45 protein-coding genes and 1 tRNA gene are annotated in these 57,671 nt (G+C 35.7%); 11 read left to right on the forward strand and 35 right to left on the reverse strand.

Going from position 1 to position 57,671, the window contains the following annotated elements; all coding sequences use genetic code 11:
- Positions 1-4: 4 nt before the first annotated feature.
- Both yajC and tgt read right to left on the reverse strand, forming a co-directional pair.
- Positions 5-337: a preprotein translocase subunit YajC gene (yajC, locus tag RBU59_RS08800; protein WP_308147505.1), complete on the reverse strand. Its 333-nt coding sequence runs from the start codon at positions 335-337 to the stop codon at positions 5-7.
- Between the two features lie 254 nt (positions 338-591).
- Positions 592-1,725, reverse strand: coding sequence for a tRNA guanosine(34) transglycosylase Tgt (tgt, locus tag RBU59_RS08805; RefSeq protein WP_308147506.1), 1,134 nt, complete (start codon positions 1,723-1,725; stop codon positions 592-594).
- Between the two features lie 216 nt (positions 1,726-1,941).
- Here tgt and RBU59_RS08810 point away from each other — a divergent pair, with 216 nt between their 5' ends.
- The gene (locus tag RBU59_RS08810) at positions 1,942-4,521 is read left to right on the forward strand and encodes an EAL domain-containing protein (RefSeq protein WP_308147507.1); all 2,580 of its coding nucleotides are present in this window, start codon (positions 1,942-1,944) and stop codon (positions 4,519-4,521) included.
- 97 nt (positions 4,522-4,618) lie between these two features.
- On the opposite strand, the gene RBU59_RS08815 is transcribed toward RBU59_RS08810, so the two are convergent.
- Positions 4,619-4,846 carry an HPr family phosphocarrier protein gene (locus RBU59_RS08815; protein WP_308147508.1) on the reverse strand — a complete coding sequence of 76 codons (228 nt, stop codon included), beginning with the start codon at positions 4,844-4,846 and terminating at the stop codon, positions 4,619-4,621.
- 381 nt (positions 4,847-5,227) lie between these two features.
- Here RBU59_RS08815 and RBU59_RS08820 point away from each other — a divergent pair, with 381 nt between their 5' ends.
- The 3 genes from RBU59_RS08820 to RBU59_RS08830 all read left to right on the forward strand — a co-directional run bounded on the left by RBU59_RS08820 (position 5,228) and on the right by RBU59_RS08830 (position 8,713).
- Positions 5,228-6,184: an AAA family ATPase gene (locus tag RBU59_RS08820; protein WP_308147509.1), complete on the forward strand. Its 957-nt coding sequence runs from the start codon at positions 5,228-5,230 to the stop codon at positions 6,182-6,184.
- Between the two features lie 7 nt (positions 6,185-6,191).
- Complete coding sequence (locus tag RBU59_RS08825; RefSeq protein WP_308147510.1) at positions 6,192-7,313, forward strand: DUF58 domain-containing protein; 1,122 nt, start codon at positions 6,192-6,194, stop codon at positions 7,311-7,313.
- Positions 7,314-7,426: 113 nt separating this feature from the next.
- Complete coding sequence (locus RBU59_RS08830) at positions 7,427-8,713, forward strand: hypothetical protein (RefSeq protein ID WP_308147511.1); 1,287 nt, start codon at positions 7,427-7,429, stop codon at positions 8,711-8,713.
- Positions 8,714-8,722: 9 nt separating this feature from the next.
- Here the strand turns inward: RBU59_RS08830 and RBU59_RS08835 are convergent.
- From RBU59_RS08835 to RBU59_RS08845, 3 genes are all read right to left on the reverse strand, one after another.
- Positions 8,723-8,793: transfer RNA gene (locus RBU59_RS08835), tRNA-Trp, on the reverse strand.
- A gap of 308 nt (positions 8,794-9,101) precedes the next feature.
- Positions 9,102-10,538, reverse strand: coding sequence for an MFS transporter (locus tag RBU59_RS08840; RefSeq protein ID WP_308147512.1), 1,437 nt, complete (start codon positions 10,536-10,538; stop codon positions 9,102-9,104).
- A gap of 370 nt (positions 10,539-10,908) precedes the next feature.
- On the reverse strand, positions 10,909-11,448 hold the full coding sequence (locus tag RBU59_RS08845) for a rubrerythrin family protein (RefSeq protein ID WP_308147513.1): 540 nt from the start codon (positions 11,446-11,448) through the stop codon (positions 10,909-10,911).
- A 526-nt stretch (positions 11,449-11,974) separates the two neighbouring features.
- Between RBU59_RS08845 and RBU59_RS08850 the strand changes: the two genes are divergently transcribed.
- The 6 genes from RBU59_RS08850 to RBU59_RS08875 all read left to right on the forward strand — a co-directional run bounded on the left by RBU59_RS08850 (position 11,975) and on the right by RBU59_RS08875 (position 15,691).
- The gene (locus tag RBU59_RS08850; protein ID WP_308147514.1) at positions 11,975-12,256 is read left to right on the forward strand and encodes a CD3324 family protein; all 282 of its coding nucleotides are present in this window, start codon (positions 11,975-11,977) and stop codon (positions 12,254-12,256) included.
- Between the two features lie 503 nt (positions 12,257-12,759).
- Positions 12,760-13,332 carry a DUF1062 domain-containing protein gene (locus RBU59_RS08855; protein WP_308147515.1) on the forward strand — a complete coding sequence of 191 codons (573 nt, stop codon included), beginning with the start codon at positions 12,760-12,762 and terminating at the stop codon, positions 13,330-13,332.
- A 100-nt stretch (positions 13,333-13,432) separates the two neighbouring features.
- Complete coding sequence (locus RBU59_RS08860) at positions 13,433-14,011, forward strand: DJ-1/PfpI family protein (protein ID WP_308147516.1); 579 nt, start codon at positions 13,433-13,435, stop codon at positions 14,009-14,011.
- 85 nt (positions 14,012-14,096) lie between these two features.
- Positions 14,097-14,636, forward strand: coding sequence for a cysteine hydrolase family protein (locus RBU59_RS08865; RefSeq protein ID WP_308147517.1), 540 nt, complete (start codon positions 14,097-14,099; stop codon positions 14,634-14,636).
- 22 nt (positions 14,637-14,658) lie between these two features.
- Positions 14,659-15,351 (forward strand): DinB family protein, encoded by a 693-nt coding sequence (locus tag RBU59_RS08870; RefSeq protein WP_308147518.1) that lies wholly within the window; start codon positions 14,659-14,661, stop codon positions 15,349-15,351.
- Positions 15,352-15,529: 178 nt separating this feature from the next.
- Positions 15,530-15,691 carry a hypothetical protein gene (locus RBU59_RS08875; RefSeq protein ID WP_308147519.1) on the forward strand — a complete coding sequence of 54 codons (162 nt, stop codon included), beginning with the start codon at positions 15,530-15,532 and terminating at the stop codon, positions 15,689-15,691.
- Between the two features lie 27 nt (positions 15,692-15,718).
- On the opposite strand, the gene RBU59_RS08880 is transcribed toward RBU59_RS08875, so the two are convergent.
- The 22 genes from RBU59_RS08880 to RBU59_RS08985 all read right to left on the reverse strand — a co-directional run bounded on the left by RBU59_RS08880 (position 15,719) and on the right by RBU59_RS08985 (position 47,469).
- A complete protein-coding gene (locus RBU59_RS08880; RefSeq protein ID WP_308147520.1) occupies positions 15,719-16,435 on the reverse strand; it encodes a methyl-accepting chemotaxis protein in 717 nt (238 codons plus the stop codon).
- A 146-nt stretch (positions 16,436-16,581) separates the two neighbouring features.
- Positions 16,582-17,934 carry a DNA repair protein RadA gene (gene radA, locus RBU59_RS08885; RefSeq protein ID WP_308147521.1) on the reverse strand — a complete coding sequence of 451 codons (1,353 nt, stop codon included), beginning with the start codon at positions 17,932-17,934 and terminating at the stop codon, positions 16,582-16,584.
- A 155-nt stretch (positions 17,935-18,089) separates the two neighbouring features.
- Complete coding sequence (locus RBU59_RS08890) at positions 18,090-18,506, reverse strand: endosialidase (RefSeq protein ID WP_308147522.1); 417 nt, start codon at positions 18,504-18,506, stop codon at positions 18,090-18,092.
- A gap of 209 nt (positions 18,507-18,715) precedes the next feature.
- The gene (locus RBU59_RS08895) at positions 18,716-21,160 is read right to left on the reverse strand and encodes an ATP-dependent Clp protease ATP-binding subunit (RefSeq protein WP_308147523.1); all 2,445 of its coding nucleotides are present in this window, start codon (positions 21,158-21,160) and stop codon (positions 18,716-18,718) included.
- A 15-nt stretch (positions 21,161-21,175) separates the two neighbouring features.
- The gene (locus RBU59_RS08900; protein WP_308147524.1) at positions 21,176-22,210 is read right to left on the reverse strand and encodes a protein arginine kinase; all 1,035 of its coding nucleotides are present in this window, start codon (positions 22,208-22,210) and stop codon (positions 21,176-21,178) included.
- Entirely contained in the window at positions 22,203-22,745 is a 543-nt protein-coding gene (locus tag RBU59_RS08905; protein ID WP_308147525.1) for a UvrB/UvrC motif-containing protein, read from the reverse strand. Before RBU59_RS08905 ends, RBU59_RS08900 begins: the two co-directional genes overlap by 8 nt.
- Before the next feature lie 30 nt (positions 22,746-22,775).
- On the reverse strand, positions 22,776-23,150 hold the full coding sequence (locus tag RBU59_RS08910) for a GntR family transcriptional regulator (RefSeq protein ID WP_308147526.1): 375 nt from the start codon (positions 23,148-23,150) through the stop codon (positions 22,776-22,778).
- A gap of 164 nt (positions 23,151-23,314) precedes the next feature.
- A complete protein-coding gene (locus RBU59_RS08915) occupies positions 23,315-24,589 on the reverse strand; it encodes a cadherin-like beta sandwich domain-containing protein (protein WP_308147527.1) in 1,275 nt (424 codons plus the stop codon).
- Positions 24,590-24,781: 192 nt separating this feature from the next.
- A complete protein-coding gene (locus RBU59_RS08920; protein WP_308147528.1) occupies positions 24,782-27,079 on the reverse strand; it encodes an SH3 domain-containing protein in 2,298 nt (765 codons plus the stop codon).
- A 207-nt stretch (positions 27,080-27,286) separates the two neighbouring features.
- A complete protein-coding gene (locus RBU59_RS08925) occupies positions 27,287-28,618 on the reverse strand; it encodes an MATE family efflux transporter (protein ID WP_308147529.1) in 1,332 nt (443 codons plus the stop codon).
- A gap of 284 nt (positions 28,619-28,902) precedes the next feature.
- Positions 28,903-30,174 (reverse strand): phosphoribosylamine--glycine ligase, encoded by a 1,272-nt coding sequence (purD, locus tag RBU59_RS08930; RefSeq protein WP_308147530.1) that lies wholly within the window; start codon positions 30,172-30,174, stop codon positions 28,903-28,905.
- Positions 30,175-30,196: 22 nt separating this feature from the next.
- Entirely contained in the window at positions 30,197-30,820 is a 624-nt protein-coding gene (gene purN, locus RBU59_RS08935) for a phosphoribosylglycinamide formyltransferase (protein WP_308147531.1), read from the reverse strand.
- Positions 30,814-31,839 carry a phosphoribosylformylglycinamidine cyclo-ligase gene (gene purM, locus RBU59_RS08940; protein ID WP_308147532.1) on the reverse strand — a complete coding sequence of 342 codons (1,026 nt, stop codon included), beginning with the start codon at positions 31,837-31,839 and terminating at the stop codon, positions 30,814-30,816. Before purM ends, purN begins: the two co-directional genes overlap by 7 nt.
- Before the next feature lie 266 nt (positions 31,840-32,105).
- Positions 32,106-32,621, reverse strand: coding sequence for a 5-(carboxyamino)imidazole ribonucleotide mutase (purE, locus tag RBU59_RS08945; protein WP_308147533.1), 516 nt, complete (start codon positions 32,619-32,621; stop codon positions 32,106-32,108).
- Between the two features lie 80 nt (positions 32,622-32,701).
- Positions 32,702-34,771 carry an aminopeptidase gene (locus RBU59_RS08950; RefSeq protein WP_308147534.1) on the reverse strand — a complete coding sequence of 690 codons (2,070 nt, stop codon included), beginning with the start codon at positions 34,769-34,771 and terminating at the stop codon, positions 32,702-32,704.
- 148 nt (positions 34,772-34,919) lie between these two features.
- Complete coding sequence (locus RBU59_RS08955; RefSeq protein WP_308147535.1) at positions 34,920-35,246, reverse strand: DUF6142 family protein; 327 nt, start codon at positions 35,244-35,246, stop codon at positions 34,920-34,922.
- Positions 35,247-35,279: 33 nt separating this feature from the next.
- A complete protein-coding gene (locus RBU59_RS08960) occupies positions 35,280-35,747 on the reverse strand; it encodes a VanZ family protein (RefSeq protein ID WP_308147536.1) in 468 nt (155 codons plus the stop codon).
- A 326-nt stretch (positions 35,748-36,073) separates the two neighbouring features.
- Positions 36,074-38,605, reverse strand: coding sequence for an Ig-like domain-containing protein (locus RBU59_RS08965; RefSeq protein WP_308147537.1), 2,532 nt, complete (start codon positions 38,603-38,605; stop codon positions 36,074-36,076).
- A 274-nt stretch (positions 38,606-38,879) separates the two neighbouring features.
- The gene (locus RBU59_RS08970) at positions 38,880-41,435 is read right to left on the reverse strand and encodes an Ig-like domain-containing protein (RefSeq protein ID WP_308147538.1); all 2,556 of its coding nucleotides are present in this window, start codon (positions 41,433-41,435) and stop codon (positions 38,880-38,882) included.
- A gap of 214 nt (positions 41,436-41,649) precedes the next feature.
- Entirely contained in the window at positions 41,650-44,088 is a 2,439-nt protein-coding gene (gene pheT / locus RBU59_RS08975) for a phenylalanine--tRNA ligase subunit beta (protein WP_308147539.1), read from the reverse strand.
- A 136-nt stretch (positions 44,089-44,224) separates the two neighbouring features.
- Complete coding sequence (gene pheS / locus RBU59_RS08980; RefSeq protein ID WP_308147540.1) at positions 44,225-45,244, reverse strand: phenylalanine--tRNA ligase subunit alpha; 1,020 nt, start codon at positions 45,242-45,244, stop codon at positions 44,225-44,227.
- Between the two features lie 500 nt (positions 45,245-45,744).
- Positions 45,745-47,469: a methyl-accepting chemotaxis protein gene (locus RBU59_RS08985; protein ID WP_308147541.1), complete on the reverse strand. Its 1,725-nt coding sequence runs from the start codon at positions 47,467-47,469 to the stop codon at positions 45,745-45,747.
- Positions 47,470-47,842: 373 nt separating this feature from the next.
- Here RBU59_RS08985 and RBU59_RS08990 point away from each other — a divergent pair, with 373 nt between their 5' ends.
- Positions 47,843-48,787 (forward strand): YihY/virulence factor BrkB family protein, encoded by a 945-nt coding sequence (locus RBU59_RS08990; RefSeq protein WP_308147542.1) that lies wholly within the window; start codon positions 47,843-47,845, stop codon positions 48,785-48,787.
- 144 nt (positions 48,788-48,931) lie between these two features.
- On the opposite strand, the gene RBU59_RS08995 is transcribed toward RBU59_RS08990, so the two are convergent.
- From RBU59_RS08995 to RBU59_RS09025, 7 genes are all read right to left on the reverse strand, one after another.
- Positions 48,932-51,397 (reverse strand): SpoIID/LytB domain-containing protein, encoded by a 2,466-nt coding sequence (locus RBU59_RS08995; protein WP_308147543.1) that lies wholly within the window; start codon positions 51,395-51,397, stop codon positions 48,932-48,934.
- Between the two features lie 250 nt (positions 51,398-51,647).
- Entirely contained in the window at positions 51,648-53,213 is a 1,566-nt protein-coding gene (locus tag RBU59_RS09000) for a DUF4340 domain-containing protein (RefSeq protein ID WP_308147544.1), read from the reverse strand.
- Positions 53,213-54,853 (reverse strand): GldG family protein, encoded by a 1,641-nt coding sequence (locus RBU59_RS09005; protein ID WP_308147545.1) that lies wholly within the window; start codon positions 54,851-54,853, stop codon positions 53,213-53,215. Before RBU59_RS09005 ends, RBU59_RS09000 begins: the two co-directional genes overlap by 1 nt.
- Positions 54,854-54,870: 17 nt before the next feature.
- The gene (locus tag RBU59_RS09010) at positions 54,871-55,734 is read right to left on the reverse strand and encodes an ABC transporter permease (RefSeq protein WP_308147546.1); all 864 of its coding nucleotides are present in this window, start codon (positions 55,732-55,734) and stop codon (positions 54,871-54,873) included.
- A gap of 2 nt (positions 55,735-55,736) precedes the next feature.
- The gene (locus RBU59_RS09015) at positions 55,737-56,795 is read right to left on the reverse strand and encodes an ABC transporter ATP-binding protein (protein WP_308147547.1); all 1,059 of its coding nucleotides are present in this window, start codon (positions 56,793-56,795) and stop codon (positions 55,737-55,739) included.
- 348 nt (positions 56,796-57,143) lie between these two features.
- A complete protein-coding gene (locus tag RBU59_RS09020) occupies positions 57,144-57,245 on the reverse strand; it encodes a putative holin-like toxin (protein WP_308147548.1) in 102 nt (33 codons plus the stop codon).
- Between the two features lie 35 nt (positions 57,246-57,280).
- On the reverse strand, positions 57,281-57,424 hold the full coding sequence (locus RBU59_RS09025) for a hypothetical protein (protein ID WP_308147549.1): 144 nt from the start codon (positions 57,422-57,424) through the stop codon (positions 57,281-57,283).
- Positions 57,425-57,671: the final 247 nt, after the last annotated feature.

Below are 57,671 nucleotides of genomic sequence, written 5' to 3' on the forward strand. Positions count from 1 at the left end.
TATACTATTTTTCTTTTTCTGCTGTATTTGGCTTTTCAACTTCAACAACAGCTGTTTTTTTCATAGGAATACGACAGTTTTTATTATTTCCGAACTCTACAATGATTACTTCTTCCATAACATCAATGATCACTCCATAGAAACCGCTGGATGTAAGAATGCTGTCTCCTGGTGCAAGAGTAGAAATCAACGCTTCCATGGCTCTTTGCTGTTTTTTCTGTGGACGAATTGCCATAAAATAAAATGCAAGTCCCATGATTACAATCCAGAAAACCATCATGATTAAGGACGTTCCTCCACCTGGAGCCGTCTGCGTTAAAAAAATAAGGTTATTCATAAAATTCCTCCTGTTATTATATAAATTTATTGTTATGGTACACCCATATACTAAATCAGGAACCGTTATGTTGTTCCAAAATGCTAAACGTTACAATTCACTTCCCTGCAAAAGCAGCAGTTCCGTGAACAATAACACGCTTCGCGATGCATACAAAACGCAAAGAAAGTCTTTTGTTGCTGCAATTCTCTGGTTTTCTGTGACAATACACTCACAAAAAACACGTCGCGTTTATTGCCTGTGAACAGTAACTGTTAAATTTCACCGTCAGCAAAACCTTTTAATTTATCTTTTTTATATTCTTTATATCTTTGCTGTTCAATCGCCTCTCTAATCTCTTCCATCATATTATTATAAAAATAAAGATTATGAGTAACTAAAAGTCTCAGACCCAGCATTTCTTTTGCTTTCAATAAATGTCTGATGTATGCCCTGCTGTAATGCTTGCAGCTCGGACATTCACACCCCTCTTCTATCGGCCTGCCATCTAATTCATATTTGGCATTAAGCAGATTCATTTTTCCATGGTTGGTATATGCATTGCCGTGACGGCCGTTTCTTGCAGGATATACACAATCAAAAAAGTCTACTCCTCGTTCTACTGATTCCAAAATATTCTCCGGTGTTCCTACACCCATTAAGTAAGTAGGTTTTTCTAAAGGGAGAAACGGAACCGTTTCTTCTATAATGCGGTACATCTCCTCATGGGACTCTCCGACTGCCAGTCCTCCTAAAGCATAACCGTCTAAATCCAACTCAGAAATCCTCTTGGCATGCTCAATACGAATATCTTCAAACGTACCGCCCTGATTAATTCCAAATAACATCTGCTGCCTGTTAATGGTATCATCAAGGGAATTAAGCTTTGCCATCTCATTTTTACATCGCTTAAGCCATCTGGTGGTTCTGTCTACAGAATTCTGCATATATTCCCTGGTTGCCGGATGCGGCGGACATTCATCAAAAGCCATGGCTATCGTAGAGGCAAGATTGGATTGTATCTGCATACTTTCTTCCGGACCCATAAAAATCTTACGACCATCTACATGGGAACTAAAATATACACCTTCTTCTTTTATCTTCCGAAGCCCCGCGAGAGAAAAGACCTGAAAACCGCCTGAATCCGTTAAGATAGGTTTGTCCCATACCATAAACTTATGAAGACCTCCCAGTTTCTTAATTACCTGGTCACCCGGCCTTACATGTAAATGATAGGTATTGGATAGTTCTACCTGAGTCTTCATACCCTGTAAATCCATGGTAGATACCGCACCTTTAATTGCTGCCGCAGTACCCACATTCATAAATACAGGTGTCTGAATCGTGCCGTGGACGGTGTTAAACTCTCCTCGCTTTGCATTACCGTCTCTGCATATTAACCTATACATATATTTCTCCGTTCTAATTCCATAATAAATTACCGCTTATCATTATGTTTAATCTAACGCTACAAGTATACCTGTTATGGAATTCTTTTTCAACTAAAATTTTCATTTAAGTTGTAAAGTTATTATAAAATCAGTATTCCTTAATTCCATATATTGTTGCAATTTTCCAATTTTATTGATAAAATGTAAATAATTACTATATCAAGGAAGATAATTATGTCGATAAAAAAAACCTTAAGAATAACCTTAATTATATTTTCTATTGTACCAATTATCATCGTATCTATACTGGCATATCAACTTATTGCCGGCAGATTAATTTCGATTAAACGTGATAATTTAAACCAATTGGCAGTTACGAACAGCAACGGCTTAAAAGCAATGGTTAAAAACCAGCAAACTGAGATTAATCTACTTGCCATACAAAACCAGATATATAATCTGGCACTATATAATCAATCATTAGTACATCTTACTAAAAAAGACGATAAGGATCTTTTAAGAAGTGCCATGGAATTATTAAAAAAACGTCATGCTCTTTATCCCTCCTGTTCACGGATAACGGTATATAACACAAGATTTCAGGCCATAGCCAGCTCCGATAAATCCATTGTTAATACGGATTACTCCGACAGCGTAACACTTTCCTATATAAAAGCAACAGGTTGTGCCGCCAGCGGTGTCAGCGGACTGATTAAAAATCCACAACTTTCCTTTAACGATATTACAAATAAAGTAAGCTCTTACTGTATCGAAATAGGTTGTCCCATAACCACAGAGATAGATGGCTATTCAACTATAATAGGCTATATTATCAGCACGATTGATTTGTCTTATTTTAAAGACTTTTTAAGCTCCATTAAAATGGGCGAAACCGGATTTGGTCTTGTTTTGGATAAAAGCGGAATCATTGTGTATCATCCAGATTCCAGATTAATCGGTACCAGTATTGATAATGAAAAACTTGGATCTTTAGTAAGCAGCTACTATACCGGTAAGATTTCTCAAAACGGTGCGTTTTCATATACCTACGATAATATTCGTAAAATTTACGGTTATAGTGTCATTCCGGAACTTGACTGGGTTTTACTGGTTAAACAGGATGTATCGGAAATCATTCATCTCGCTGTAATAATTATATATGTCCTGGGATGGACTGTGGTTATCCTTATCATTTTTATGATTTTCGTAAGCAATAAATTTGCTAAATCTTATACGGATCCCATAATAGACCTAAAAGATGTCATGCGTACCGCATCAGACGGAAACCTGGAGGTACAATCCAATATTAAAGCCAATAATGAATTCGGTGAACTATCCAGAAGTTTTAATAAGATGTTACATATTATTAAGGGAAACTATAATGAATTAACAGCAATGCATGAAGAATTGATCACCAACGAAGAACAGCTTAGAAATAATTATAATAAGATAGAGTATCTTGCATATCATGATATTTTAACTAACTTACCCAATAAACTGGCATTTACCGAACGGGTAAACAGTACCTTGTCTTTGTCACCGGGATCGAATAAAGTACATGCCGTTTACTTTGTGGATCTGGATAATTTTAAAACCGTTAATGATACTCTTGGACATGACTATGGCGATAATTTATTAACCCAGACGGCCGAACAACTCCTTTCCTTAATTACTTCTGACGATATCCTCGCCAGAGCAGGAGGCGATGAATTTTTAATTTTCCGTGAAAACCTAAGCAACCAAAGAGAAGCTACTGAGTTTGGAGCAAAAGTAATCGATGCTTTTAAAAAACCTTTTAATCTAAACGGAGAAATCGCTTATGTATCCATGAGTATCGGTATTGCCATTTACCCCAAAAACGGGACTTTAACCAATGTACTGATTAAGAATGCCGATATAGCTATGTACAAATCCAAGGATACTGGTAAAAACAAATATACTTTATTTGATAAAAGTATGGAGGATGAGTTAAACAGAAATACTATTATTCTTGAAATATTACGGAAAGCCATAGAAAATAATGAAATTTATGTAAAATACCAGCCCCAGGTTAATATCATTACCAATAAAATTATAGGCTTTGAGGCTTTAATGAGAATTAAGAGTGCGAAATTAGGAGAGCTGTCTCCCACTGAGTTTATCCCAATTGCAGAAGAGAGCGGATTAATTGTGGAATTAGGGGAATGGATTTTAAAAGAAGCCTGCAGATTTAACAAAAACCTGATGGAACTTGGCTATACTCCATATATTGTATCGGTAAATATCTCTTCTGTTCAGATTAACCGTACAGGGTTTATTACTATGCTTGATAATGTATTAAAAGAAACATCTCTTCCGCCCAGATATCTGGAATTGGAAATAACAGAAAGTACGATTGTATCCTCCATAACCGATGCCGTCACCTTATTAAACAGCCTTCAGGCTTTAGGAGTTCGTATATCCTTAGATGATTTTGGTACAGGTTATTCCTCCTTAAATTACTTAACCAGTATGCCAATTAATACTCTTAAAATCGATAAATCTTTTATAGATAATATCAGCAAAAATGAAAAGGACTCCTTGATCGCAGAAGCAATTATTCATCTGGCACATAGTATTGATGTAGAGGTTATAGCTGAGGGTGTAGAATTTAATGATCAGTTAAGTATTTTACAAGCTAAAAATTGTGATATCATTCAGGGTTATATCTACAGCAAACCCTTAAACCCTTCCAGATTATTATCAGTCCTTGATTCAGATAAAGTAAATATTAAGTATACTAAGAAAGAGGCTGGCTTGCCGGACTCTGGCGATGACATCCTGTCACTTCAGTGACATTCTACCTCCGCTGCTGATGAACTAAAGGGCATGCTGTAATTGCAGCATACCCTCTATCTATGATTCGAATAAACATTATATAACGCGATTCCGGTTATTCTACTGCATATTTTTTTATAGCATTTTCCAGATTACAATTATAACCATGGTAAGACACATTTAAATTTTGAGATATATCAAGGCTCATAATGCCAAGAAAAGACTTTGCATCAACAATTATTCTATTATAGTACAAATCTATATCGAAATCACATTGTTCCGCGGCATTAACAAAATCTATTACTTCCTCCGGCGTACTCAGTTTAATCTTTTTAACTTCCACTTCTATAGTCCTCCAAATAAATTGCTTTCTCTATTATAAACGGCTAGAGATTTTATATCATGTTTTATAGTATAAGTCAATTTGTCGAATCGGTGCAATTCCAAACATATTATTTACTTTTATTTATTTTTTATAAGAAAAATCGGTTATGTTTTTTGTTCTTATTAAAATATTACATAATTATTTATACTTATCTATTTTTTTAGAAATAAATATCACTAAGTTAATTTCGTATTCCCTGTATAATTTCTACAATCAAACCGCAATTATATCTGCTTTTTACCTATATCCATTTCTTCATGTAATGTACTATAATAGAATAGATATGGAATCATATTCCATTAATTAATACTGAAGTAATCAGAAAGTAAAGGTGATACTATGGATATAATTGAATTACAGTCTCAAGCAGACAAGATTAAGCATAATATTGAAAAAGTTATTATCGGTAAATCTCAGGTTATAGATTTAATTCTCACTTCACTCCTTGCAGGTGGACATATTCTTCTTGAAGATGTACCTGGCACAGGAAAAACAGTACTCGCCAAATCGCTGGCGAAATCATTTGCTGCTGACTTTAAACGAATTCAATTCACACCGGATCTTCTTCCGTCCGATATAACCGGTCTAAATTATTATAATCAGAAATTAGGGGAATTTACATTTCGAAGCGGACCGGTATTTACCAATATACTCCTCGCAGATGAAATTAACCGTGCTACTCCAAGAACCCAATCCAGCTTGCTGGAATGCATGGAAGAAAAACAAATTACCATTGACGGACAAACCTACCTTTTGGAAAAACCCTTTTTAGTAATAGCAACTCAAAATCCTGTTGAAACAGCAGGTACATTTCCTCTGCCAGAAGCGCAGTTAGACCGTTTTCTCATGCAGATTGGAATGGGATTTCCGAATTTTACCGAAGAAATTGCTATTTTAAATCGTTTTATCCAGGCTGATCCATTAGAAGAACTAGATAGTGTATGTACCAAAGAAAAATTGTCCGCTATGCAGAATTTAATTAAATCTGTTTATGTTCACCCTTCTCTAATGGAATATATGATTTCGATTATTCATCAAACAAGAACCCATAAAGGTATTGCATTGGGAGTAAGTCCAAGAGGAAGCCTTGCTTTCTTAAGAGCTGTACAGGCTTATTCCGCAATCAAAGGGAAACAATATGTTACTCCGGAAATTATACAGACGATTGCACCTTACGTATTAGCCCACCGAATTATTTTAAGAACAGGCTTCCAAAAAGGAGCTGCTTCCAATGATATTATTTTTGATATATTAAAAGATGTTCCTGTTCCAACCGAGGATTTTACCAGGAGGTAATTGATCCATGATTATACTATCAGCTATGTTAGGTGCCTTTCTTCTCTATTTGCTTCAGAATTACCTCTACCATAAGTTTTGGAATAAAAATCTGTCGGTTGATATCAATTTTTCAGAAGAGAAAGCCGTAGAAGGTGAGGAATTAATATTATATGAAACCATTATAAATAAGAAATTACTTCCTCTGCCCATTTTAAAAGTGAAGTTTATGACTTCGAAGTACTTATACTTTCTGGACTTTAATAATTCCATCGTAACCGATAATTATTACAGGAATGACCTGATATCCATTATGATGTATCAGAAATTAACCAGATCCTTAACTTTCAAGTGTTCGCACCGGGGCTATTTTACAATAAGCAATGCTGACTTAATCTGTTCTGATTTGTTCATTACTTTTGAAGCGGTAGAAAATTATAATATGGACCTGCGCTTATATGTGTATCCAAAACCCGTAGATTATGCCAGATTACAAGCGCCTTTTAATAAAATGCTGGGAACAGTTCTGACAAAACGGTTTATAAATGAAGACCCCTTCGAATTTAGGAGTATTCGTGAATATCAGTCCTACGATACATTAAAATCGGTTAATTGGAAAGCTTCCGCCAAAACGGGATCCCTAAAGGTTAATGTTAATGATTATACGTCTTCCCAGCAGGTTAAAATTTTTATTAATTTAGAGTCTGACTCCATATGGAAACACGAAGATTTACAAGAAGAAAGTATTCGTTTGGCCGTATCTATTGCCTCTGCTTTTATTAACCAGGGAATTCAGACTTCCTTACACACCAATGGACGGGATAATATCACTCATGAAATATTAAATATCCCTCCCGGTTCAGGAATTAATCATATAAAAGCAATCAATGAACTCTTAGCCAGAATTGATACCTCCCTGCCTATACCTGCATTCGTACCGGTTATCGAAGAAAACTGCCTCCAATCATCGGAAAATGATTACCTGATTTTTATATCTTTTTATCAGAAAGAGGATATACAGCGGCTCTTATTTACTGCCCTTAATAATAAAGCTGATTTTACCTGGATTGTCCCCACAAATCAAGACGTCACATTAAAGGCCGATGGTAAATTAATGCCCTATATCCTCCCATGGGAATTAGCTCCTTAATATAGGTTTCATGTGTCAAAAACCAAGTATAAATTGACAAATGCAAATTATTTGCATAGCAATTGGCTCTCCATCCTGTTAGCTCTTTTTATAGATAAAAGAAAGGGTTTTATATGAATAACAAACAATATCATTTTTTAATAGATCTCTTAAATATACTGCTTAATTTTCTGGCTGCCTTTGCCGTAATTAGTATTGGTATTATATTTACCACCAAAAATACCGGTTATGTTTATCAATCTTTTATATTGCTTCCGGCTCCTGTCCTATCTTACCTGATTGGCAGATATACGAAACATATCTGGTCGTTTTCGGTCCTGCATATCAGTATGGCTGCTGCTTATGTCTTAACGAACCGGAACGGTTTTGTAATTTCCTTTTATTTAATTTATTTCGCACTATTAACAGCCTTTGCTCTTAATAAAAAATTAAAAACAGAAGTCATGGCAAAGGCAAATACTTCTTTAATATTTTTAACCCCGTTTGTTGCCATGTATTTTTTAGACAATTATCTGGGAATAACCAACCTGACCAGTCTTAATTTCCTGTTAGTTTTAGCATTTATATTATTATATCTGTTTAATATGTATCTCATTAATTTTGAGCGTTTTTTTCAAACACACAGCAATATAACCAATGTTCCGATAAAAGACATTCAAAATACAAACTATATATTACTGCTGTTTTTTAGCTGCTTATGTATTGCTACTATGTTTATCTTTACGAAATTTCCTCTGAAAGCCTTTTTATCCATGATTGGAACGATTTTATTAGGATTAATTAAAGCCTTTTTTTCGCTGTTTAAAGATAAGTCTATATCTTCACCGATTAAAAATATAGAACCGGAACAAAGCTCCCAACCCCTTGGGCTTATAAAAGCCACTCCTCCGTCCATCATCTGGCAGTATATTGAGAATATCCTGCTGGGTTTATTTACTATAGCTTTAATAGCCGGTCTCACAGCGTTAATTTTATTCGGTCTCTATCAGTTATACCAATTGTTTTATGAAAAGAAATACAATAATTTCAGAGATAAAACGGAATTTATTTCCCCTTTTGATAAAAGAGAACGCTTAAAAAGGGAAGAAATTGGAACTGTAGTCAAGAAAATTTTTCCATTGTTTGGCCGTACCAATAATGAAAAAATTCGTAAATATTTTTATAAAGCAGTAATAACCCATAATCCAAAGGAAAAGCTATCAAATTATTTAACTCCTATGCAACTTTCCCAGTACGCTTTAAATATTCAAACGGAACAATGCTGGGATGATACAATAAAAAAAGAAGCAAGTAAATTAGCAGATTTTTATGAAAAAGCAAGATATAGTAGGGATGAATGTACGAATGAGGAGGTAAACCAGGTTAAAGATATAACAAAAAAGACATTACTTAAAAAGTAATGTCTTAAACAGGGGATGAGAGAATCGAACTCCCGCTAAAGGTTTTGGAGACCCTTGTCATACCATTTGACCAATCCCCTATGTATTTGACAATCAAACACTGCTTATTTATAATACAATGAATTGTTTTAATTGTCAAGAATATTTTAACTAAAAAGTAATAATATTTGACAAAGTAGGCAAGCTCACTTCAACTCCAAGTTTTTGCTGTTCAGAATAAAAGGAAGTCAAAATGGCTTCCTTTTATCATTTATATATTTTCAACATTATTTAAAACATAACTTTTCCATTATATACCCCTATTTAATATTTTTACTATTTTCAGATATTTGATTTCAGTTTCATTTATTAGTTTATTTACTTATTTATGTTTATTGTCTATTCGTTTTTATATACTTACTCTTCCGTCTTTATGATTATTATCAATTTTTTCTGTTTCAATATGATATTTGATAAACCACACGGTAAAAAGCATGATTAAAAATCCAATCAAATTTAATACCTGCTGAGCATAGACAGGTCTTCCGCTAATATGAAGATTTGCCTTTTGCAAATGATCTAAAATCACACCTCCAAAAATGGAAACAAAAAATCCAAAAACTCCTGAGATGGAGGAAACTAAAGTAAGCCAGATCATTCTTTTTTCATTTTGAAAAAAGTCCAGCTGCACCCCAAATAAGCCAATACCCACAAAAGCCCATGCAGTAGATGCTATTACCTGGCTGATTATGAATAACGGATATGCATTACCCGGTACAGTAAATGCAAAAGACAACATTGTGAAACCTAAGGCTAACAAAGTATATCTTAATAATCTCGCCATTCCATATTTATCTGCTAAACGCCCTAATTTGGGTGATATGTATATTCGATACAGATTAGTCATAAAACAGACAAACATAATAAAAGTATAAGGTAATGATAATTCATTAATCTGATAGCTGGAGTTAAAGGGTAAGCATATATAAAAAGATAATGTATATAAGCATTGCAGCATAAATGCTTTTCTGAATTTTCTGTTTTGAAATGCATCTATAATCTCATTCAGAATCGTTTTATCATTCTTTTTGTGAATTTTCTCGTCTTCCTTTGCCTTCTTAGCCAGTCTGCCATGCATTTCTTTTCCATCCTGATTTAAATAGGATATCTTAGGTTCTTTCATTTTAGAAAATGCTATAACGTTAATTAAAACAAGAATAAATATCAATGTACCTATTATGATAAAACCGACTTTAAGATTCCGGTTTTTAAATGTATCCAATACAATACCGCTTATCAACATGGTACTGGACACTACAAATACAGCTATGGAATCTTTAATTGAAAAATATTTTCCCCTTAATCTTCCCGGAACCAGACTGGCAATCCATTCCTGTGATGCCGGTGCACCTATTTGTACGAAAACCTGCCCGATGAAATATAAAATTACGATAATCAAGGCCTTTTTTGAGTTACTGATATATAATAAAGGTATAAAATAAATAACAGTGAAAAGTAGTCTTTGTAAAGCCGTAAAACATACTAAGAATTTATATTTTTTTAGTTTTTTAAAATAATTGATTAAAAAGATCTGACATACCGCGGCAAGACTTACCAGGGAGGTTATAATACCAATATTGGCATCCGATATTCCGCAAAATGACATTAAAGTTGCAAGAAACGTTCCGCCTGAAAGCTGTGCGATTGTCTGGACTGCACTATCACCAACCGTAAAGCATACCCTGCTCTTTTTTAGATCACTTTTACTCTCAGGTAAAGCCATAAAATAAATTCTACGAAGCCTAGCTAATAATAACCTATTGATAAACATGAAATTGTTTAACATTATAATGTAAATACCTCCATACTGTACGTTCCTGCGCTTTTTATTTTCCCGTCTTTTTGCCCCATGTTTAAAATACCTAATATAATTAAACGCTAAATGGTTGTCCGATAATTCAGCCAATTTTAGTGTCAGGATTCAATTATAACTGAGACAAATACAATTGTAAATGGAGTTATTCATGCATTTAATGTCATTTTTTTATAAAAATTCTGCTGTAAAATAAGGTTAGGTATAATTTGGATTTCGTTTACCGACTAAATCTGATACTGATCTCATTACCCATATTTTACAGCATCTTTTTTAACTTCTATTGAATTTCTTACAACTTCTCTATAACTTTCTCTATAACCTTATATATACTGAAACTTAGTTAATAGGAAATATCGTATACTTGGTAATACCCCTGTGGAAAACCGCAAATCGGACATATTGCAGGTGCACACAATCCTCCCATAATATTGCCGCAATTAATACATACCCATAAAACTTCCTGTGGTTTACAAAAAACCTGATTATTTTCTATATCTTCCGCAAAAGTTCGAAAAATTACTTCATTATTTAATTCAATATTAGCAACTCCGTCAAATAAAGCACCAATAGAATTATATCCCTCCTCTCTTGCTGTTTGCGCGTACTCCCTATATATGTTATTTCCTTTATTTGCCTCATCCTCCGAGCTTTCTATGAGATTCTGCAAGGTATTCGGAATTTCACCATTATTTAATAACTTTAACCATATTACCGCATGTTCTCTTTCATATCTGGATATAACGTCAAAAGCATATGCTATTTGCTGATAATCATCCTGCCTCGCTCGAATACCATATATTTCATATTTGCTGCTGCTGATCAATTCTCCCTCAAATGCACTCTGCAAATTTATAAAAGTTTTGCTTTGCTGGAAATCCATTTTACGCCTCCCTTGTTGCCTCTTTGCCTATTGCTACATCATATGACGAATCCTTACAAATTATGTGGCAGAAGTAAAGAACCTATATAAGAAAACTGTTGAGATGCTATAGCTTAATATTATTGATCGTAACGATAAAGTTACTGTTCATTCCCCTGCAAAAAGCGGCAATGTAGTGAACAATAACATACTTCGCGTGCACACAAAACGAGGAGGAAGCGTTCCTACGCTGCAATTCTCCGGTTTTCTGTGACTTTTGCTTTGCTACACTCGCAAAAACACATCGCATTGTTGCCTTTGAACAGTAACACGATAAATTCTCTGTCAGCCTCATTAAAATAAATCATTTGCTAATTTCACTATCCTGTTGTATTATATTGGAAGAGTTATGTTTTATCTTAAATAGAAAGGGGTTTTCTTTATGAGAAATAAACATGTTATTTGTGCATAGCAAAGGCTATTGCACAATAATAAATAGATGATAGCCTTTGCTCAATCTTTGTATTTTTATTCAAGGAGGAGCACCGTGAGCTATTTAAAAGCAGAAACCGTTTTACCGCAGGAAGTATTAGAATTAATTCAGGAATATATTGATGGTGGATATTTATATATACCCAGGAAAAGTAATAACCGTAAAAGCTGGGGTGAAAAAACAAATTCTAAACTATGGATTAAAAAAAGAAATGCAGAGATTTACACCGGATATATCAACGGATTAAAAATTACTGAGCTAGCAGATCAATATTTTTTATCGGAAAAGAGTATACAGAGAATTGTATTACAGGAAAAAAAGAAATATATAAAGTAAATAAACTACTTAAAATTATTAAATCAATACAGCACATGTAAAGGCTGTATTAAGAAAACTACCGGATAGCAACCAATAAAGAAACACAAAGTATACATCACGTCTTAGAGCGTATCATAAGCCCTTCTATATGCAGAGCCATGGTACGCTGTTCTTATCTTTTCAGGCACTTTGCCAAGGTCCATATTCTTATTTCTTCCATAAATTCACCTTAAAAACAATTCCTAATTAAGATTAAGGTACTTACCTTTTTATTATTATGTTAAACTGTCTCCACACTTGATAATAAGGAGGATTTTATTCATATGACTACACCAGTTAATCGCTAAACTCTGATACAAAGCCAACAAAGATCAAAGAAATTCAGTATAGCTGGATTTCATTTTGATGCCGTCAGAATTAGTTTTAGCTGCGTAGAAATATGAACAAATTAAATACCAAAATTTCATATAGATTTTATTTATGCCATATTTTTATGCAGCTCAATAAGGAGCGAAAAAAATATGCAGAAAACAATACTATGGGAAATCGTCCCTCTGAATCAACCAACAATAACAAAAAACTGCTCTAAATGCGGTACAAAAAGCACATTTATATCCACCGGTAATTTTAGACTTAACGCCAATCAAAATAAAGTAGATGTATGGCTTATCTATCAATGCCAAAAATGTAAAACCACATGGAATATGTCGATTTTAACGAGGGTTAATCCCTCTGCTATTCCACAGGACTTATATCGTAAATTTCTAAGCAATGATGAGGATCTTGCCAGGAAATATGCCTTTGATGCAAATATACATGCCCATAACAATGTAACATTAAATTATGAAGAACTTGATTATGATATTAGAGGGGATATCATTCTCCTTACTGGTCTGTCAGAACCCATTCGACTTCAAATAGTATGTAATTACACTATGGACATCCGGGTTGATAAGATTTTAAGCCAAAAACTGGGCATTTCAAGATCTCTCCTTAAACGCCTCGGACTATTTGGTAAAATCAATATTAATAATGGGAAAGAACTTTGGAAAACAAATCTCAGCAATAATCTGATAATAACAATTTTACCTTAACAGTATGGTAAATATTGTAGTTTAAAATAGAATCAGTTATAATATTAATTATAACTGATTAAAACACAATTCAAAACCAAAATCAGGAATCGAGGTTGATATGAAAATTTTACTTTTCTTAGCAAAAGGATTTGAACTTATGGAATTCAGCCCTTTCATAGATATTATGGGCTGGGCGAATAATGGATATGGATGTGATATACAGGTTGTCACCTGTGGATTTCACAATCAGGTAACCAGTACCTTTAATATTCCGGTTATGGTGAATAAATTGATTGATGATATTAAGGTCGATGATTATGAAGCCCTTGCCATTCCCGGAGGATTTGAGGAATTCGGTTTTTATGAAGAAGCTTATCACGAAAAATTTCTGCAGTTGATACAGGCCTTTAACTCCAAAGGAAAAATTATCGCTTCCGTATGTGTTGGTGCCTTACCTATAGGAAAAAGCGGTGTATTAAACGGAAGAAACGGAACAACCTACCATTTAAACGGCGGGCATAGACAAGCCCAATTGAGATCATTTAATGTTAACGTGATAAATGAACCCATTGTTACTGATAATAACATTATAACTTCTTACTGTCCAGAAACTGCCCCTTTCGTTGGATTTTTATTATTAGAGAAACTTACATCAAAAGAAAAGACTGAGACTGTAAAAAAAGCCATGGGTTATTAACAATATCTAAAAATATAAATTCTATGATATATAAATACAATAACCTTATTTCGTCATTGTTCTTATTTATGGAAGGAGATAATCAATGAGTAAATTATTAGTTGTTATTGATATGCAGAATGATTTTATTGACGGTACTTTAGGTACCGGAGAAGCCGTTCAAATCGTAGATAAAGTAGTTGATAAGATTAAGAATTATGAACGAAACGGCGATACGATTATTTTTACCAAAGACACTCACTCTGATAATTATCTGGATACCCAGGAAGGAAAAAATCTGCCGGTAAAACATTGTATTGCAAAGACCAACGGATGGAAAATCAGCAGTAAAATTTGCAATATAACAGATATCAGTAAATATAAAATCTATGAAAAAGTAACTTTTGGTTCCAGTGAACTGGCAAAAGATCTTATGAACGGGGTATATGATACGGTATCGCAGATCGAGTTAATAGGACTCTGCACGGATATCTGTGTTATTTCCAATGCACTGCTTATAAAAACCTTTTTACCGGAGATACCTGTTGCCGTGGATGCCTCCTGCTGCGCCGGAGTTACAAAAGAAAGTCATGCGAATGCTTTAGAAGCTATGAAAATGTGTCAGATAAATATTCTAAACCAGTAAGAATAAAAGGCGGGTACTCACTATGTTTAAACCGGGAACGGATTGGAATCCAAAACAAACCTTACTAAAAGAATATCTTAAAACTAAGGATAAGTTTACAGAAGCTATGGAACTATGTCTTAAGATGCATAAATATCTCCATTTATCCCAAGTATCTTCATCAAATGAGATAACCCTTGCTGATGAAGTTTGGGATGGGTTGTCAGAGGAAGATTTTGAAATTATGCCTACGGTTAAGGATGTTACAATTGCATGGAATATCTGGCATATAACAAGAATAGAGGATTTGACCATTAATATTTTAGTTATGGATCAGAAACAGGTCCTAGACGAAACCTGGCTGAATCAATTACAGGTTACCGTAAAAGATACCGGTAATGCCATGACAGATGATGAAATCATTAGTTTCAGTAAATCTGTTAATAAGCAGGAACTGAAAAACTACCGGAATGCAGTTGGAAAACAAACACAGCAAACTTTAGCTGTCCTCACCCCAGAAGATCTTAGAGAGAAAATAACATCCGACCGTTTGGAACGAATCAGATTAGAAGGCGGTGTAACAAACCATCCGGACTCAATCTGGCTGCTGGATTTCTGGGGCAGAAAAGACGTATCCGGAATTTTACAGATGCCAATTACCAGGCATCAAATTGTCCACTTAAATGACAGTTTAAAATTAAAAGCTAAAATAGCAAGATTAAATTATAAAAAATAATATTATTTTATGAAAGCGAACATTTAATTTTATAGATTGACTTTTTAATTATTTAAATCATATTACTGAATATTAAAATTGATATCATATTTAATAAATATTTTTTAAAAATATATTTACATTGTATTCTCATACATAAAATCATCTAAACAGGACAGACTAATATGGAGGTGATTTTATGTCGCATGTAGCGCCAGCAATCAGGGAAAAATTTGAAACCCTTCCTGTTGAATTAAAAAATTCTATCTTAGAAAGAAATGTACAGTTAAATAATATCTATGATCTTATGCATGTTTTAGAAGACATCGTAGCAGAAGGAGAAGAGGATACCAAAAAATAGGCATCCTCTTTTTTTCTTTTTTATCTCTTATTCACCCTCATTAATCTGTTCGGAAATAAGGTGAATCGAATCTATGGTATGTTTTGCACTATCTGTAATATCCCTCTGATATGCAATCTCGTGTTCCATATTTCTTGATACATCATTGGAAATATAAGCTGCTTCCAGTATTTTATGAAATACCTCTTTTACATCGCTTACCATAGAATTCTGTTTTTCTACAATTTCATAAATTTTATTCATAGCTTCTACTGTTTCTGTAACAAATGACTGGATGGATTGGATTGTTTCCGAAATTTCTTTTGAAGACTGTGCTGATTGTGCGGCTAAGTTTCTTACCTCTCCTGCTACTACAGCAAAACCTCTGCCTTGTTCTCCTGCCCTGGCTGCTTCAATGGAAGCATTTAAGGACAACATATTTGTTTTATTGGATATACCTCCTATTACTGAAGCAAATCCCTCAATCATATTGGAAAGATTTTTCATTTGATTAATATTTTTTGTTGAATTCTCCACTGCATTATGTAAAGAGTCAATTTTATTTAATAGGTCATCCACACATTGAATTCCATCTTTTACCAAATTAAGTGATGTATCTGAACTATTTATCGCATCAAATGCATTTTTCTCTACTTTTAATTGAGAGGTATCCAGGTTATCCACTATAGTCCCGATACTATGAATAAATTCCTCCTGTTGCCTCATTAAACTTTTTAATTCCTCACAATCTTTTGTACATTCCATTATTAATTCCTCCGCCTTTTCTTCAGTATGATAATATATATAATGGCAACAATATAACCACAAAACAAACAAGTAAAGGTTTTTATGTCCGCCTTGCGCTATTGTTACTCAAGTATACAATTTTCTCTTTAAGTACCAAAACAGCATCAAGAAAATAAATTTACAATCTCCCTTATATTCCTGACACCGATTAATTTAACACAAGTATTCCCAACATTCTCTTTATTAATCTGCGGCAGCAAAACCGTATCATATCCCATTTTACCGGCCTCAATAACACGCTGCTCTGCCATATTAACCGCCCTTACTTCTCCGGTGAGTCCAATTTCTCCAAAACACAAGGTTTTATTATCCATTGACCGGTTTTTGTAACTGGATAAAATAGCCATAACAATTGCCAAATCCAGTGCCGGTTCATTAATCTTCATTCCGCCGGCAACATTAATATATGCATCCATTCCAGACATCTGGATTCCTAACCTTTTCTCCAATACAGCCATTAGCAGATTTACACGATTATAATCAGTTCCGGCTGCCGTTCTCCTTGGCATATTAAAATTTGTCTGACAGATTAAGGCCTGAATCTCTACTAGTATAGGCCTGGTGCCTTCCATGGAGGCCGTTACTACCGAACCCGGTTCTCCCTCCGGTTTGCCCTGTAACATAAATTCTGATGGATTACTCACTTCCACTAATCCTTTATCCCTCATTTCAAATACCCCAATTTCATTGGTGGATCCAAAACGATTTTTAACTGCTCTTAAAATCCGGTAGGAAGCTTTACTTTCTCCCTCAAAATATAAAACTGTATCAACCATATGTTCTAAAACTCTGGGACCGGCTACCACACCTTCTTTGGTAACATGTCCAACTATAAAGATAGATATTCCCAACCCTTTCGCCAAATGCATTAAGATACCGGTGGTTTCCCTTACCTGACTTACACTGCCAGGCGCTGCACCGATTTCCTCTTTATACATCGTCTGAATGGAATCAATGATTACAATCTGAGGCATTAATTTACGTATAGTATCTTCTATACTGTCTAAATTGGTTTCACTTAGCAATAATAACTCTCCCTGAAAGGATCCCAGCCTGTCGGCACGCATTTTAATCTGCTTTAAGGATTCTTCTCCCGATATGTATAGTATCTTAACTTGTTTATCGGATAATTCCCTGCACATCTGAAGTAACAGGGTCGATTTTCCTATTCCGGGATCCCCTCCTACTAATACCAGGGAACCAATCACAATCCCGCCCCCCAATACTCTGTCAAACTCCTCGATTCCGGTTAATATTCTCTGGTCTTTATCAGTTGTGACATCAGATAAAAGCTGCGGCTCTGTCTGTGTTAAACCGACCTGTTTATTAATCTTTTTCTTAATTACCGGTTCCTCGGTAAAAGTATCCCACTGCTTACAGCCTGGACATTGTCCCATCCACTTGGATGCTTCATAACCACATTCCCTGCAGAAAAAAACAGTCCTGTTTTTAGCCATATTTTCCTCCTTATAATAATCCAAACGGATAAATTCGCTCCTCATCTCCCTAATCCCAAAGTTTCGGTATGCTATTCGCACCTATACTAATAAGGAACTGTTTTAGGGATTCCCCCTAAAACAGTTCCAATTATTATAAACAAACCATAGAAATACTATTGTAGTTTCACTACCCTTATAGCTGATTTATGATTTTCACCTAATTCCACGCTAAACATAAGTTTACCGCCTAAATTTGTTTTCATCTTTCCTACATTTGTATCATCAATATAAATTTTATATTCTTTCTCTGCTTCTAATTCCAAAGTGATCTGTGCATCTTCAGGTCCTTCAACAGAAAATCTGACTTCTTTTTCGGATATATCTAAATTCTCCACTGCTGTTCCCGGAACAGATTCATATACAAACATTCCGTTCCTCTCTAATTTAGTTATTTCCTTAAAAGTTTTAACTTTATATAGATCTCCGTTATGCTCAAAATCATTTACCTTTGATTTTACCGTTAATTCGTAATTGCCAAAACTGATTGTCCCATTGCTTTCTTCACGTATTAATTCATCGATCACTGACATTTTAAATCCTCCTAGTTTCGTTAATACTTCCTCGATTTATATTTTCTCCAAATGGCCTATCAGCGGTCAAAATGCCAATAGCTCTATCTTATTATATGGTTTTCTTTTATTCCAGGCACATTAAATGGAACATATTATAGTTTTTGTAGCTATCTCTATTATATAATATTTGCATGACAATTTCTACTAATATATGCACAAGAAATGAATTATTTTTTGGAAATTTTAATATCTTTGTCGAAAAGTTGTACTAACGCGGTATCTCCATTATGAAGATTACCCTCAAGGACTTCTTCTGCCAGCTTATCTTCAATGTTAGACTGTATTGCTCTTCTAAGCGGTCTTGCACCATAATTCTGGTCATAACCGATTTCAACAATACGGTCGATGATCTCATCCTTTACTTCCAGGGATATATTCATCTGCTGCTTCGATCTCTTAGCAATACTCTTTAACATAATACTAACGATGCTCTTAATATCTTCCTTCGATAAGGAATGGAATACAATCATTTCATCAATACGGTTAATGAATTCCGGCTTAAAGATTCGCTTAACTTCCTCCATAACGCCTTCTTTCATCTTTTTATAATCTTCTTTATCATCTGTGACAGAGGAAAAGCCTAAACGCTTCGGTGCAATGATATTCTGAGCTCCGGCATTGGAGGTCATAATAATGATTGTATTCTTAAAGCTGACTTTTCTGCCCTGGGCATCCGTAATATGCCCGTCATCCAATACCTGCAGCAGAATATTGAAAACATCCGGATGTGCTTTTTCCACTTCATCAAAAAGAATCACGGAATATGGATTCTGTCTGACTTTTTCGCTAAGCTGGCCCCCCTCATCATACCCTACGTATCCCGGAGGGGATCCAATCAGTTTGGAAACACTGTGCTTCTCCATGTATTCGGACATATCTACCCGTATCATGGAATTCTCACTGCCAAACATTGCTTCTGCCAACGCTTTGGATAATTCAGTTTTACCTACACCGGTCGGTCCTAAAAACAGGAATGAACCGATTGGCCTGTTTGGATCTTTTAAACCTACACGACCCCTTCGTATTGCTTTGGAAACGGCGGACACTGCATCCTCCTGACCAATGACTCTTTCATGAAGAATTTTCTCCAGATTTCTTAAACGTTCCGATTCCTCTTCGGCTAATTTTTTAACCGGAATCTTAGTCCAGCTGGATATGATATCAGCTATTTCATTCTCGCCTACAACCAGTTTCGTTTCTTGTTTTTCTTTTTCTGAGCGAACCTGCAGTGCATTTAAACGGCTGTTTATTTCCTCCTGTTGTTTTTTTATCTCACCTGCTTTTTCATATTCTTCATTTTTAATTGCAAGCTCTTTTTCTTCATCCAAACGAAGGATTTCAGACTCTAATTCTTTCACTTCCGGAGAGGTTATAAATGTACTTAGGCGTACCTTAGAGGCAGCTTCATCCATTAAATCGATTGCTTTATCCGGTAAATAACGGTCATTTATATATCTGCTTGACATTTTAACTGCTGCTTCCAGAGCTTCATCTGTAATTTTAACTTTGTGGTGTACCTCATAGCTGTCTCTTAATCCCTTTAATATAAGGATTGCTTCCTCTTCTGAGGGTTCTTCCACTACGACCGGTTGAAATCTTCGCTCTAAGGCGGCATCCTTTTCAATATACTTGCGGTATTCCTCCCTGGTGGTAGCTCCGATTAACTGTAATTCTCCTCTTGCTAATGACGGTTTTAATATATTGGAGGCATCAATTGCTCCTTCCGCTCCGCCGGCTCCAATAATGGTATGGATTTCATCTATAAATAGAAGTACATTTCCGTCACTCATGACCTCGGTGATTACTTTTTTTATTCTCTCTTCGAATTCCCCTCTGTATTTTGAACCTGCTACCATTCCGGATAAATCGAGTGTTAAAACTCTTTTATCCTTAATGATTTCAGGAATATTTCCTTCTACAATTTTTCTGGCCAGACCTTCTGCTATTGCAGTTTTACCGACACCGGGTTCTCCTACCAGACAAGGATTATTTTTAGTTCTTCGGCTTAAAATCTGAATTACCCGCTGTATTTCTGTCTCACGGCCGATCACAGGGTCTAATTTGCCCTCTCTTGCATATTCTGTCAAGTCTCTGCTGTATTGGTCCAAAGTGGGAGTGCTTGATTTGGCTTTTGCTTTACTTTTATTTGAGGCATATTCATTTTTTGCTGCATTCATATCAGCTCCCACTGCAGTTAATATATCAACGTATAATTTTTGTACATTAATTCCTAAGGTATTAAGCAGTCTTACTGCGATACAGTCGGATTCCTTTATTAAAGCGATTAATATATGCTCTGTACCAACTAACTGTGCTTTTAAACGAAGGGCTTCCTTAAAGCTCTGATCTAAAATCCTCTTTGCCCTCGGTGTAAATCCGTCTACTTCAACGGTTTCCACATTTGAATTAGGGGCTATCAGCTGATTAACTAATTCAATAACTTTATCAACTTCTACTCCGTTTTTTTCCAAGACTTTGGAAGCAACACCATCTGCCTCTAATAATCCGATAAGCAGGTGTTCTGTCCCTACATAATTGTGTGATAACTTATATGCTACTTCTGTTGCATAGGTTATTGCTGCTCTCGCATTTTCCGTATATTTTTCGTTCATAGTAGCCTCCTGTTCTTATACCGGTTCCGGTAATTTCTTTCTGATGTAATCTGCTCTATATTTATCTCTTTGTACACTTCCTACGTTTTTGTCCAACTGACACTGTAAATTACCGGGTTGTATTTCCATCATCAGTTCATGAACATTATAATTTTCTTTCAGATGAATGAGGTTCATATCAATCCCCAATTTTAACTGAGCCAATAAAGCCATAGCATCGGCGGATGATAATTGCTTTGCATATTTTAATACACCATATGAACGATGTACCTTATCTTCAAACTCATCATAATTGTTGGTAAGAATATATTCCCTCTGCCTGCGTTCCTGTTTCATAACCTGCCAGACGATACGGTCCAGACTATCCATAATTTCCTTTTCGGTACTTCCTAAGGTTTTCTGGTTGGATATTTGGTACAGACTTCCAACACTTTTTGAAGCTTCTCCGTAGGTACCTCTTAGTGCTATTCCATACTGCCCTAATTCTTCCGCTAATTTAATAATTTTACCGGCTGCTGTGAGTGCCGGCAAAAACATCATATAGGATGCCCGTAAACCGGTACCCACATTCGTGGGACACGAAGTGAGATAACCATATTTTTCATGAAATGCAAAATCAAATATTTCATTGGTAATATCGTCAATTTTATTAGCTGCCTGAAAGGCTTCTTCTATATTCATTCCTCCGGTTATGGATTGAATTCGTATATGATCCTCTTCATTTATCATAATACTGATACTTTCATCACTAGAAAGAATTAAACCGGTACTTTGCTCTTTCGCCACTAATAAAGGACTGATAATATGCCTCTCCACCATAGCGGTTTTCTCCGTATCTCCAAGTACATCCGCACTGCAGCTGTAAAATTTCATGGAGGCCTGACCTTCTATCAGGGGAGTCGCTGCTTTTACTTTCTCCACAAGTTCACTTGCCTGCTTTTCAGAAAGTTTGGCTGAAAAAGAGTAATCCTTGAGATTTCTGGCAAGCCTGACCCGGCTGGAGATTACAACGTCATTATTCTGACCCGCTTCTTTGTACCATTTAAGCATTACCTATCTCCTCCTTTTTTAACTGGCGTATCTTATCCCGCAGTTTAGCAGCCTCTTCAAATTCCTCTTTCTCAACCGCATCCTGCAAGCGTATAGATAATTTATCCAATTCAGATAATTCCTTGACCAGTTTTTGGGTTTTTGTTTCAAATCCTTTCGGTTTTTTACCTGTATGGTTCTCAGAACCTTGTATATTTTTTAAACTTCCGTCTAATATATTCTGGAAACTGTCATAACATTTGGCGCATCCAAATCTGCCTTCTCTCATGAATTCCGAATAGGTCATACCGCATCCCTCGCATCGTATCTCTTTCTCGGCACGATCCGTAACATTGGAACTATTATAATAATTACCCAATATTGTAGACAGTAAGCTGCCTAACGTAATTTCCTGATCCATAAACGCTGTTCCCATAGGGAACGAAGTATATTCCGTTGCACATTCTTCGCATAAATGCTGTTCCGTTTTTTCTCCGTTTATTATTTCGGTATAATATATCTTAGCTTCATTTTTTTTACATTTATCACATAACATAGTAACAACCTCCTGTTCTGATCTAGGTTACTAATCTACATTAAAATCATCAAATATTTGATTTACTAAATCATGAATTTCTTCACTGCTTATATTCTTACAAATAGCTTTAGCCAATATTACCCTTAAGTCACAGGACAGTTCTTCCATTGCTTTTAATTTATCTGCATTAATTGCAACTACAGTTCCTTTTCTACGGTCGAGTTTCACATACCCCTCCTGTTTTAACATAGTATATGCTTTATTTACAGTATGCATGTTAATTCCAATATCTTCTGCTAATTCCCGAACAGAAGGCAGATTATCCCCAACTCTTAACTCTGCATTAGCAATTCCGAAAATGATTTGATTGCGAAGTTGAATATAAAAAGCTTCTTCGCTGTTAAAATCGATTCTTACGATCAAATCATCCACCTCCTAATAGTTCGTTATATATGTTATATTATTAGTATAACAAATTATCATTTATTGTCAAGATAAACTTAGAGTCATTCCTAACATTTAAGCTGCAATTATTCATAGAACCCTTTTTTCTCACTTAGTGTCTTATATATAATTTTAATCCAGTACTATTCTTCTTCCCTGTTTTTTAAATATAACCTGATTAATGCCACGGAAAGAATAATACATACGCAACCTAATATAGCCAAAACAATACCCATCGTGGTTAATTTTGCTTTATATTCTTCCGATTGCATTAAATTACCGGACATTACCACCTTATTGCCTTCTCTGTTTTTGGTATACCTCTGTAAGGTTTCTTCTACTCTGTCATATTGATAAAATCCTGTCTCACCAGCTTCATTTTTCACATATAAAAGCAGGAAATCACTATTCAGATCATTTTCAGGCGTATACGCACTTACTGTTACATCATCTAATATTAATGAAGTCTTACTATATCCATCCGGTATAACAACATCATCATCTGGTTTAAGAATTTGATAACGGTAACCATTCTGTATATACATATCTTTACCATCTTTTATAATGAGTAGATTACCTATTTCTGCTGATTTATCTTCTATACTGCCGTTCCTTTCTGAATCCGAATCCAGGTTATCCTCTGATTCTGAAGTCTCAATTGTTTCTACCGTTTCCTTTTCAACTGCTTCCTTTCGGGTCGCAGTAATTATATATTCTTTCGTTTCTCCTGATTCCGCTTTCACCTTTACCATGATTTTATTATTACCCACATCAAGATTTTCATTACCCTCAACCGTTACCTTGGCATTATCATCCTCCGGTACTGCACTTAATATTATTTTGCTGTTTTCATAATCAATTTTTGTTGTATATTCTGTAATTTTGGGATCAAATTTTGGTTTTAAACTGCCGGGATTTATTTTTAAACTTTTGAGATTATTATTGTCTGAAGCTGTTTTTGCTGCTATGACACGGATATCAAGCCGGTTGCTGGATACTGACATAGCAGTTCCTGTTTCAAATTCATATATTTCCGCTTTATCTTTAATTCCAATTTCGCTTACACCTATCGCTTTTGCTTTAAATCTCATAATATACTTTCTGGATGATTCTTTATTTACCGTATTTTTATCGGTGAGTTTTAATAATCCCTCCCCGCCGGCTATAAAGGCTGCATCATTTTCAAATTCCAGTATATCAGCATTATATGTTATATATGCTTCAAAATCTCCTAACATAGCATCAGAAGATATAGAAAGACTAACAGTAATTTCGTCTCCAACCACTACAGATTCCTCACCTGTACTTATATTAACTGTTGCGCTGGCTGCTCTGCAAAAAGTATAGGGTATTAATATAAGTAAAACAATTAAAGCTAATAAGAAACATTGTTTATAAATTTTTTTATAGATTTTCATTGGTTTCTCCTTTATCTTAAGTATTCCATTGAGTATAATTTCATATTCGTAAACATAGGAACAGTCACTTAGGTTTCTTAAGAAAAAGAACCTGCAAAAACCCTGATTGAAACACTTTTATGAAATTTATCATAAGTGCTTTTTAACAAAGTTTGAAACAGGTTCTGATTTCCTAAGCAGGATTATCTCCCATTATTCTCTTACGGCATTGATCAGATATTCCCTGACATCGCCATTTTCTGCTGTAACAGTTATTATTACTTCATTATTTCCCTCATTCAACGGAATAAATCCTGTTCCTGTAATGCTGGCTTTTTTGCTGACCGTTGTTGCAGTAACATTTATCTCTTCTATGTCAGCTTCAACAATGATAGAATATTCCTGTTCTTTCGTCAAATCAAAAGTTGGGGTTAAACTATAACCGTCGACTTTTAGGGTTTTCAGCCAATTATTTGGATTACAAACCGTTTCCGGCATCGGACATGGTTCGTCAGGCATATTTTCGTACACCGGAATACTGAATGCAATAGGAATCTCTGACATTACACTATATGCAGCAAAAGTTTTTTTGGACTCTGCATTAGGTGCTTCAATATTTGACATATACTGATGGGAATAAGTTGAATTACCCGTAACATTAAATTTCTGCAGGTATGTTGTATCCTGTCCCCTTTTTATGTAATTGCTGCCGATAATATATGCACCGCCCACAATAGAATTATATGGGTTATCCCAGGGAATTAGATATAAGGTATTTAATTCCTGATTCGTTGTGCCGTTTTTGGCATATTTTAGACCGTTCGCTACGGCACCTCCGGCAGCAGTACTATTATATGCACCGATATTATAGAAATTATAGTATCCCTCTAAACCACCCACAGTTCCGGATACACTGGAGCTTAAAGTAGTAGTTCCCGTTACTACCTCCTGTTTCGCCCTGCTTGCCAGATGATACGGGCTTACACCGGAATATTCAGCTGCATCCATAAAAGTTTCCGAATAAGTATGCTCCAAGGTTTCACCCTGATCATCTGCATAAGAATAGGTACAATTATATAATGGTGTATTATAAAGAATTCCTTCCACACCGGTAACATTCTGGTATTCACTTTGATAAGTCAATAATTCAAATTGATATATACTTTTTTCATCTAAGAAGTTTCTTGGATCTATATAATACTCTAAACCGGCTTTAGACGGAGTGACCCAGGTAGAACCATCAAAGGGAATAAAACTGTCAGTAGACCAGTTATAAGCTCCTTTTTCTAAAGACTTCCATTCTACCCCTTTTCCATTGGATATTAAATTAACACCTAATTTACTTTCTTTTTCAATTACCGTATCCCAATCCAGTCCCGTTTGAAATGCTTTAAAAACCCACGTAGGATAAGATTCGTGCAAGTCTCTCAGGGCTGGTTTATAACTTTCGGGGAATCCTTCCTCATCCAGCCTCTCTTCAAATTCTTCATCTGATAATACATCCGGTGTATCGATGTCAGTGGTATCGGTTGGGGTAGGGGTTACAGTAGGTTTTGGCGTTGTTGTTGGGGTGGGGGTTTGGGTGGGTGTTGGCGTTGTTGTTGGCTTTGGGGGTGTTGTTGGCTTTGGGGTTACAGCTGGGGTAGGGGTTACGGGATTCACAGTAAATAGAACCTGACTGCCCAAAATATACCCGCTGTATTTTATACCGCTTAGGGTAAACGATATTTTAAACCATTTCTTTCCTTTTTCATCCGTTACTTCCTTTGTAATGGTTACCGCTTTCTTATTACTTAAAGCGATGGCAGTTCCTTTATCAGTCGTAAGATATTTATAACTGTCTCCTGCTCCGGTTCTGAGCTTCACTTTTGTTTTACTGCTAACTGCCGCTTTAACACCGGAAGATAAAGATAACCCTATAAAATCACTTAATACATAACCTGTTTTTGTTTTATTATTTACTTGAAAGGAAATCCGATACCATTTTTCCTTCCCAACAATTACTTCATTGAGAATATTCACTTTTTGCCTTTTTACTATCGAGGCAATTTTAGTACTTGTAGTGGATGCTTTTTGCCTTACATTTAAGTTCGTTGCCATAACACTGGCTGCAAGTTTAAGATCTGCCGGCGTCTGATTCGCTGTATCCCCCGTCGTAGGCGTTGGTGTCGGAGTCGGAGTAGCGGATGTACTGTTGGTTTCTTTCACAAAGTCATCCATAACATATCCCTCTGTTTTTTTACCGCTATAAGTAAATGCTATTTTGTACCATCCATCCTTTTTACTTATTATCGTAAATTTATCACCCTTTTTTAAATAAGCAAAACTACCGTTTACCTGGACCTTATCATACTTAGTCCCCGGGCCGGAACGGATATTTAAACTGGTAGCCGTTACGGTTCCATAAGTGGCGGCAAGTGCTTTTAATGAGTTGAATGTAATACCTCCGGGATATATTAATACCAGACATAAAACGATCGCAATCCATTTATATATTGAGCTTTTTCTCATCCCCTTTTTCCTCCTCAGAATATTAAGTAAACGAAGATAACTAATATGTACAATAAATTTGTTACCGTTCATACCCGGGCTTGAATTGTAACAGAAATCTTTACTAAGTTAATAAATACTTTATATTTTTTCAATAGATTACAAAATACATATGGCACTTCTGTGACATTTTGATAATATATGTCAAATAATCAAAAAATTAGGGAATTACTCTATCATTTTCTTCCATATCCCTTTTGCATAAAAACTAAAAGAGAGTCCTGCTGCAATCGTCCAGCCTATAGGCCAGGAAAGCCAGATACCAATAGAGCCCAAAAAGTTTGATAATATATAAGATAATACCACCCTAAGGATTAGGTCCGTGAAGGTTGCTATCATAAAAGGCCTCATAGAACCGGAACCGCGTAAAACACCGTCTGCTATTAATTTAATAGAGATAATTACATAAAAAGGAGATGTAATCCTTAAAAAATTGGTACCTTCCACAATTGCTTTCCCATTGGATGACTCTAAAAACAATCCCATCATACCGGGCCCGAATCCAAAATAGGCAATTACAAATGGCACAGCAACAAGAATACACATCAAGATAGCTGACTTAAAGCCTTTATTTATCCGTTCTAATTTACATGCTCCAAGATTCTGTGCAGTAAAACTGGATACTCCATTGGCTAACGTTGTAAAAGAAGTTATTGCAAAAGTATTCAATTTAATTGCTGCAGAATAACCTGCAATTACACTGGAACCGTAATTATTAATCAGCTTCTGAATCAGTATATTTCCAAAGGAAATAAAGCTTTGCTGTAATATACTTGGAACGGCTATTTTACTGATTCTGCCTAACATGCTAAGGGAAAACCTGGGATATTCTTTCGTTTCAGGCAGTGATCTTATCCGGCGTAAAATGGTAATTAAGGATAATACGGAAGCAATACCCTGAGCAGTGAAAGTTGCCCAGGCTACCCCATTAACACCCATGGAAAAACAAATCACAAAAATTAGATCCAACAGTATGTTTAGCAGAGAGGATGCTAAAAGAAAATAAAAAGGTGTCCTGGAATCTCCCAGGGAGGTAAAGATACCGGTACAGATATTATATAAGAGCAAAAAAATTAAACCGCCCGTATAGATCCGTAAGAAAACAGATGCATCCGAAAAAATATTAGCCGGAGTATCCAACAGCCTTAACATAGGATTACAAGCCATAAGACCTACGATGGTCAAAAAAAGGCTTATAAAAAATATCGAGATCAATGAAGTAAAGATAGCTGTTTTCATTTTAGCATATTCTTTTCCCCCAAATAGTGTGGAGATTACAACAGAACATCCTATATTGGATCCTGTTGCGATTGCAATAAATATCATAGTAATGGGATAAGAAGCACCAATGGCGGCCAGGGCATCTTCGCCTACATATTGTCCGGCTACTATGCTGTCAACGATACTGTACAACTGTTGAAACATTACACTTAGAAGCAATGGTATGGAGAATTTCCATAGAAGCTTGCCAGGTGATCCATTTGTTAAATCTGTTATCATATGTATACCTCTTTATAAACTTTATCTTGAAGTATTATAGCACAAATTATATAATTATAAAATATTTATTCCAGATTAAGGTTTAGATTCCCATAATTAAATTAAGTGGAAATAAGGCTGAATCCTATTTATTCGTAGTTTTCACCTTGCATGCTAAAAATCTCTTAACAAAAAATTAAATGCAGATTCTTCCATACAAAAAAACCAAACAGGATTCAGCCTTATCTATCTATTGCTTTATTTTATTTCTATTTTTCTCTTTATTTCTCGATATACTTCACCTTTTATACTTCATCAATCGCTTTCCCGATATCGTTCCGCATGTATTTATTTTCAAAAGTAACCCACCCTGCAGCCATATACGCATTTGACCTGGCTTCTTTTAAATCTTTACCGGTTGCAGTTATTCCAATAACACGTCCGCCGTTTGTTACGATTTCGCCATTGATTTTTTTTGTTCCGGCATGAAATGCATAAAACCCTTCTTTTCCTTTAAATTTATCCAGTCCGTCAATTATAAACCCTTTTTCATAGTGTTCCGGATATCCGTCAGAAGCTAATATAACACAAACTGCTGCATTATCATTAAATTCCAGATTTATTTTCTTAAGCCTGCCGTCTATACAGGCTTCAAACACTTCAACAATATCATTTTTCATTCTTGGCAGAACCACCTGGGTCTCTGGGTCTCCAAACCTTGCATTATATTCCAGTACTTTGGGGCCATTTTTCGTAAGCATTAAGCCAAAGAACAGGATACCGGTAAATTCCCTGCCTTCCGCTTTCATAGCATCCATAGTGGCCTGATAGATGTACTTCCTGCAAAACTCATCTACTTCTTCCGTATAAAAAGGACTTGGTGAAAATGTGCCCATACCACCTGTATTTAATCCCCGATCACCATCTCCGGCACGTTTATGATCCTGAGCACTTGTCATGGTCTCTATATTGGTTCCATCACAAAAGGCAAGTACCGACACTTCTCTTCCTGTCATAAATTCTTCTATTACTATCTTGTCCCCCGCAGAGCCAAACTGTTTATCTAACATAATTGCCTTAACACCTGCTTTAGCCTCCTCTAAATTAGTACAAATTAACACCCCTTTACCAAGTGCTAATCCATCTGCTTTTAAAACAATGGGAAAATCACAGGTTTTCAGGTATTCCAAGGCCTTCTCAGAAGAAGTAAAAGTTTCGTAAGCTGCAGTAGGGATATTATATTTTTTCATCAGATCCTTTGAAAATGATTTGGAGCCCTCTATAATAGCAGCATTTTTTCTTGGACCGAAAACTCTTAAATTATTTGCTTCAAATACATCTACAACCCCGGCTACTAACGGATCATCCGGACCAACTATGGTTAAATCAATGTTCTCATTTTTGGCAAAAGCAGCCAGCTTATCAAATTCCATAACTCCAATCGGTACACAGGTTGCATATTCTTCAATACCTGCATTGCCGGGAGCACAAAATAATTGATCCGTTAATTTACTTTTAGAAACCTTGTAAGCTATGGCATGTTCCCTGCCGCCGCTTCCGATGATTAATATTTTCATGCTTTCTTATCCCTTTCCAAGCTTAGATTATAGTTACGCGGTTATTCAGTATCTTAACTTTATTCAAAGCAATCAGATTAATAGCTTCCGGCAGAATGTTCCATTCTGCCTCTTCCATAACTCTTGTTTGTAAATCTTTAGGGCTGTCACCCTCATGTACTTCTACAGCCTTTTGAAGTATAATTGGACCGGTATCGGTGCCCTCATCAACAAAATGAACGGTTGCCCCCGTAATTTTAACCCCTCTCTCCAGAACGGCTTCGTGGACTCGTAGTCCATAATAACCTGCCCCGCAGAAAGCTGGAATCAGTGATGGATGAATATTTATTATCTTATTTCTGTAATTCTGAATTAATATCTCCGGTATTATAACCAGGTAACCCGCCAAGACAATTAAATCCACCTCATACTTCTTTATTTCGTTTAATAACTGCCTGCTGAATTCATCTCTGTTCGTATAATCTTTCGGTGAAATTACCGTTGCAGGAATCCCCGCCTTACGGGCTCTCTCCAATGCATATGCGTCCTTTTTATTACTGATTACAATTTCAATTCTTGTGTTTTTTATAATACCTTGTTCAATATTATCAAGGATTGCCTGTAAGTTCGTACCCCCTCCGGATACCAAAACCGCAACTTTTAGCATATGGTAACACCTTTCTCACCAGCTTTTATCTCACCTACAATATAAGCTGTTTCACCGGTCTGCTGTAATAATTTTATGGTTTTATCCGTCTCGGCACTATCAACGGCAATCATCATTCCAATTCCCATATTATAAGTATTATACATAACTTTTTCTTCGATTGCCCCATCCTTAGATAACATCTGAAAGATCGGAGGTACTGTGTATCTGTCTTTATATATTACAGCGTTCATACCGTCGCTTAACATCCTTGGAATATTCTCGTAAAATCCGCCGCCGGTTATATGGCTGCAGGCTTTTATGGTAACTCCCCCGTTTTTTATTGTTTTTAATGCATTTACATATATTTTTGTCGGAGTTAACAGAACTTCCCCTAAGGTTGCTCCAATTGATTCATAATAAGTATCCAAAGCTTCCCGTTTCATATTGAATACGCTTCGTACAAGGGAATAACCATTACTGTGTATACCGGAAGAAGCGATTCCGATAATGGTATCACCGGCTTTTAAATTGCTTCCGTTTATTAATTGTTTTTGATCTACAATACCAACCGCAAATCCTGCCAGGTCATATTCACTAACAGGATAAAATCCGGGCATTTCCGCTGTTTCACCGCCGATTAATGCAGCACCGGCCTGTTTACATCCCTCGGCCACACCACTAACGATTGTTGCAATTTTCTCAGGTTCATTTTTACCACAGGCAATATAATCTAAAAAGAATAGAGGTTCACCGCCTGCACAGGCTATATCATTCACGCACATGGCAACACAGTCAATTCCAATCGTATCATGTTTATCTAAAATAAATGCCAGCTTTAACTTAGTTCCTACTCCATCTGTTCCGGAAACTAAAGTCGGCTGTTCCATATTTTTAAAACTCTCTAAAGAAAATGCACCAGAAAATCCGCCTATTCCGGTTAATACTTCACTTCTCATGGTTCCTTTTATATGTTCTTTCATAAGCTCAACAGCCTTATAACCGGCTTCAATATCTACTCCTGCCTTTTTGTAATCCATGGTTAATCCTCCTTGTTAGATATCTGATTTATAGTGATAAATACAAACACTGACTTTATATTCAAGATTCTCATCTGATATTTATTTTAACATAACCTATATTATTTGTCCTACTTTTCAGTTTCATTATTTTCTTATATTGTTTATTAGCATAATTAATAAAACGTTTTGTATCTATAAGATAATAATATAAGTAAATAAATATATAAGATAACGTTCCTGCACAACAGGAAAGAGACGGATTTCTCCGTCCCTTTTTAAGTTCCCTACATATTCTTTAGATATTCCTTATAACCCATGTCAGCAAGTTTTTCTGATTTTGAGAGAACATTTTCCTTTAAACCTAAAGCATAAGCTTTTATACGTTCTAACAATTCAGCATCTGAAGTTGCAAGAATTTTAGCTGCCAATAATCCGGCATTAAGAGCTCCGTTAATTGCAACTGTAGCTACCGGTATACCACCTGGCATCTGAACGATGGAATAAAGAGAATCAACCCCACCTAAAGACTTTGTCATAATCGGAACACCGATTACCGGCATAGGGAATATAGCTGCTGTCATACCCGGTAGGTGGGCCGCACCACCGGCACCTGCGATAATTACCTTATACCCTTTTTCTTCTGCTGATTTAGCATAATCATAGAAAACATCCGGCATTCTGTGGGCAGATATTACCGTAATATCATATTCGATTTTAAGAACATCCAATACTTCTGCTGCCTTACTCATGATCTCAAGATCCGAATCACTACCCATAACTATTCCTACTTGTGCTGCCATTTTACTTTCCTCGCTTTCATTCTATATGATTATCGCCTAAAAGTTTAAACTTTTAAATGATTATCGACCCGCTTTTAAAACTACCTAAATGCTTCATTTAATTTTTCTGTACCCGGAAGTATAAATCTTCCGTCTTTAATAATTGTGATGGTTTCACCATTCTTTTTGTAAACGCTAATTTCTCCAAGTTCATCATAGGGTATGGTAATATCTGTATGACAATTAAAATATGCCTTGTCCATATCTGTTTTTCTCAATATGGATATCTCATTATCTTTTGCTACTATCAGTTTCCCGTCCGGGTTATATAATGTTAAATCTTCACTCATTTTATAGCAGGTATCCCCTACTGCAAAATGAGGTCCGGTCTTTTCGGCAATCAGAATAGGAAGCTTATCCCCTATATTGTATTTCTGTGCCATAACATAAGCAGTTGTATTGGTTCCGATTGCAAATTCTCCCAGCGGCAGGGTTTCCTGGTTATACATAAGATTTTCTCTGACAAATTGTTTGTTATCTTCTTCTGATTCAAAATTTCTGCAAGTATAAGAACTTATTTTTCCGTCTTCGAATTGTAATTCTAAATCAATATATTCCAACTCATGTAAATAGACCTGGGTTACATGGAGTGTTCCCTTGGTACCGGTTAATTTGGGAGATGTAAAAACTTCACCAACCGGAATATTTACATCCGCAGTGCAGTTTTCAAAAATTGTTTCTTTCCCTGGATCGGTTAATTCGTATAACATAACTTTCAGGTTCGTACGATTTTTGCCTCTGCCTAGTATTTTTACATACTCTCCCTGATCCAGAACATCGATAATGGACTGTTGAATTTCTTTATAGGTTTGATTATCCAAGGTATTTACTTTAACTGTGTCTGCAAAGATATTCTTAAACTTTTCTCCGATTTCCGGAATTGGGTAAGCAATAATAGTAAAGCTGGTTTCTTCCCCTTTAATATATTCATTTGTAATCAAACTAGCATCCCGGTTATATGATACATATAATTTCTGCTGCCTTTTATCCAGCTTAATAACTTCTGTTTTATTCTCGGGCGCAAAATTCTTTTCACCAAATACCTCAATTACTGCCGGGCCGGCATAAACTGCTGCCTCATTTTTGTACTTTTCAAAAGCTTTCCTAAGGCCGGATAATTTACGTTCATTATATGCTTTATCCAGATATAAACCATTATCAAACCGGTGATCATAGTCATATTGTTTGTTTGGTCCTGTTGAATGAAAACCGATCTTTAAGTGCTGTTTTTTATTTACTGTGTTTACTGCTGCCCGATAAATTACCGGCTTAAGCCTCATCTCTTCAAAGTATTCTACAGCATAATATAGCATTCTTTCAAAGCCAATATTATAACGAATGTTAACCGATTCTTTTTTGCTCAAATCGATTCTGGCCGCTTCAAACCCTCTCCGATAACCCTCTTTATAAGTAAAAGCCATTGCTTTCACTTCCTCTTCGGTAAGACTGTTTAAGAATTCGGCTGTTTTTATTTCATTTTCGCCGATATATTCTCCAAATTGATACAGATACCTTAAATCCTTTAGATCCCAGTTACGAATAATATCGTTAACGAAAGATAATTCAGGATCAATTAATTCCCTTGTTCTGTATTCAATTATATCTCCTGTATAATCACTGATGAAATCATAAATAGCCCTTTTTACATCTTTATAAGTATATTCATCCGCTTCTTCAAAATAATTATAGACTTCTATAAATAATTCCAGGTAAATAGTAATATCAAACAATCTGCATTCATAAGCATAAACTATCATACCCCTTATTTCTGCATATAAAAAAGACAGAAGTTTTCCCACTTTTCCCAACTTTTTAACTGCATAACGGGGATTTCCGAAACTATTTTCATAATTCCCCGGGATTACGTCTTCATATAATTCATAATTCAGTTTCTTTAGTTCTTCCAATGTCATCCGGCTGAGTTTGTCTGTTTCTGCCAGTGCAACTAACTCTTTTATTTTAAGGATAAACTCAGCTGCTTTTTTAAAATAACCCTTAACCGGTTCTTGAATAACTTCTTCGTTTAAGATTGAGTCAATACGCTCCATGGACAACTCATAACGTTCACGGATTTCCTCATTTGATTCTTTGAACAATTCTGCGTATTTCATAGGTCTTTCCTTTCTTTATTATAAAATCACCATTTATTATCTATCGTTTATGCCATTTGTGGTTTTGATTTTTTCTTATCTTTCTCCAGTTTTGTCAAAGCAGATATTCTTGGTTTACTTGTGCATAGCGGTGGGGCTTACTTGCAGGTTAAATTATTACTCCAACCATGTACAAAACAAAAAAGAAGATAGATAAAAATCCATTTAACACCATCCCAGTTACAGGTGCAGCATAATGAATTTCCTTTTCCCGGCAGGCTTTTATCCCAAGAACAAAACCAGCTATAGATATGGCAAATAAGAGCATACCTATCAAACCGATAATCCATCCCCCGTTTCCTTTGGAAAGACTGGAAATTATGGATAAAATCAATAAGGTAATAAGAGTAAAAACTCCAATTATCACCGATATAATTCCTTTAACAGAATGACTCCTGCCTGAAAATTTAAATATTTCTTTTTTATGTTTAAACATTGTCCGCTCCTTTTCCACGTACAATTGCAATATTTAACGTAGTTTTTTTATGGACTTTATTAATTTATGGCATATCAGAAAACAGATGCCGCCCAATATACCACCCAAAGTATTCATTAATATATCATCTACATCAAATATTCCTACTTTAAAAATCAGCTGAATCAATTCTATGGTAAGACTAAACTCCAGACTTAACAAAGTTATATTTATCAGTTTCCGGTTACCGGCACTTATAATGGGTAAAACAAATCCAAATGGCGCAAATGCCAGCACATTCCCAAATATATTCACAATAAAGCTTTCATAACCGATTTCTTTCCGATATAAAATATAACGCCTTACTTCTTTAAATAATACTAAATTATATCTATAATCATCCGAAATTATTGTTCGTCCATAACGTTCGCTAAAAAATAAAAAATACGCTAATAATATGATATATAGTACAAACAGCACGCGACTTACTGACATAATGACTGTTCTGCTAATAGATTTCAATGACTTTTTCCTCCAGTGTGCTTTCCATATCCCAACTATTATAAAACAAATATTACATTACGTAAAGGGGTAATAGAAACGTACTTAAGGAATGTTATAAACAGGAAAAAACTACCACTTACAAGTTTATGGTTTCTGAGAATACCTATCACTCTTAGAACGATCATTACAACACTTCTATTTTATATAACATCCCATAAATATAGAGCTGCTGCAGTCTTCTATTATATTACCTTGCGAAAGAATATTAGTTTATATTCCAGACGCAATCTAGTATAAGATATCTGCACCAGCTCTATTACTATGCCATTGACTTAATTCAATTATTATTTAGGAGTTACATATTTTGTTGATATTACAGCCTTATTGCCGGCTTCATCTGTTATATTGTTTGCACTGGTTGGAGTAATTTTTAAACTTTTTTTCATTACCGGTGTATCACTTAATGTAATCGTAACAGTATCATCATCAACATTAAAATCTTGAGCGTATTCTTTTCCTCCCTGTGTCACACTAAAACTTGCAGTTCCTTTAATATTCATATCAAAAGTCAATATAATTGTATCCGGATATTCATAAGTTATATTTGTTATGGTAGGTCCAACATTTTGACTCAACAAAATTGTTGTCTCATAATCATTCATTTCCGTAAACGAATTATTATAACCTTTTATGCCTTTAATGGTAACTACAAAAGTAGCTGTTACGGTAACACTTCCTGTCTTCAAGGTCAATTGTACGGTAGCACCGGTAGAGTTATTTTCAACAAGTTCAGCTTTCGATATCTTCGCTCCCTTGATACTGTAATTATTAGCATTTTCAGCTGTAATTTTATCTACCTTATTGTCAAAATTAACATAAATAATATTAGGGTCTTCGGATGATTGTTCAATACTTGCAGGTGCAGGTAATTCGGATCCGATGGACCCGGAACGATTCACGGTTACCGTTGTTTTAACACTTTTATTATTAAATTTATCTTTTACAAAACCCTCCGGTATGGTTATTGTATAAGTTCCATTCTCGTCAAATTGTTTTTTATCGAATTCAACCGTTACTACCTCATCCTTTACCGTAGCCGTATATCCAAGATCTTTCTGTGAATAGATATCATTATCCAAGGTAATGAGCTTAGATGAAAATTTACCTGAATTACTTGGCAGCACAACTGCTTTGTCAAAAGTTAAAGTTAAAATATAAGTAATTACATCGTTATCATCATTTTTTGTCAGTTTATTTTTCTTTAATTTTGGGCCGCTTGAACTAACATTAAAATTAACTGTTTTTGTAATATATTTTTCCGCTGAACTGTCCGAACTCTTTACATTATAACTATCCCAGTAACCGATGGAAACTTTTTGTGATCCGGTTAATTTAGCCGAAGTAGCATCTAAAGTATAATTCACAATCGTTTTATCATCTTTGTCTACTTCACCTTCGATTGTTTTTCCATTACTCAGTTCAATATCACCAGGAATCTTGATTGATCTGGTGAAAGTAGCTGTAAGTGTATTATACCCTGTACGTGTCAGTGTTTTTAATTTAGCCTGGGATTTTTCCGTAGTATCCGTTGCAACATATGCTGTAATAACAGAATTACTTGGGTAGTTACCATTCTTATCTTTTAATCCGGAGAAAACAACTGAAAAAGTCTTGTTTTGATCATCCGTATCAATATCAGATAAATCAATAGTCAGGAACTTATTATCATCAGATTTCACGTAATTAGTTTTGGTCTTCAAATAGTTTAGTGTTGCAGTTTCAGCCGTCTGATTTGATTTAACCAGACTTACCTTTGAAATTGCCATCTTTGAAAAATCCATGGGTTTACTGAATTCCAAGGTAACGACTAACCCGGTATCATCTATTTTATAATTTTTGTAGTAAGGTGGTTTGGTATCATATAATTCTAAATTTTTATAGTATTCGGTTAATGCCGTACCTCCGGTAGTTTTTATACTGTCAGACAAATGCAGTCCATATAAACCGTTAAAAGCATTTTCAGAAACAATCGATAAGACTTTTCCGTCAGAGGACAGGCTTCCTGTTAAATCGCCTAATGCGTCTGCTGTTTTTCCCTTTTTATCAGTCATGGCTTTTATAGAAACACTATCACTGAGTGATGTTCCATCTAATACCGTTGATTCCTCAACGGCATTGTCAAATGTTATGGTCAAAGTATTCGTATCCGTTAATACTGCTGTTTTAACACCGGCAGTTTTCTCAACAATCTGAATCTTTACCGTATCTTTTACAAGACTGGATGAAACACCTGCCTTAGTTAAAGAAGCCGTAGCCGTGAGTATGACAAGACCCGGTTTTAGGGCAGTAACAATTCCTTTTTTATCAACAGTGGCATAATTAGTATCATCAATGGTATAAGTTATTAAATCGCTGGCATTACTTGGTGTCAGTGCACTATTAAAGTCAATAACCTCTCCTTTCGTTAGAACAAAATAATCCATACCATCTTCAGGAGTATTGGTAATATCAATTGCCGTTGCTTTTATCTTAACGGTTACTTTGCAGGCAGGGCGCAGAATGGTTCCGTCCTTATAAGTAATTTTACACTTAACATAAGCGGTACCCTTTCCGGTGGATGTTACATAACCGGTTTTAGAATCCACTGTTATGATGCTTTTATTGGTTGTGTACCATACTTTTGATTTAACCTTGGTATTGTCAAGGTTTTTAATGGTCACGGTAAATGCCGATCCTATCCCTGTGAGTGCCTTGGTAGTTAAGGACAAGCTTGGAACAGCCGCTGCCTGTGTTGTAATCTCATTTACCGGAATTACTGATGTAAACAACAGAACTGCAAGTAAAATTCCCATCCATTTTTGTGTCCACTTTTTCATTCACTAATCCTCCTATAATACATTCTCATACTTTCATTACTATTTTACATTATAATTCCTACATTTGTCAAAACATTGTCTAATATTGTTTCAAATGTTATATTTTTGTTAAATTGTACATTTTTTCCTTGTAAGGATAAAACTCCTACAGCATACCATTGTATCCCGTAGAATTAGGACTGATCCTTAGTTTACAATAACTAGTATAAATTTTATGCAAATAAAAAGGAGCTTTTGCTCTTATTTCTTGCAAAAGCTCCTTTTAACTTACTTATTATTTTACAGGTGTAAGGCGTTCCGTTCCGATAACAGATTTATTTCCGTATTTATCAGTTATGTTGTTATAATTTGTAGGAACAATCTCTACTTCCTGGTCCAGAGTCGGCTTATCCTTTAATGCGACAATTACTTTCTTTCCGCTTATTCTGGAGGACTCAGTTATATCTACACCATTTTGAAGAACCTGAAAACTTGCATTTCCCGCAAGAGTTTCATCAAATGTTAAGATGATTTCATCCGGATACTTATACTCTTTGTCTTCCAATTCCGGACCTTTGTTTTCATGCAGGCTTATCTTTGTTTTATATTCTTCCATTTCAGAATAGGTATTATGATAACCTAAGATTCCCGAAATGGTAATTGAGTACTTGCCAGACTCTTCTATACTGCCGTCAACTAATGTTAATTCTACCGTAGCTCCGTTTGAAGTATTATCTGTCAGCTTCGCAGATTTTATATCGGTATCTTCAATATCATAGTTGCCAATATCCTGGGCCGAATCCTCATCCAGCCGGTAGGTAAAGGTAACATAGATTATGCTTGCATTATCGTCGGATTGTTTTATTACTTTTGGTTTCGGTAATGCTGTTGAAGCTCCTTCCGTATTCGTTACTTTAACAGTTGTTTCAGAATTTAGATTGCCGTATTCATCTTCTACAAATTCCTCCGGTATGGTTATGGTGTAAGTACCAGGTTTATCCATATCATCATCATCCAAAACTACCGTTACGGTATTATCATCCGCATCAGCCGAATACCCGATATCATAATCATCATAAGAATCCCCTGCATCGCTTACCAGCCTTGCTTTAAAGTTGCCTTTATCATCAATAAGATCTACATTTTTATTGAACGTTAATATCAGGCTGTAGGTAATCTTATCATCGTCACTTTCCGTATCAAGCTTATAATCCGTAATCTCCGGCAGAGTGGAATCGATATCAAAGTTTACTTTCACTTCTTTGTAATCCTCTGCAGAATCATCGGAGGATTTAACATTATAACTATCCCAGTATCCGATATTTACTTTCTGTTTACCTATAAGCTTAACAGACTCGGCATCTAATTTATAAGTAACCTGTTTAGTATTCTCTTCATCTACAATACCGTTAACAATAACGCCATTACTCAATAAAACTTTACCACCGGTTCTTATTCCTCTGTTAAAGGTAGCAGTTAAAGTATCTTTATCTGTTCGCTCCAAGGAAACCAGCCTAGCCTGTGGTTTCGGTGAAGTATCTGTTTCCACATAAGCAGTGATTCTGTCATTGTCAGTATAATTACCTGCTCTGTCCTTTAACCCGGTGAATACGACCTTAAATTTCCTATCCCTGTCTACACTGGATATAGTTGACAAATCAATCATTAAGGATTTTCCGTCATTAGCAGGTTTATAATTGGATTTATTCTGTAACTTACTGATTGTGGATGCTTTGGGTGTTTTACTTCCCGAAGCCAGTTTCACCTCATCTATCTTCATGCCGGAATAATTCAAGGATTCGCTGAAATTAATATAGGCTATCAGACCGGTATCATCAACTGAGCTATCTTTATAATATGGCGGTATGGTATCATATAAGGACAGCGTCTTATAATATTCCATTAAAGAATCATTATGAACCGTCCTGATATTACGTGAAAATTTAACTCCATATAAACCATTAAAGTAACCGGTAGTGGTAATGGTTAAGGTCTTTTTATCCGATGACAGGCTGCCTGTCAGTGTTCCCAAACCACTGGCTACCACACCATCGCCATCTGTTTTGGCTGTAATAATGATGTTATTCAGAAGTTTATTATTTTCATCCATAATTGTAGTTTTATCGATTGCGTCGTCAAAAGTTATTTTCATGGTAGTTGAATCTGTTAACTCAACATTGGCTACACTAGCTGACTTTGACACAATTTCAAGATTAACACTGTAAGTTAATACAAGGACATCATCCAGCAGGTTTTGGTATCCAGCCGGTTTATTAAGCTTAGCTTTAGCGGTTAACGTTACAAAACCCGGTTTAATCCCCGTAACGATACCTTTATCATCAACAGTGGCACATTCTGTCTTGTCAATGCTATAGGTTATGTAATTATCCGCATTGGATGGAGTCAGGACACTGTTAAAATCATAAGAACCACCCACCGGTATGACCTGTCGGCTGTTATTAGACAAATCATCCTGGGCATTGGTAATCTCTATGGCAGTTGCCGGAATTTTAACTGTAACCTTACAGGATGGTATATATACACTGCCGTTCTTATAGGTAATCTTACATTTAATATAAGCTGTTCCCCTTCCCGTGGAAGTTACATACCCACCGGAAACCGTTGCTACTTTCTTATTGGTAGAATACCATGTAGCAGATTTCTTTTGAGAACTGGATAAATTTTTGATTGATAGTTTAAATTCCTCATCTACTCCGATCACTGTTTTTTGTGTTATCGACATAGCAGGTTTTGCTGCTGCAGCAACCTGGATAGCATCAGCCGGTAACATGGACAGAAACATAACTAATACTAAAAATAATGCTTTTAACCGAAACAGGTATTTCTTCATTTTTCCCCCTCCTTAGGTCAGTTTTAATGGGTAATTGCCTTGTTGTGCAATTACCTTTCATTTTCATAAATTAATTTCCAACTATAATAATAATATCCAAATTTGTCAGAATTTAGTCTAAAACGCATAAATTTCTATTTATTAAGCTATATCGTCATCTTTTACCTGAAATATGAGAAAAAGCTGCTGCAATTTTTGCAACAGCTTTTTGTTCCTACTGCCTTAACTCAATTCCCAGTTTACTCAGACCATCCAGAATTTTCTTCATCACTTCGGTTACGTCCTTGTCTTCAAGCGTTCTGTCTTTTGCCCTGAAACTGATGGAGTATGCCATGGATTTATAACCTTCTTTAATCTGACTTCCTTCGTAGACATCAAATAAATGGTAGCTTTCTAAAATGTGACCGCCGTTTTTACGGATGACTGCCTCTACATCACCTGCCAAAATAGTCTTTGGCATTACCATACTGATATCACGGGAAATAGCAGGATATTTGGCAATTCCTTCGTATTTTACATCAAAGGAGGCGCGGGAAACGACCTCCGGTATATCAAGTACCGCTACATAGGCTTTCTCACCAATATCATAGTTATCCAGTACATCCGGATGAACTTCACCGATATAACCGATTATTATATTGTCGTATATAATATTTGCCTGGCGTCCGGGATGCAGGAATGACTTTCCTGCTTTAGGATCGTAGGAAATTAATTTCTTCATTCCTATTTTCTCTAAATATTCTTCTACAACACCTTTTAAATCAAAGAAATCCCCCTCACCATACATTCCTAAGGTAAACTGCATTCTTTCGTCCGGCAATTCGGTAACAGGAAATGCCTTTGGCAGGTAGATGCTTCCAAGTTCATATAAGCGGACATTTTTGTTTCTTCTGTTATAATTCGTTGAAAGTGACTCTAACATACCATTTAAGGATATCGTTCTCATAATACTGAAATCTTCTCCCAAGGGGTTTGATATGATTAAGGTATTACGAAGTTTATCGTCGGCAGGAATCAGGAGTTTATCAAATACTTTAGGACTTTCAAAAGAGTAATTCATACCCTCGTTAAATCCAAACTGTTCTGCTATATTTCTAGCCATATTCTCAATACGTAATTTAAAGGACAATTTACCGGTAGTTGCCTCTCCGGTCGGCAGAGTTGTAGGGATATTAGCGTAGCCATAGAAACGTGCTACTTCTTCATTTAAATCAGCCTGGCACTCCACATCCTGTCTCCAGCTTGGTACAATAACTTCACCAGTTGTTTCATCATAATCCAAATCAATCATTTTAAAATAACCTATCATAGTCTGTTTATCTAAACTGGTACCTAATAACTTATTTGTCCTCTCATAATTAAACGGTATTCTTTTTGATTGTCTCACCTCAGGATAGATATCAACTGCTCCGCCTACTACTTCCCCAGCACCTAACTCTTCAATCAACTGGCAGGCGCGATTTATAGCTTCCATAGCGGTGTTAGGATCTAAGCCCTTTTCAAATTTTGCTGCAGCATCGGTTCTAAGACCAAGTTTCTTACCGGACAAACGGATATTGGTACCATTAAAGCAGGCCGCTTCAAATAATAAAGTCTTAACATCATCTGTAATCTTAGAATTTTCCCCGCCCATGATACCTGCAATACCGACCGGTTTTTCGGCATCGCAGATCATCAGAATAGAAGAATCAATTTTTCTTACCTGTCCGTCCAAAGTCTGGAATTTCTCACCGTCTTTCCCTCTTCTGACAATAATTTTCTTACCTGCAACCAAATCCAGGTCATAGGCATGCATAGGCTGAGAATATTCTTCCATAACATAATTGGTAATGTCAACCAGATTATTGATTGGACGAATTCCGCAGGCAGCTAATCTTCTCTGCATCCAAAGAGGTGACGGACCAAGTTTAATATTCTTCACAATTCTAGCCACATAACGGCTGCAAAGGTCTTTATCCTGAATATCTACAGAAATATAGTCACCCGCATTTTCATTATTACCGGTTGTTTTTACAAAGGGAGGCTGAAAAGATTTACCGAACGTAGCCGCTGCTTCCCTTGCTATTCCTATCACTCCAAAGCAGTCAACACGATTCGAGGTTATTTCATATTCAAAAACTATATCATCAAGACCTAAAACAGAAATTGCGCTGGAACCGATTTTAATTCCGTCATAGGCTTGGTTGTCACTGAAAATATAGATTCCGTTATCCGGTGCATCAGGGTACATTTCCTTACTGGAACCTAATTCTTCTATGGAGCACATCATACCGCAGGACTCGATTCCACGAAGCTTTCCCTTCTTAATTTTAATTCCGCCCGGTGTTTTACTGCCGTCATGGCCTCCTGCTACACGGCCTCCGTCTAAAACTACCGGTACGATATCCCCTTCCTTTACATTGGGAGCACCCGTCACGATCTGAACGGTCTCTCCCTCTTCCGTAATCTGCACCTGACATACAATCAGTTTATCTGCATCCGGATGCCTTTCAATTTTTAAAATCTTACCTACCACGATTTTATCCAAATCAGCATCCAGCTTTTCATACCCTTCTACTTTGGTTCCGCTTAGAGTCATACCGTCCGTATATTCCTGTCCCGATACATCCAAATCCGGCACATATGCTTTTATCCATGATAATGGTGTGTTCATATCCCATTAACCCTCCTATATAATTAATCTTCAGGTAACTGCACAGCTTATTATCCTATATGATAATAAGTTCACAGTTACTTACAACAGTGATTTGTAATCAGTTATACCTCTATGCTCTGTTCCTGTAAAAGACCTAAAATTGTTTTAAGAAACGTACGTCATTTTCATAGAGTAATCTCATATCATCAATTTCATATTTTAATAATGCAATACGTTCTAACCCTACACCAAAAGCAAAACCGGAATATTCCTCCGGATCAATACCGCTCATTTTAAGAACTTTCGGATGAACCATACCACAGCCTAAAATTTCAATCCATCCGGATCCTTTACAGAAGCGGCATCCTTTTCCGCCGCATTTAAAGCAGGATACATCTACTTCTGCACTCGGCTCGGTAAAAGGAAAATGATGGGGTCTGAACTTAACTTTGGTGTTTTCGCCAAATAATTGTTTTGCAAATTCTGCAAGGGTACCTTTTAAATCTGCAAAGGTTATATTTTTATCTATTACTAGTCCTTCAATCTGATGGAAGTTGGGAGAATGTGTAGCATCTACTTCATCGGAACGGTATACTTTACCGGGTGCCAGAATACGAATAGGCAATTTCCCTTTCTCCATCTCCCTGACTTGAACCGGTGAAGTCTGGGTTCTTAATAAGATATCTCCAGTAATATAGAACGTGTCCTGTTCATCCTTAGCAGGATGGTTTGCAGGAATATTTAGAGCTTCAAAATTATAATAATCGTATTCTACTTCCGGACCCTCCACTACTTCATATCCCATTCCTACAAATATTCTCTCTACTTCATCTAAAGCAATGGAGTTGGGATGACGATGGCCGACCATTGGTTTTTTAGCCGGCAGGGTAACATCTATGGTTTCTTTCTGTATTTGTTCTTCTCTAAGTTTTTTAGCAAAATAATTCTTTTTTTCGTCTAATTTTTCTTCCAGAGCAGTCCTGGCTTCATTCACTAATTGCCCGATTACCGGTCTGTCTGCAGGTGCCACATCTTTCATGGATTTTAAAATTTCAGTCAATTCCCCTTTTTTACCCAAAAATGCAACTCTGATATCATTTAATTTGTCTAATTCTTCGGAAGCTTGAATCTTTTCTAAGGCTTGGTCTACTATAGCTTTTAATTTCTCTTTCATATTACTCTCCTTTCTTTATGCACCCTTACGCATCCTATCTGATTATTTGTCTAAAGGAATTTTCGGGCTTTTTATTTAAAAGAGAAGCTCGGTGAACTTTCCTTTTAAATAAAAAAATCCGTCCCTGCAAAAACAGGGACGGAATCATATCATTCATGATAATACACTTACCTTCTGGTAATGTGTACTCCGCGGTACCACCCAAATTCCTAAGTATTGTAATCTTCATTTACAAAAATCCCAAAAACATAGGCACTTTAAGTCAGCGTAACGTGCCAAAACGTCATCTCCTACTGCTTGTTTCAAAGATGAGGCTCCGGTGGGAAAATCAATAATTATCTGAACTTAAGGAAGCTTTCAGCCGGTGACTTCCTCTCTCTGCAAGAAAATAATTATCTGGCATGCAATTGTAAAATACCACATCTGCATTACACCTTCATAGCCTTTAACATATATGACTCATTTTAGCATATATTTTTCTGTTGTCAAGGGTAGATTGATTATATCTTAAACTTATTAATTTCCATTTTTAATTCCACAGCCATATCTGATAATCTATCAGCTGCTTTTGAAATCTCTTCCATGGAAGCCAGTTGCTCTTCACTTGAAGCAGATATTTCTTCGGAACTTGCTGCGGACTCTTCTGCAACAGCTGCCATATCCTGGGTTTTTGCTGATATTTCTCTTGAGGCTTTATCTATCTTATTAATAACTGCCGACGAATTTTTCGTTTTATCTGCTATATCCTGTACAGATGTTTTAATTTTATCAAACACTTCTTTTGTAATGCGAGCTGCTTCTTCCTGTTCAGTTACGATTTCTTTCACTTTATCCATATTCTCTTCTGCTATTTTATTCTTAGTAACAGTGCTATCTATAATATCTGAAATCTCCTTTGCAGCTGAAGTAGAACCCTCAGCCAGTTTTCTTATTTCTTCTGCAACAACAGCAAATCCTTTTCCCGCTTCACCGGCTCTGGCAGCTTCAATAGCAGCATTTAATGCAAGAAGATTCGTCTGGGATGCTATCTCATTAATCAAACCTGTAATACTATTGACTTCCAGCATTAAATCACTTAATTCACGTATGGATTCACCTACATCACCGGTAACTGAAATATTATCCTGCATCTTAAGGATTGTTATGTCCACGGCTTTTTGTCCTTCTTTTACAATCTCAAGTGAACTTTCTGCATTCTTGGCATTAATTAATGTATCTTTGTTTACTTCATCAATACTGTTTGTAACGTCTTTTAAGGCAGCACTTGCTTTTGTAATTATCTCCGCCTGACTGTTATTTCCTTCTGCAATTTCATTAATAGCATTTACTACCTGATTAATGGTTTTTGAACTTTCATCCGTAGAATCAGCAAGATCTTTGGAATTATCAGCAAGGTTATTGGACACGGCAATAATATTATCCGCCATATTCCTGAGTGCATTTCTCATTTCCAAAACAGAATTAACCATAATGCCTACTTCTCCTTTGTAATTCATAAGTTTTTCAAAGGAATTATCATAGACAAGGTCCAGATTAGAAGTTTTTTTGATAAAAACAACCAGTTTGTTTAGCGGTTTGGTAATGGACACTATAATTAACACTCCAAACAGAATGGAGATAATTGTAACACTTACTATGAGAATAGCTAAAAATAAGATAGCCTCCCGATCAGCCGCACTATTTTTCTGATAGGTAGTCTCTGCTTCTTTCATAGTATAATCTGCCAAATCCCGAATACAGGTCTGCAGTTCTTCAAAGATATCATTCCCTGATTCTTGAAAAACATTAACAGCCTCCCTCGTTTTGCCGGAATCTGTTAGATCTCTGATATTATTAAAGATGGAATACCATTCTTCCAGCTTTTTCTGAATTATTTCATATTGTTCTTTTTCTTTTGAATCCAGATTTTGTTTACTGTATTCGTCTAAATCATTCTTTAATTTTTCTATTCTTGCATCGATATCTTTCTTTGTTTCGTCCTGTGCTGCCGAATCCGATACAACCATTAATTTCAGTGCATTGGCATAATTGGCTCTGGCTTGTGTTCTTACATCACTTAATAATTCAATGGACACTAAATTCTGGTCATAAATGTTTGCCAGGGCAATATGGGATTTGTTCGTGTAATTGTAACCAACCGCTCCAATCACAAACGTACAGCCTACCATAAATGTAATTAAAAGTATTAGTTTTGTCCTGATCTTTAGTTTGTTTAAAACTTTCATTCTATCTACTCCTTTGAATTTTAGTCAGAGCCTTACAAGCAGCTCCTCATTATGGATGAAACTTCACTATTTCGCAAACATAAGAAGGTTCCGAAAGTATATTTGCGATTACATTTACATTTACGGGAAATCATAGCCCGAATGCCCCTCCTTCTCTGTTTCGACATTTTTAGTCAAATTACTACAATTAAAGCTATCACTTTTCTGATAATATGTCAATATAATCCAGTAATTTATAACACATTTTCAACTATTTAATGTTATAATTATACGAAGTATATTTTTCTTAAGACTAAGGTCGCAAATGATTACATATACTAAAATATAATCACGATATTACACTTTTTAAGTGGAATGTCCGGCGAGGTATCCTATGAATATAGCAATTTCAATATATAAAATAATTCGTGCATTTAACAGAAAAGTAAGAGATGATTTTATAACTGCATTTTCTGCGCAGGCAGCTTTTTTTGTTATGATATCTTTTTTCCCTTTTATTATGTTGTTATTAACACTGCTGCAGTATTTACCGATTACGGAGAGTGTACTTATGTCAACATTAACTCAGATTTTTCCAAACAGTGTAACTTCCCTGATTATTAGTATAATATCAGAAATATATGATAAGGCCTCAGGCACAATTATTTCGATAACGGCTATATCGGCCCTCTGGTCGGCTTCCCGGGGAATTTTAGCAATAATAAAAGGATTAAACTCCGTTTACGCGATTAGGGAAACCAGAAGTTATTTAAAATTACGGTTTATTTCTGCTATATATACCTTTATCTTTGCCATTATGATGATAGTAACCTTAGTAATATTAGTATTTGGTAACCGCTTATACATCTGGATTGAAAGTAAAATCCCAATATTAAGAGATCTAGCCTTAGTTATTATAAGTATCCGTACCATAGCAGGTCTTTTGATCCTGACACTATTTTTTTTACTGATATATATTGTTATTCCAAACCGCTCTACTAAAGTCTATAAAGAATTACCGGGTGCAGTTATATCTGCAGCCGGATGGATGGGTTTTTCCTATCTGTATTCCTTTTATATTGATAATATGAGCAATTACTCCAGAATGTACGGCAGTCTCACGGCCATTGTTCTGTTTATGTTATGGTTTTATTTTTGTATGCACATACTTTTCATCGGAGGAGAAATTAATGTAGTACTCTCATCGGGAGATCTGATTTATTATTTAAAATATATTTTTAAACATAGAAAAGAGTATAAAAACAATAACTTCTCCTCTTCGCAAAAAATTCGTGCATCCGAGAATTCCGCTGATTCCAATCATAAAAAGGACGTATAAACCTATTAAGAAAGAGTCTGGCTTGCCAGACTCTAGCGCTGACGTGCTGTCACGACAGTGACATCTTCCTTAAGCGCGTTATGTGCATCCTGCCAACCTGGCTGGCATAATTCCATATACATGAATGCGCATCCCCCGGAGAGCTTAATAAATGTATCCAATATCAACTCCGGTATAATAATGTTTAATAATTTCCTCATAATTTTTACCGGAATCTGCCATTGCTTTTACTCCATTCTGGCTCATACCTACACCGTGACCATAACCGCCGCCGTGGAATGTTATACTTTTTTCTGATTTATCCATTACAAAAAATGCACTTGGCAGCATTCCCAGATCGGATATTTTGCTTTTATCCTTACGAACAACTTCATCCTCTATAGGTGCAAGCAGAGTTCGGATATTATATTCGGATTGCACCTTAATGGTACAGTCGGAGCCAACTAATACGATAGCAGATAAAATACCGCTTTTTTCCCGCTTGCTGGCCAATACATCCTTAACCGTTCCTATGGTACTCACCGGTATGCTTTCATACTTGGGATTTTCATTAACATCACCGCCAACCAGTGTCTGTATTAAATCAGGGTTAGCCTTATAACGGTTGGACAGATTCTTATCGATTGATTTTTTTAAGTCAGCTTTGGTAATGGTTACATCCCATCGGTACCAAGGGAATTTACTATCATAGGTGTCTTTCGGTGGTTTTATAATAAAATCTCTGAACACTTTTTCTGTTGAGAAGTTTACTCCATCGGGTGAACCGGAGGATGCATATACAGCCTCCCCATTCACCACATCATAAATAGTCTGCATCTTACCAAGAAGGTAATCCACTCTCTCGCTGCTTCCCCATACCTCGTTCAAAGAAGCGGTATGGCCGCAGGAGGTAGAAAAATAATACGCAGTGATTACTGCATCACTGTATCTGATAACTTTTCCGTAGGTATCTTTTACCGCCAGTATAGTTGCATCATTTTCAGGAATATTATTATAAACCTGATAACTTACACTGTCATCTACATGAGCTCCGTATTGACTGTAACCATTGGCAAACAATTGATTATAAGCATAACTTCTGGCACAGATTGCCTGTACTTTCAGTGCTTCTTCCCCATAGTCCGACGGCATCTCGCTGGGGATTACCGCATAAAGGTATTCTTCAATCGGAAGTTCATTAATAACGATTAGACCATTTTCTGCTGATGATATTTCCATGGCACCACGATAGGACGGATTATCTTCGGAACGTTTTATGGAAAGTAGTTTAATCTTACCATTTTCTGATTTTGTCTCAATCCGTATACGCCCTTCCTTTAGCAGTTTGTTATTTGGCTCTATGGTTATTTTCTTGCCGGCTTTATAAGACTTAATTGTATCCCCTGCCGTAAGTGTAAAATCTTTTGTAGCTGTCAGTTGCACTTTATCATGGTAAATATCTTTAAAATCGCTGGTCTTTATTAGAACCCTTATGTTTTTTGCTTTTATCGCTTCTTTTATTAAAGCGGCAACAATTTTACCGTCGGCTACAACAAAATCCGTTGCTGTATAACCAACCAGTATGCTATTGGTAACCTCCATGGATAATTCATCATAAATTTTATAGATCTTATAATTATCGTCTAAATCGACTTTACCATATCCCTCAATTTCTATGTAATCCTGGTTTGCTACCAATACCTTGCCATTGATTTTATCAGGTTTGATGCTTATTTTAATAATTTCTTTATCCTGGATAACCAGATCACCGATTTGCCCTTTGATCTCCTTAGACAATTTATATCTGGTAGTAAAATCTCTTGAAATATCATTTAAGAAAGCAGTTACCGTACTGCTTTCACCAGATGTAATCCATACATTGTGTAAGGTTGTCTCTTCCTTTAAGATATCTTTAACATATACCAGTTTATTACCGCTGACATACGCCATTACCTTGCAGTCAATATAATTATCAGGCTGGAATAGGGTGCCAGGCTTTTGATCTGTGGTTTCCTCTGTCTTATCCCCCGCATTCTCAACCGTGTTTTTATTGGTTAAGTTAAGAATTCCGTTGGTATACAAATCTTCATAACTTTTTGTATCTGTATAGGTATAATGACCTTGATCCGTAACAATAACATCCTCCGTACCGGTTCCCTGTTTGGTCTGTTTTCCTAATACAAACATCGTTATTTCCGTTACCGGCTTTTTATCTATGGGAACTGCAGCTAAAATACTTTCAAAAAGATCCAGAAATTCCTCTTCCGTCATATTCTGACTGTCCGTTCCGCCTAAGAGATCAAAAGATAACTTATCCGTAACATCTTTTTCCTTAATGGAAAGTTCATTGCAAACTTTTGTAAGGGCAGTTTTTCCATCGCTAAAACTAAAATATTCTTCCTCTTTCTTAGTAAGTAATTCTTCGCTGTCCTGATCCTTTGACATACCAAGAAAACCAAGCAATCGTAAGGCTTCTTTTACAGTCATTTTATTTTTGTCATCCAAAATCGTAACCTGCTGCCCGGCAGTGTTTAATTCCTTATTCTGATTTAATTGTTTATAAATATTTCCGGCAAATATAATGATAAGTAAACAGATACAGATACTCATCAACCATAGCTTTTTTTTCATATGACTCCCACCTGCATGTCCCCATGCAAATATCCATTCTTTTATTTCCGCATAACCTAATCAAATACTCACATAACAGCCTAAAATTTGTAAAATCCATATACAATGGTATGAAATTTAAGTATGTTTCATACTGCTTGTATTACAATTATATACGTGGTATCCGAGAATATGTCAACTAATTTTAGAATGGTAATTTTGTCAAAAGAAAAAGAGCTCGTTCATACGGCCCTTTTTCTTTGATAAATTATTACTTATTTTTCATAAAGTTGACTAAAGCTGTCTTAATATCATTAACTTTTCTCAAATCGGTAAGGAAATATTCCAAACCGTTGGTATTTACCACATAATAACTGTCATCATAAGGTTTATATTGTATTTCTATCTTATTACCATCGGTTTGATGATAGGTTAAAGTCATAACAGGTTTCTGATCGGTATTACTTGTAAAATACTCTTTCGGTATATCCCGTTCCGTTGTCGGAGAGATAATTGTCTGATATAAGCTCTTAAAGTCATCTTCTCCGACCTTAGTCCCGTTAAAATAATAATTTGTATCTTCTTTCTTTTTCGAGTCGCCAGACTGGGTATCGTCCTTTGTCTGGGTATCCTCTTTTGTATCTTCCGCTTTTTCGGCAGACAAGGTATATGTTTTACCGTCGAAATTGATATCAAGTTGATTTATGGAATCCAAATTGACTAAATTAACGTAATGATCAACATTACTGTATGCATCGATGGTAATTAATTTATCCACTGCATCCGCACTCATAATATTTACTGCTTTGGAATCCTTAGTCTTTACATAATAATTTCCGTCTGCATCTTTTGATCCGATTAACAGGTCTAAAGTATAGTTAATTTTTGTTTTTTCTTCTTCCTTAGCATCTTTTGTATTACTGTCCGCCGTCTCGGTAGAAGCTTTATCATCCGCAGTAGCTTTATCTTTCGTATATTCTTCAAAATATTCAAGGGATACACTGGCTGCCGGATCCTCCAGACCATACTTGCTAAGATCCACTGCATTGTAATCCACACAGGATGTAAAGGACATAGAGGAATAATTGCCTAATAAGGTATTTACTGCATCCGTATCTGCCGGAATTGTTGTTTTATATGGCTGCTTCATGGACCATTGGGTCAGACCCGCGAAATCCGCAGCTTTACTTCCGTCATAACTAATCTCAAACCCAGGTTTGTCTTTGTTCAAAACAGTAAGATGTGTAATATTTGTTGCTGTTATGGATGGAATGCTTTCCACCGCTGTCATCTTCTCTAATGTATAGTTAAAATTATTGTATAATGCTGCTGTAAGTACGTAAACTTTCTTTTCACCATTCAATGTTCCATAATAGCCGCCGCTAATAGGCACTTCGTTGCCAAGGGTAATCGTTGTTTTCGTACCGTCTTTTGCAGTTGCAGTTGCCGTGATAGCCGGCTTATCCAGACCAAAATCGGATAACTTATCCACACCTTCTGTGATTGTTCTGGAAGAAGCTATGTCTGTAAAAGCTTTCGCCATATTTCCAGCATTGGTTTGATTAACCGGAAAAGCTTCATCTTCCGAACTCTTCCAGTTGCCGTCTTCCCCTTTAACTAGCGTCATCTCATTATCTTTATTCTTAAAATAGATGGTCTGGATAGTATCCTCATCTACCTTAGCTATGGTTTCTGTCTCTTTCGTGGAATCTTCGCTGCTGTTTGCAGCTTTTTTATCCTTATATTTTATCAGAGAAAAACAGGCTGCAATCATCAAAATCATAGCTATCAGCAATACAATAAGTGTTAGATTTTTCTTTTTCTTACTGCCTGCCATTATTTTTTCCTCCTTCTGATGCAGATATAACCGCCAAAAGCCAATACAAATACCGGAATTACAACCACAATAACGATTGCCCAGAAATTAACCTGTGCCGCATTCATGGTTAAATACTGCTGAGTCACACTTCTTGTACGTATCGCCAAATTGCTTTCTTTATCAGCAACAAAGTTAATGGAATTTAACATTAAATCCAGATTGCCGATAGACGGATAAGACATCATACTCTCATCAATGAGTAAAGAAGAACCGAGAACAACTAATTTAGATTCTACTCCATTATATTTTTCTGTTATTGCTACACCAAGGTTAAATGGTCCGTCAATATCTCCGCTCTGTTTTTCCACCGTATTGGATTTCACATCAATTTTAGAGTAAGCAGAATCAGAGGTTGTAAGTAACGGGTCAATCTGTGTAGTACTTCTCTTAGAATCAAGTACTTGTATACCAATTGCAGATGGTGCGACGATAGATGCTTTACCGGAGATAATGGAGGAAGTTATGTCATGGCTTTTCATACTTGGTACAAGATTATTAACATATTGGCCCATATAATAACCTTGTTCTTTTTCCAACACAATACCTTTAACAAAACTAATGCCGTAGTAATTCATCAGGCTGTTGAAATTATCCAGACCCTCCGCAGCATAATCTGCTAAAATAATAGCGTCCCCGCCCTTGGCCAGATAATCTTTTATCATAGCTACTTCATCCTTAGTATAATCCTTTTGAGGTGCATTAATAAACAGGATGGAGCAATCGTCCGGTATACTCTTTACCGTTAAGGTAGATAAAGTATTCGTAGTTACATTTACCTTGGCAAAAGAAGAGGCCAGTGTATCACCGATAGCTGTTTCACCATGACCCTGTACCATATACATAACTGGTAAGTCTTTTGTTGTAACATACTGTAATGCGGAAGTTATCTGACCCTCCACATCAATACCGGTTACATTGGTCTGATAGGTCTGATAATCAATTTCTGTCTTATACATATCGGAATTAGCCACATATTTTGCTCTTTTGTTCACATTGTTAACAACTAATACACTATTATCGGCTAATTTTTCATCCGTATAATCAGAAGCAAAATTCGGATATAAAACCGGATCTTTATATTCTATTTTTATCTTGTCTGACAGAGCATCATATTTATTAACTATTTCCTTAAATGTTTTATCTTCAGAACCGGTTTGTGCAATATAATAGATGGTAATATCATCCTTTAATTCTTTTACAAAATCTTTTGTTGTATCTGTAAGTGTATACATGCCTTCCTTGCTTACATCAATCTTAAGGCCTAATTCGGTTACAAAAATATTTACTACAAGTATCATTATAATAACAATAGCAGATATTGTAGTTGCATAAGCTCCGCCTTTAAATTTTCTGGATGTAAAGGATGCTTTGATTTTGGTAGTTATACTTTCTTTTTTTACTGTTCCCTGAATCTCATCCTGATTTTCTTCTTCGGCCTGGATGGTATCTTCCTGATTAAATTCGTCCTGGCTAAAATCATCCTGATCTATATCGTTCTGGCTTATTTCATCCTGATTGAAATCTTCTGGATTTAAGTTATCCGGATTTAAATTATCTTGATTTAAATTATCTTGATTTGTATTATTTAAGTCTTTCACCTTATTCTCTCCCTTCCTTAACTCCATCTGCGTTTCTTAATTGCCTGTACCGTCAAGAACTGGAACAGGAATACAATACTGATAAAATAAACTGCGGAGGATAAATCCAATACACCCTTTGTATAATTATCAAATCTTGCAATAACAGAAAACCAGTTAAATACTTTAGATACCAAACCGTCAAATAAGGTTGGTTTAAGTAAATATATAACGGTGAGAGCGATTTCTGCCACAATACCTACAGACAGAGATACTGTGAGATTATGCATCATAACATAGGCAATCCAGCAAATCAGAATCAGAATAATGGAGAAGATAATCCATGCGGATTTATTATCTTTCGGTAACAGATTAACAAGGCTGTCCATTAAAGCCGTGATTAAGATTACAACAAACGATACTACTGCGGCGACTACCTGGCTTTCGGTTAAAGCCGAGATAAATAAACCGATTGCTATATAAGCTGCCCCCAATAAGGAAAACCCTAAGATAGAACCATAAGCAACCTTTAAGGATAAGGAACCGAATTGCAATAAAATCAACGGGTAAAGACATACGATTCCCATTACTATTAAAAATATGGTAAGTACTGCAAAAAACTTACCGGCTATTATTTTTCCTACTGATAAAGGCGAAGTAAACAGTAACTGATCTGTTTTCTGTTTCTTCTCTTCTGCCATAAGACGCATGGTTAAAATCGGTACCAATAAAACAAATATAAAGGAAACTCCGGATAATACATATTCAAAATTAGCATAAAGCTGAATCATATTATAAATAACATAATATATACCGATAATTACTAAAAAGAACGCGATAAATACATATCCGGTCATTGATGTAAAATAAGATTTTAACTCTTTTTTATATATTGCCAGCATCTTTAATTTTCCTCCTCATGATCCGTTTCTTGATTCTGCCCTGTCACCGGGCCCGCTTGACTGACAGCCTCATTATTCGATGGATATAATTTCCGTCTTCCAAGACCTTTGGCTTGTTTTCCCTTACCTTTTGTCTGGGTTACCTCAAGGAAGATATCTTCCAGAGACATATTTGAGGATTGCATATTTAAGATTGGACATCTTGCATCACTTAAGGCATAAAACACTGCTTCACGTATATCATCATCTTCTTTACAGTAAGCAGTTAATTTGATTATGCCGTCTTTCGTTCTGGATTCATAATCGATTTTTGTTATTTCCGCTATGTTTTCCAGAGCTGCTTTTATCTTATCTTTTGTGCCTTTAATCTGAAGATGTAATCCGTTGGAGCCGCCGATGTGTTTGGATAGATTATCCGGCGTATCGCTGACAATTAATTTACCTTTATTAATAATCAAAACGGTGTCACAGATTGCACTAACTTCCGATAAAATATGGGAACTTAATATAATGGTATGATCTTTACTTAGTTTCTTTATTAAATCCCTGATTTCAATTATCTGCATCGGATCTAAACCTACGGTAGGCTCGTCTAATATTAAGACATCGGGAAAACCAATGATGGCCTGAGCCAGACCTACCCTTTGTTTATAACCTTTTGATAATTGCTTGATCAAGCGGTCGGATACATCCGTAATTTTTGCCATACCCATGATCTTTGCTATCATTTTGCTTTTTTCCGATCTTTTAACCATTTTAAGGTCAGCAACAAAATTAAGATATTCTCTTACGGTCATATCGGGATATAACGGGGGTAATTCCGGTAAATAGCCAATCCGTTTCTTGGCTTCCTCCGGCTCATCAAAGATATCGTGTCCATCAATTACTACTGACCCTTCAGTTGCCGATATATAACCTGTGATAATATTCATAGTTGTGGACTTTCCCGCCCCATTTGGCCCTAAAAAGCCAAGTATCTGACCTTTTTCAACCGTAAAGCTTAAATTATTTACTGCTAGATGGTCCCCATACTTTTTGACTAAATTCTTAACTTCTATCAAGACATTCTCCTCCTTAAATAAATTTGGCCTCTAACAAGAATATGGTACTCTTATAATGCGAAAAATTTGTGAACAATTATATAAAAATAAACTGTTCACAAATTTTTCACAATTATTCCAATTAAATTATAAGTCAGACACCTGATAAAATCAATGACAGATAGATAATTCCATTTGTACCATGCGGGATATATTGTATGCATAAACCTCCTGCTTAGATTAGAAATTTTCTTAAGTTTATTTTTCGGGTTTTTCTGTTCTTTTTAACTTAGATAATCTTTAGCCGATTTTCCATTATTCGCTTATGTAAAAAAGTTATCGTTTATGATTGGTTTCAAACATACATAATTATCTTCTACGCTTATTACTTCTGTTATCGATAAAAGTAAGCATTGCAAGCAATATCATGCCGAATTGAAGCATTAAGAATAATGAATCATAAGTAACCATAGCATCACCACCCCTCATGGGTTAGCCAGGCTGACTTAAAAAATTCCTAATGCTTGTACCAAGGCAGTTAAATCTTTGTTTTCCTCCATTGATGTGCAAGCGGTGTCCTTTAATAAGCCTGCCGTTTGATAAGCCCATTTTGCTACTGATTTCCATACCTTTTCCTGAACATTTTTCATTTCGAAATCCTCCTTTAGAAAGTTTACGGTTAATAGTTACTGTAACAAATTGCTTATTACATTATCTATTATAGCTCAATGCTAATTTTTTACAATAGTACTTGCACATTCTACATGTTTTTTGCCTAATATACATAAAATGTGTCTTTTTTATGGCAAATGTCAGCTTAATGATGTATAACTTTTATTTCCCATAAATTAACCGTTATAAGCTAAAAAGGGCTGATGCATAATTAATGAAAAATAT

It is taken from the genome of Anaerocolumna sp. MB42-C2 (assembly GCF_030913705.1).
Taxonomy (GTDB): Bacteria; Bacillota; Clostridia; order Lachnospirales; family Lachnospiraceae; genus Anaerocolumna.

Coding starts and splice junctions, on each gene's coding strand:
- RBU59_RS08905 (WP_308147525.1), bottom strand. CDS start 22,745: ATGTTATGTGATAAATGTAAAAAAAATGAAGCTAAGATATATTATACC.
- RBU59_RS08990 (WP_308147542.1), top strand. CDS start 47,843: ATGAATATAGCAATTTCAATATATAAAATAATTCGTGCATTTAACAGA.
- RBU59_RS08925 (WP_308147529.1), bottom strand. CDS start 28,618: ATGATAACAGATTTAACAAATGGATCACCTGGCAAGCTTCTATGGAAA.
- purN (WP_308147531.1), bottom strand. CDS start 30,820: ATGCTAAAAGTTGCGGTTTTGGTATCCGGAGGGGGTACGAACTTACAG.
- RBU59_RS08920 (WP_308147528.1), bottom strand. CDS start 27,079: ATGAGAAAAAGCTCAATATATAAATGGATTGCGATCGTTTTATGTCTG.
- RBU59_RS08950 (WP_308147534.1), bottom strand. CDS start 34,771: ATGAAATACGCAGAATTGTTCAAAGAATCAAATGAGGAAATCCGTGAA.
- RBU59_RS08870 (WP_308147518.1), top strand. CDS start 14,659: ATGTTTAAACCGGGAACGGATTGGAATCCAAAACAAACCTTACTAAAA.
- RBU59_RS08915 (WP_308147527.1), bottom strand. CDS start 24,589: ATGAAAATCTATAAAAAAATTTATAAACAATGTTTCTTATTAGCTTTA.
- RBU59_RS08890 (WP_308147522.1), bottom strand. CDS start 18,506: ATGTCAGTGATCGATGAATTAATACGTGAAGAAAGCAATGGGACAATC.
- RBU59_RS08895 (WP_308147523.1), bottom strand. CDS start 21,160: ATGAACGAAAAATATACGGAAAATGCGAGAGCAGCAATAACCTATGCA.
- RBU59_RS08840 (WP_308147512.1), bottom strand. CDS start 10,538: ATGTTAAACAATTTCATGTTTATCAATAGGTTATTATTAGCTAGGCTT.
- RBU59_RS08855 (WP_308147515.1), top strand. CDS start 12,760: ATGCAGAAAACAATACTATGGGAAATCGTCCCTCTGAATCAACCAACA.
- RBU59_RS09025 (WP_308147549.1), bottom strand. CDS start 57,424: ATGAAAAATGTTCAGGAAAAGGTATGGAAATCAGTAGCAAAATGGGCT.
- RBU59_RS08965 (WP_308147537.1), bottom strand. CDS start 38,605: ATGAAAAAGTGGACACAAAAATGGATGGGAATTTTACTTGCAGTTCTG.
- RBU59_RS08810 (WP_308147507.1), top strand. CDS start 1,942: ATGTCGATAAAAAAAACCTTAAGAATAACCTTAATTATATTTTCTATT.
- purE (WP_308147533.1), bottom strand. CDS start 32,621: ATGGCAGCACAAGTAGGAATAGTTATGGGTAGTGATTCGGATCTTGAG.
- RBU59_RS09000 (WP_308147544.1), bottom strand. CDS start 53,213: ATGGCAGGCAGTAAGAAAAAGAAAAATCTAACACTTATTGTATTGCTG.
- RBU59_RS08955 (WP_308147535.1), bottom strand. CDS start 35,246: ATGTTTAAACATAAAAAAGAAATATTTAAATTTTCAGGCAGGAGTCAT.
- RBU59_RS09010 (WP_308147546.1), bottom strand. CDS start 55,734: ATGCTGGCAATATATAAAAAAGAGTTAAAATCTTATTTTACATCAATG.
- RBU59_RS08880 (WP_308147520.1), bottom strand. CDS start 16,435: ATGGAATGTACAAAAGATTGTGAGGAATTAAAAAGTTTAATGAGGCAA.
- RBU59_RS08970 (WP_308147538.1), bottom strand. CDS start 41,435: ATGAAGAAATACCTGTTTCGGTTAAAAGCATTATTTTTAGTATTAGTT.
- yajC (WP_308147505.1), bottom strand. CDS start 337: ATGAATAACCTTATTTTTTTAACGCAGACGGCTCCAGGTGGAGGAACG.
- RBU59_RS08985 (WP_308147541.1), bottom strand. CDS start 47,469: ATGAAAGTTTTAAACAAACTAAAGATCAGGACAAAACTAATACTTTTA.
- radA (WP_308147521.1), bottom strand. CDS start 17,934: ATGGCTAAAAACAGGACTGTTTTTTTCTGCAGGGAATGTGGTTATGAA.
- RBU59_RS08860 (WP_308147516.1), top strand. CDS start 13,433: ATGAAAATTTTACTTTTCTTAGCAAAAGGATTTGAACTTATGGAATTC.
- RBU59_RS08900 (WP_308147524.1), bottom strand. CDS start 22,210: ATGCTTAAATGGTACAAAGAAGCGGGTCAGAATAATGACGTTGTAATC.
- RBU59_RS08995 (WP_308147543.1), bottom strand. CDS start 51,397: ATGAAAAAAAAGCTATGGTTGATGAGTATCTGTATCTGTTTACTTATC.
- RBU59_RS08820 (WP_308147509.1), top strand. CDS start 5,228: ATGGATATAATTGAATTACAGTCTCAAGCAGACAAGATTAAGCATAAT.
- tgt (WP_308147506.1), bottom strand. CDS start 1,725: ATGTATAGGTTAATATGCAGAGACGGTAATGCAAAGCGAGGAGAGTTT.
- RBU59_RS08830 (WP_308147511.1), top strand. CDS start 7,427: ATGAATAACAAACAATATCATTTTTTAATAGATCTCTTAAATATACTG.
- purD (WP_308147530.1), bottom strand. CDS start 30,174: ATGAAAATATTAATCATCGGAAGCGGCGGCAGGGAACATGCCATAGCT.
- RBU59_RS08845 (WP_308147513.1), bottom strand. CDS start 11,448: ATGGATTTCCAGCAAAGCAAAACTTTTATAAATTTGCAGAGTGCATTT.
- RBU59_RS08875 (WP_308147519.1), top strand. CDS start 15,530: ATGTCGCATGTAGCGCCAGCAATCAGGGAAAAATTTGAAACCCTTCCT.
- purM (WP_308147532.1), bottom strand. CDS start 31,839: ATGGATTACAAAAAGGCAGGAGTAGATATTGAAGCCGGTTATAAGGCT.
- RBU59_RS09020 (WP_308147548.1), bottom strand. CDS start 57,245: ATGGTTACTTATGATTCATTATTCTTAATGCTTCAATTCGGCATGATA.
- pheS (WP_308147540.1), bottom strand. CDS start 45,244: ATGAAAGAGAAATTAAAAGCTATAGTAGACCAAGCCTTAGAAAAGATT.
- RBU59_RS08865 (WP_308147517.1), top strand. CDS start 14,097: ATGAGTAAATTATTAGTTGTTATTGATATGCAGAATGATTTTATTGAC.
- RBU59_RS08825 (WP_308147510.1), top strand. CDS start 6,192: ATGATTATACTATCAGCTATGTTAGGTGCCTTTCTTCTCTATTTGCTT.
- pheT (WP_308147539.1), bottom strand. CDS start 44,088: ATGAACACACCATTATCATGGATAAAAGCATATGTGCCGGATTTGGAT.